At 42.6% G+C, this 47,557-nt stretch carries 40 protein-coding genes, 1 pseudogene and 1 riboswitch; of the genes and pseudogenes, 32 read left to right on the forward strand and 9 right to left on the reverse strand.

All coding sequences use genetic code 11. The annotated features are described in order from the left end of the window. The 8 genes from ACEYKX_RS01380 to ACEYKX_RS01415 all read left to right on the forward strand — a co-directional run. Positions 1-827: NapC/NirT family cytochrome c (locus ACEYKX_RS01380; protein ID WP_373780366.1), on the forward strand; the 827-nt coding region annotated here is incomplete at its 5' end. Between the two features lie 31 nt (positions 828-858). Next, a riboswitch (molybdenum cofactor riboswitch) is annotated at positions 859-999 on the forward strand. A 109-nt stretch (positions 1,000-1,108) separates the two neighbouring features. Then, positions 1,109-3,583, forward strand: a complete 2,475-nt coding sequence (gene torA / locus ACEYKX_RS01385) for a trimethylamine-N-oxide reductase TorA (RefSeq protein ID WP_373768132.1) — start codon at positions 1,109-1,111, stop codon at positions 3,581-3,583. Between the two features lie 114 nt (positions 3,584-3,697). Further along, positions 3,698-3,946, forward strand: a complete 249-nt coding sequence (locus ACEYKX_RS01390) for an antitoxin (protein ID WP_373768133.1) — start codon at positions 3,698-3,700, stop codon at positions 3,944-3,946. Then, on the forward strand, positions 3,943-4,338 hold the full coding sequence (locus tag ACEYKX_RS01395) for a type II toxin-antitoxin system VapC family toxin (protein ID WP_373768134.1): 396 nt from the start codon (positions 3,943-3,945) through the stop codon (positions 4,336-4,338). Before ACEYKX_RS01390 ends, ACEYKX_RS01395 begins: the two co-directional genes overlap by 4 nt. Positions 4,339-4,346: 8 nt before the next feature. Next, the gene (locus tag ACEYKX_RS01400) at positions 4,347-4,745 is read left to right on the forward strand and encodes a DUF423 domain-containing protein (protein WP_373768135.1); all 399 of its coding nucleotides are present in this window, start codon (positions 4,347-4,349) and stop codon (positions 4,743-4,745) included. Beyond that, on the forward strand, positions 4,745-5,821 hold the full coding sequence (gene rlmM / locus ACEYKX_RS01405) for a 23S rRNA (cytidine(2498)-2'-O)-methyltransferase RlmM (RefSeq protein WP_373768136.1): 1,077 nt from the start codon (positions 4,745-4,747) through the stop codon (positions 5,819-5,821). The genes ACEYKX_RS01400 and rlmM overlap by 1 nt, the downstream gene beginning before the upstream one ends. 89 nt (positions 5,822-5,910) lie before the next feature. Further along, positions 5,911-6,723 (forward strand): 4-hydroxy-tetrahydrodipicolinate reductase, encoded by an 813-nt coding sequence (dapB, locus tag ACEYKX_RS01410; RefSeq protein ID WP_373768137.1) that lies wholly within the window; start codon positions 5,911-5,913, stop codon positions 6,721-6,723. Positions 6,724-6,777: 54 nt separating this feature from the next. Then, on the forward strand, positions 6,778-7,884 hold the full coding sequence (locus ACEYKX_RS01415) for a methionine biosynthesis PLP-dependent protein (RefSeq protein ID WP_373768138.1): 1,107 nt from the start codon (positions 6,778-6,780) through the stop codon (positions 7,882-7,884). A gap of 45 nt (positions 7,885-7,929) precedes the next feature. Here the strand turns inward: ACEYKX_RS01415 and can are convergent, their stop codons facing one another. Further along, positions 7,930-8,664 (reverse strand): carbonate dehydratase, encoded by a 735-nt coding sequence (can, locus tag ACEYKX_RS01420; protein ID WP_373768139.1) that lies wholly within the window; start codon positions 8,662-8,664, stop codon positions 7,930-7,932. Between the two features lie 141 nt (positions 8,665-8,805). Then, the gene (gene cspD, locus ACEYKX_RS01425; protein WP_373768140.1) at positions 8,806-9,015 is read right to left on the reverse strand and encodes a cold shock domain-containing protein CspD; all 210 of its coding nucleotides are present in this window, start codon (positions 9,013-9,015) and stop codon (positions 8,806-8,808) included. Between the two features lie 414 nt (positions 9,016-9,429). On the opposite strand from cspD, the gene ACEYKX_RS01430 reads away from it, so the two are divergent. Beyond that, the gene (locus ACEYKX_RS01430) at positions 9,430-9,618 is read left to right on the forward strand and encodes a hypothetical protein (RefSeq protein WP_373768141.1); all 189 of its coding nucleotides are present in this window, start codon (positions 9,430-9,432) and stop codon (positions 9,616-9,618) included. Between the two features lie 93 nt (positions 9,619-9,711). Here ACEYKX_RS01430 and ACEYKX_RS01435 read toward each other — a convergent pair whose 3' ends face one another. Beyond that, positions 9,712-10,281, reverse strand: a complete 570-nt coding sequence (locus ACEYKX_RS01435; protein WP_373768142.1) for a DUF1439 domain-containing protein — start codon at positions 10,279-10,281, stop codon at positions 9,712-9,714. A 95-nt stretch (positions 10,282-10,376) separates the two neighbouring features. Between ACEYKX_RS01435 and ACEYKX_RS01440 the strand changes: the two genes are divergently transcribed. From ACEYKX_RS01440 to ACEYKX_RS01485, 10 genes are all read left to right on the forward strand, one after another. Next, positions 10,377-10,502, forward strand: a complete 126-nt coding sequence (locus ACEYKX_RS01440; protein ID WP_373768143.1) for a hypothetical protein — start codon at positions 10,377-10,379, stop codon at positions 10,500-10,502. Positions 10,503-10,571: 69 nt separating this feature from the next. Continuing rightward, positions 10,572-11,210, forward strand: coding sequence for an outer membrane lipoprotein chaperone LolA (gene lolA / locus ACEYKX_RS01445; RefSeq protein ID WP_373768144.1), 639 nt, complete (start codon positions 10,572-10,574; stop codon positions 11,208-11,210). 76 nt (positions 11,211-11,286) lie between these two features. Beyond that, on the forward strand, positions 11,287-11,595 hold the full coding sequence (gene trpR, locus ACEYKX_RS01450; protein ID WP_373768145.1) for a trp operon repressor: 309 nt from the start codon (positions 11,287-11,289) through the stop codon (positions 11,593-11,595). Further along, on the forward strand, positions 11,582-12,370 hold the full coding sequence (mtgA, locus tag ACEYKX_RS01455) for a monofunctional biosynthetic peptidoglycan transglycosylase (protein WP_373780367.1): 789 nt from the start codon (positions 11,582-11,584) through the stop codon (positions 12,368-12,370). The genes trpR and mtgA overlap by 14 nt, the downstream gene beginning before the upstream one ends. 69 nt (positions 12,371-12,439) lie before the next feature. Further along, positions 12,440-13,159: an oxygen-insensitive NADPH nitroreductase gene (gene nfsA / locus ACEYKX_RS01460; RefSeq protein WP_373768146.1), complete on the forward strand. Its 720-nt coding sequence runs from the start codon at positions 12,440-12,442 to the stop codon at positions 13,157-13,159. Then, positions 13,156-14,061 carry a RimK family alpha-L-glutamate ligase gene (locus tag ACEYKX_RS01465; RefSeq protein ID WP_373768147.1) on the forward strand — a complete coding sequence of 302 codons (906 nt, stop codon included), beginning with the start codon at positions 13,156-13,158 and terminating at the stop codon, positions 14,059-14,061. Before nfsA ends, ACEYKX_RS01465 begins: the two co-directional genes overlap by 4 nt. Before the next feature lie 164 nt (positions 14,062-14,225). Then, positions 14,226-15,557: a chromosome partition protein MukF gene (gene mukF / locus ACEYKX_RS01470; protein WP_373768148.1), complete on the forward strand. Its 1,332-nt coding sequence runs from the start codon at positions 14,226-14,228 to the stop codon at positions 15,555-15,557. Between the two features lie 47 nt (positions 15,558-15,604). After that, entirely contained in the window at positions 15,605-16,336 is a 732-nt protein-coding gene (mukE, locus tag ACEYKX_RS01475; protein ID WP_373768149.1) for a chromosome partition protein MukE, read from the forward strand. Then, positions 16,336-20,799: a chromosome partition protein MukB gene (gene mukB / locus ACEYKX_RS01480; RefSeq protein WP_373768150.1), complete on the forward strand. Its 4,464-nt coding sequence runs from the start codon at positions 16,336-16,338 to the stop codon at positions 20,797-20,799. Before mukE ends, mukB begins: the two co-directional genes overlap by 1 nt. 350 nt (positions 20,800-21,149) lie before the next feature. Continuing rightward, positions 21,150-22,619, forward strand: a complete 1,470-nt coding sequence (locus ACEYKX_RS01485; RefSeq protein ID WP_373768151.1) for a DASS family sodium-coupled anion symporter — start codon at positions 21,150-21,152, stop codon at positions 22,617-22,619. A 140-nt stretch (positions 22,620-22,759) separates the two neighbouring features. Here the strand turns inward: ACEYKX_RS01485 and metF are convergent, their stop codons facing one another. After that, positions 22,760-23,641 (reverse strand): methylenetetrahydrofolate reductase, encoded by an 882-nt coding sequence (gene metF, locus ACEYKX_RS01490; RefSeq protein WP_373768152.1) that lies wholly within the window; start codon positions 23,639-23,641, stop codon positions 22,760-22,762. Between the two features lie 423 nt (positions 23,642-24,064). Between metF and acnB the strand changes: the two genes are divergently transcribed. Together acnB and ACEYKX_RS01500 are read left to right on the forward strand one after the other, a co-directional pair. Further along, positions 24,065-26,668, forward strand: coding sequence for a bifunctional aconitate hydratase 2/2-methylisocitrate dehydratase (gene acnB / locus ACEYKX_RS01495; protein ID WP_373768153.1), 2,604 nt, complete (start codon positions 24,065-24,067; stop codon positions 26,666-26,668). A 96-nt stretch (positions 26,669-26,764) separates the two neighbouring features. After that, on the forward strand, positions 26,765-28,045 hold the full coding sequence (locus ACEYKX_RS01500; RefSeq protein WP_373768154.1) for a citrate synthase: 1,281 nt from the start codon (positions 26,765-26,767) through the stop codon (positions 28,043-28,045). Between the two features lie 87 nt (positions 28,046-28,132). Here the strand turns inward: ACEYKX_RS01500 and ACEYKX_RS01505 are convergent, their stop codons facing one another. The 5 genes and pseudogenes from ACEYKX_RS01505 to mazG all read right to left on the reverse strand — a co-directional run bounded on the left by ACEYKX_RS01505 (position 28,133) and on the right by mazG (position 34,111). Then, positions 28,133-28,900, reverse strand: coding sequence for a Nif3-like dinuclear metal center hexameric protein (locus ACEYKX_RS01505; RefSeq protein ID WP_373768155.1), 768 nt, complete (start codon positions 28,898-28,900; stop codon positions 28,133-28,135). Between the two features lie 84 nt (positions 28,901-28,984). Further along, positions 28,985-30,901 carry a MacB family efflux pump subunit gene (locus ACEYKX_RS01510; RefSeq protein ID WP_373768180.1) on the reverse strand — a complete coding sequence of 639 codons (1,917 nt, stop codon included), beginning with the start codon at positions 30,899-30,901 and terminating at the stop codon, positions 28,985-28,987. Positions 30,902-31,048: 147 nt separating this feature from the next. Beyond that, positions 31,049-32,437 carry an envelope stress sensor histidine kinase CpxA gene (gene cpxA, locus ACEYKX_RS01515; protein ID WP_373768156.1) on the reverse strand — a complete coding sequence of 463 codons (1,389 nt, stop codon included), beginning with the start codon at positions 32,435-32,437 and terminating at the stop codon, positions 31,049-31,051. Between the two features lie 68 nt (positions 32,438-32,505). Beyond that, positions 32,506-33,225: a response regulator gene (locus ACEYKX_RS01520; protein ID WP_373768157.1), complete on the reverse strand. Its 720-nt coding sequence runs from the start codon at positions 33,223-33,225 to the stop codon at positions 32,506-32,508. A 98-nt stretch (positions 33,226-33,323) separates the two neighbouring features. After that, a pseudogene (gene mazG / locus ACEYKX_RS01525) lies at positions 33,324-34,111 on the reverse strand (nucleoside triphosphate pyrophosphohydrolase). A 142-nt stretch (positions 34,112-34,253) separates the two neighbouring features. Between mazG and pepP the strand changes: the two are divergent. The 11 genes from pepP to ACEYKX_RS01580 form a co-directional block, all read left to right on the forward strand. Next, entirely contained in the window at positions 34,254-35,570 is a 1,317-nt protein-coding gene (gene pepP, locus ACEYKX_RS01530; RefSeq protein WP_373768158.1) for a Xaa-Pro aminopeptidase, read from the forward strand. Between the two features lie 251 nt (positions 35,571-35,821). Then, positions 35,822-36,904, forward strand: coding sequence for a 3-phosphoserine/phosphohydroxythreonine transaminase (gene serC / locus ACEYKX_RS01535; RefSeq protein WP_373768159.1), 1,083 nt, complete (start codon positions 35,822-35,824; stop codon positions 36,902-36,904). Continuing rightward, a complete protein-coding gene (locus ACEYKX_RS01540) occupies positions 36,904-38,124 on the forward strand; it encodes a DUF711 family protein (protein WP_373768160.1) in 1,221 nt (406 codons plus the stop codon). The genes serC and ACEYKX_RS01540 overlap by 1 nt, the downstream gene beginning before the upstream one ends. 18 nt (positions 38,125-38,142) lie before the next feature. Then, positions 38,143-39,237, forward strand: coding sequence for a histidinol-phosphate transaminase (hisC, locus tag ACEYKX_RS01545; protein WP_373768161.1), 1,095 nt, complete (start codon positions 38,143-38,145; stop codon positions 39,235-39,237). A 77-nt stretch (positions 39,238-39,314) separates the two neighbouring features. Then, a complete protein-coding gene (gene aroA, locus ACEYKX_RS01550) occupies positions 39,315-40,610 on the forward strand; it encodes a 3-phosphoshikimate 1-carboxyvinyltransferase (RefSeq protein ID WP_373768162.1) in 1,296 nt (431 codons plus the stop codon). 154 nt (positions 40,611-40,764) lie between these two features. After that, on the forward strand, positions 40,765-41,187 hold the full coding sequence (gene uspA, locus ACEYKX_RS01555; RefSeq protein ID WP_373768163.1) for a universal stress protein UspA: 423 nt from the start codon (positions 40,765-40,767) through the stop codon (positions 41,185-41,187). 205 nt (positions 41,188-41,392) lie between these two features. Beyond that, positions 41,393-44,017: an alanine--tRNA ligase gene (gene alaS / locus ACEYKX_RS01560; protein ID WP_373768164.1), complete on the forward strand. Its 2,625-nt coding sequence runs from the start codon at positions 41,393-41,395 to the stop codon at positions 44,015-44,017. A 75-nt stretch (positions 44,018-44,092) separates the two neighbouring features. Continuing rightward, on the forward strand, positions 44,093-44,281 hold the full coding sequence (csrA, locus tag ACEYKX_RS01565; protein WP_373768165.1) for a carbon storage regulator CsrA: 189 nt from the start codon (positions 44,093-44,095) through the stop codon (positions 44,279-44,281). Positions 44,282-44,330: 49 nt separating this feature from the next. Continuing rightward, positions 44,331-45,695, forward strand: a complete 1,365-nt coding sequence (locus ACEYKX_RS01570) for a phosphomannomutase CpsG (RefSeq protein ID WP_373768166.1) — start codon at positions 44,331-44,333, stop codon at positions 45,693-45,695. Positions 45,696-45,779: 84 nt separating this feature from the next. Then, the gene (gene galU / locus ACEYKX_RS01575; RefSeq protein WP_373768167.1) at positions 45,780-46,667 is read left to right on the forward strand and encodes a UTP--glucose-1-phosphate uridylyltransferase GalU; all 888 of its coding nucleotides are present in this window, start codon (positions 45,780-45,782) and stop codon (positions 46,665-46,667) included. An 80-nt stretch (positions 46,668-46,747) separates the two neighbouring features. Beyond that, positions 46,748-47,557, forward strand: an 810-nt coding sequence (locus tag ACEYKX_RS01580) for a trypsin-like peptidase domain-containing protein (RefSeq protein ID WP_373780368.1), incomplete at its 3' end; no start/stop codon positions are given.

Consider the following 47,557-nt stretch of genomic DNA (forward strand, 5'->3'; position numbering starts at 1 on the left):
CTGATCAAGAGGCATACGAGGCTCATCGTTTAGAGATGGCTCAAAAAGTCTGGGCGGATATGAAGGCGACGGATTCTGCAACTTGCCGTAGTTGTCACAGTTTTGAGGCGATGGCGTTGTCCGAGCAGAAAAAAGAGGCTCAGAAAATGCATAAGTTAGCTCAGGAAACAAATCAAACCTGTATTGATTGCCATAAAGGGATTGCTCATTTTATGCCTGAAATTCCGGTTGATAATGCTGCCGCTGCTGGTGAATTAGCAAAATTTGGTGGGGAATTTACCGCTAGCGATAAGATTTTGTATTCATTGGCGATGAGTACCGCTCAATTTGGTGAGGGCGGTGAGGCTCGTTTGATGCCTTATGCGGAATTAACCGAGTGGAAAGCGGTCGGCGATAACATTCAGGCGACGGTGAAAGGCTGGCAACAAGCTGGGGCGGAATCTGTGGTTTATATGGATTTAGGTAAGCGGATTATGGTGGCGTTATTGGGTGATGAGGTGAAAGATAAAGTCACTGTGGCTAAGACCGTTTATGACAATGTGACTGCGTCCGATTGGAAAGAAGTCAGTTTTGCGGTGACGTTGCCGAAAAGTGCGGTGACTTCTAATCTTAATGCGTTAAATCAGTTCGGTAATAACTTAAATCAGACCCATTGTAGTGGTTGCCACGCACCGATTGGTGCAGATCACTATACAGCAAATCAGTGGATTGGTGTGGTCAATTCGATGAAAGACAGAACATCAATGAGTGCTGATGATGTGCGTGCAGTGACGATTTATCTGCAACGTAATGCAAAAGATATTTTGGCGGTTCTCACTAATCGCTGACGCAAAATGCTCGCCTTTGGCATTTCAAAGGCATTTAACCCGACTCCGAGCCTGTCGTCCTAAGTCGTAAGATATGGAACCAGTGCCTGTAATTTGAACTTCGGATTACACAATGGTACGTTTAGAAATGAGCGTGCCACTCCCTTTAGAAAGGTGTCGTTATATTAACTTTCACAAACTGTATTTGCGAAAGTGGTAATCCGTACCAACGGATTACAAGCGGTATCTTTCTTTCTCTTTTTTGCAAATGCCTTTGTGAAATTTCATTAATGAGGTTTCAAATGAAAAAGCAAGACAAATTCAATGCAAGTCGTCGTGATTTTCTGAAAAATTCTTCTTTAGGTTTAGCGGGTGCGTCACTGGCTACGGGCGGTGTGACATCTTTACTCAGTCCAACGGCAACAGCCGCAGAGCAGACTACGGTGATGACCGCTGCACACTGGGGGCCGATTGGGGTTGTGGTTGAAAACGGTAAAGCGGTGAAATCAGGCCCTGCGATTGTGCCTGTGTTGGAGAATGAGCTACAAAGCGTTGTGGCGGATCAGCTTTACAGCGAAGTGCGGGTGAAATATCCGATGGTTCGTAAAGGCTATTTGGAAGGTAATAAAGATACGACATTGCGTGGACGTGATGAATGGGTGCGAGTGTCTTGGGATAAAGCCTTTGAGTTAGTGCATAATGAAGTGAAACGTGTGCGTGATGCTCACGGTGCAAGCGGTATTTTTGCCGGTTCATACGGTTGGTATAGTTCAGGGGCATTGCACGCTGCTCGTACTTTATTACACCGCTACTTAAATTTAACCGGTGGCTTTGTTGGTGTAAAAGGCGACTATTCAACAGGTGCTGCTCAGGTGATTATGCCACACGTTCTTGGCACTATTGAAGTGTATGAACAGCAAACCAGCTGGGAAGTGGTGTTAGACAGTTCAGAGATCGTCGTGTTATGGTCTGCAAACCCGATGGCAACGTTACGCAATGCGTGGACTTCAACTGACCAACAAGGCGTAGAATACTTCAAAAAATTAAAAGAGAGCGGTAAACGTGTTATCTGTATTGACCCTGTGAAAAGCGAAACTTGCGAGTATTTAGGGGCAGAGTGGATCCCGATTAATACGGCAACGGACGTGGCGTTAATGTTGGGTATTGCACATACGTTAGCAACGGAAGGCAAAGTAGATACCGCTTTCATTAAAAAATACACCACAGGCTACGATAAATTTGAAACCTATTTGTTAGGCAAAGAAGATAATCAGCCGAAAGATGCCGCTTGGGCAAGCCAAATTACCGGCGTACCGGCTGATACCATCAAAAAATTAGCCACAGATTTCTCTGCAAAACGCACAATGTTAATGGCTGGTTGGGGTATGCAACGCCAACGCCACGGCGAACAAACTCACTGGATGATCGTGACATTAGCGTCAATGTTAGGTCAAATCGGCTTACCGGGTGGAGGTTTCGGTTTAAGTTATCATTATGCAAACGGCGGTGCACCAACGGCAACGGGCGGTATTTTAGGTTCGATCACCGCAAGTCTATCTACCGAAGCAGGCGAAAAAACGTGGCTTGATGATACCTCTAAATTCTCGTTCCCATTAGCACGAATTTCCGATGCCTTATTAAACCCAGGGAAAACCATTCAATATAACGGCACGGAAGTGACCTACCCGGATATTAAATTGATCTACTGGGCTGGCGGTAACCCGTTCACTCACCACCAAGATACGAACACCTTAGTGAAAGCGTGGCAAAAACCGGATACGGTGATTGTCAATGAAGTAAACTGGACACCAACGGCTCGAATGGCGGACATTGTTCTTCCTGCAACCACCAGCTATGAACGTAACGACTTAACGATGTCGGGCGACTATTCAATGATGAATATCTTCCCGATGAAACAAGTGGTTGAGCCACAATTTGAAGCGAAAAGCGACTACGATATTTTTGCAGAACTTGCCAAACGTGCAGGTGTGGAACAGCAATTCACTGAAGGCAAAACGGAAATGGATTGGTTAAAAGGGTTCTATAACACTGCCTTTGAAGCCGCTCGCAAAAACCGTGTGATTATGCCGAAGTTTGAAAAATTCTGGGAAGACAACAAGCCGATTACGTTTAAAGCAAGTGAAAAAGCGAAAAAATGGGTGCGTTACGAAGAGTTCCGCAATGATCCGTTGCTTAATCCGCTAGGTACGCCATCAGGTAAAATCGAGATCTTCTCCGACACTGTGGCGAAAATGAATTACGACGACTGTAAAGGTCACCCGACTTGGTTTGTTCCTGCAGAATATGCAGGCAATGTGACCGCTGAAGAGCCGTTAGCGTTAGTGACACCACACCCATACTACCGCTTACACAGCCAGCTTTGCCACACATCATTACGTCAAAAATATGCAGTGGCAGATCGTGAACCTGTGTTAATTCACACTGAAGATGCCAAAGTTCGTGGCATTGCAAGCGGTGATATTGTGCGTATTTTTAACAAACGTGGTCAAGTGCTTGCAGGTGCAGTTGTCACAGATGGCATTATCAAAGGCACCGTCGCCCTACACGAAGGGGCGTGGTACGATCCGCAAGATTTAGGCGTTAGCGAAAAACCGCTCTGTAAATACGGCAACCCGAACGTACTAACCCGTGATGAAGGCACATCAAAACTAGCACAGGGTAACTCACCAAACACCGCAATCGTCCAAGTTGAGAAATTTGTCGGCGAAGCACCTGCAGTAACGGTGTTTACTGAACCGAAATATCAGCAGGGTTAATTAAAGGTTGTATGATAAAGGCTAAGTGCGAAAGTGCTTAGCCTTTTTGATATATACCTTGATCTATATTTTTTGAGTTGCTATATTAATCCTATGCAAGATAAGGGGGGATATATGCAAACAGCAAAACTTTTTAATAATGGACGTAGTCAAGCGGTACGATTACCTGCGGCTTTTCGTTTTGATACTGATGAAGTTTATATTTATCGAGATGAAAATACGGGTAATGTCATCTTATCTAAGCGTCCGAATGATTGGCAAGGCTTTCTTGATGCCGTGAAAGATTTGCAAGGTGAACAATTAGAATTTGATCGAGATACTCGTATGCAACATCGAGATCCGTTTGAGGATTGGTCAGAATGAGATATATGCTAGATACCAATATGATCAGTCATATTTTAAAACAGCAACCGAATGTAATGGCGAAATTGTTGAGTGTACCGATGCAATCCCTTTGTATTTCAGCGATTACGTATTCTGAAATCAGTTATGGGCTGGCGAAAAAACCTGAGGCATATAAACTTCATCGTGCAGTTAAAGAGTTGTTATTATGTGTGGAAGTCCTAGATTTTGATAAGCAAGTGGCAAAAATCTACGGTGAATTTAAGGCAAAAGTGGAGCAACAAGGCAAAATGCTCACGCCTTTAGATATGCAGATTGCAGCCCATTCTTATGCTGTGGGGGCGGTTCTTGTGAGTAATGATCAGGCTTTTGCTCAGATTAAAGAATTAACCGTTCAAGATTGGACGAAATAAAGGTGACTATGAAAAACAAATTTCTTCTTTTTTCAGCCCTAAGCGGTTTTTTCTGTATCGCTTTCGGGGCTTTTGCGGCTCACGGTTTGGAGAAGGTCTTAGATCAGAAAGCGTTGGCGTGGATTGAAACAGGCTTGCAATATCAGATGTTTCATACGCTAGCATTGATGGCGTTGGGGCTGTTTCAAATTGCAAATTTTTCGCAAAATCCGCCCGCTTGTAGAGCCAAAGCTTTTAACATTATTGGCGGTAGTTGGGTGTTAGGGATTTTGCTGTTTAGTGGCAGTTTATATGCGTTAGCCTTAGGAGCAAGCCGAATTTTTGTTTGGACAACGCCTATTGGCGGTACGCTATTTTTAGTGGGCTGGGCGGCGTTGGTTTATATTTGTGTGAGAAGTCAGAAGTAATGAATAAATTAGCTTTATACTGCCGTGCAGGTTTTGAAAAGGAAGTGGCAGGTGAAATCAATGATAAAGCGGCTCAGTTAGGGATTTATGGGTTTGCCAATCTCAAAGAGCACAGTGGTTATGTGATTTTTGAGTGCTATCAGGCAGGAGAAGCGGATAGATTAGCCAGAGAATTAGCTTTTAATCAGTTGATTTTTGTTCGTCAAATGATTGTGGTCGGCGAGTTGTTGCAGGACTTACCCGAAGGGGATCGAATCTCGCCGATTGTGGCACAATATCAAGCCTTAAATCCGAAAAACAGTAGTGAGATTTTTGTTGAAACGCCTGATACGAATGAAGCCAAAGAACTTTTGACTTTTTGTCGCAAGTTTACTGTGCCGTTGCGTAGTGCCTTGAAAAAACAGGGCTGGTTAGGGGCAAAAGAAACGGCGAAGCAGAGTATCAGCTTGCATATTCTGTTTGTGGGATCGGGCAAGTGTTATGTGGGGTATGCCTATAACCATAACCGATCACCATTTTTTATGGGGATACCCCGTTTGAAATTCCCTGCGGATGCACCAAGCCGTTCGACATTGAAATTGGAGGAAGCGATTTTGACCTTTGTTCCACAGGCAGAGGAGAAAAAACGTTTTACCGAACAGATGTACGGTGTCGATTTAGGCGCTTGCCCGGGGGGCTGGACCTATCAGTTAGTCAAGCGTGGTCTGTTTGTCTATGCGGTCGATCACGGCAAAATGGCGGCAAGTTTACATGACACGGGGCGTATTGAGCATTGTGCGGAAGATGGTTTTAAATTCCAACCGCCAAAACGTAAGCAGATCGATTGGTTGGTGTGCGATATGGTTGAACAGCCGTTGCGAATTAGTAAGTTAATTGCAAAATGGTTGATTAACGGTTGGTGTCGGGAAACGATTTTTAACCTGAAATTGCCGATGAAAAAACGTTATCAAGAAGTGCAACTGTGTTTAGATACGATTTCTTTGTTATTAGAGAAACAAGGGCTGAAATTTTCAATTCAGGCAAAACATTTGTATCACGATCGGGAAGAGATCACGGTGCATATTCAATTAACGTAGCAAAAAACAAGCGGTAAGTTTTTCACAAAATTTTGCAAATTTACGGTAGAATCCGACCGCTTGTATTTTAACGAATTTAAGGACACAACATGACATTAAAAATCGGCATTGTCGGCGCCGGCGGACGTATGGGGCGTCAGCTTATTCAGGCAGTCAAGCAAGCACAGGGCGTGGTATTGGGCGCCGCCTTTGAATGCCAAGGTTCATCATTAATCGGCGCAGATGCCGGTGAATTAGCGGGCATTGGGCATTTAGGGATTACCGTAACGGATGATCTATCATCACAAGTCAATCAGTTTGATCTGTTAATTGATTTTACTCGTCCTGAGGGAACGTTAGAACATATCGCTTTTTGTGTCGCACATAATAAAAAAATGGTGATCGGTACAACAGGTTTTGATGATGCCGGCAAACAAGTAATTAAATCAGCGGCAGAGAAAATCGGTATCGTTTTTGCTTCTAACTACAGCGTTGGGGTGAACTTAGTATTTAAGCTGTTAGAGAAAGCGGCAAAAGTCATGGGCGATTATTGCGATATTGAAGTAATTGAAGCTCACCACCGCCATAAAGTGGATGCCCCTTCCGGTACGGCGCTTTCAATGGGTGAACATATTGCCAAGACTTTAGGTCGTGATTTAAAAACACACGGTGTATTTGCGCGTGAAGGGATTACAGGGGAACGTAAGCGTGATGAAATCGGCTTTGCCACGATCCGTGCAGGTGATGTGGTCGGTGAACACAGCGTTTGGTTTGCCGATGAGGGTGAACGTGTTGAAATTGCACATAAAGCCTCGAGCCGAATGACCTTTGCTAACGGTGCCGTGCGTGCGGCGAAATGGCTTCAAACCAAAGAAAACGGTTTATTTGATATGACCGATGTATTGGATTTAAACAATTTATAGTGATAGACAGCAACAAGCGGTCAGATTTAATCAAAATTTTGCAAAAGGATAGATATGAAATATAACAACATTGAAAGTACCTTAGTCCAACTGGGAAATCGTACTGATGAGCGTACTGGGGCGGTGGCAACACCGATTTTCCTTTCAACTGCTTATGGACATATGGGGATCGGCGAGTCCACCGGCTTTGACTATACTCGTACCAAAAACCCAACCCGTAGCGTACTTGAGCAAGGCATTGCGGACTTAGAGGATGGCGATGCAGGTTTTGCATTAGCGTCAGGTATGGCGGCAATTCAACTGATTATGTCGCTCTTTACCGCCCCTGACGAGTGGATTATCTCTAGCGATGTTTATGGCGGAACTTACCGCTTGTTAGATTTTAGCTACAAAAATAACAACACCGTGAAACCGGTTTATGTGAATACGGCGGATCTGGACGCGATTGAGAAAGCGATTAATCCAAATACGAAAGCGATTTTTGTTGAAACACCGTCTAATCCGTTGATGGAAGAGTGTGATGTTGAAGCGATTGCGAAAATTGCTAAAAAGCATAATTTGCTGTTAATTGTTGATAATACTTTCTTAACGCCAGTATTGTTCCGCCCGATTGAACTTGGGGCTGATATTGTTATTCATAGTGCAACCAAATATTTGGCAGGACATAATGATGTGTTAGCCGGTTTGGTGGTAGCAAAAGGGCAAGCATTATGTGACCGCTTGTTCTATTTGCAAAATGGTGCTGGGGCAGTGCTTTCGCCGTTTGACGCTTATATGATTATTCGTGGCTTAAAAACCCTTGCGTTGCGTGTAGAACGTCACCAACAAAATGCGACGGAACTCGCTAAATTCCTGGCGGAACAACCGCAAGTCCAAGATGTGCTTTATTCGGGTAAAGGCGGAATGCTGTCGTTCCGCTTGAAAGATGAAAACTGGGTCAATCCGTTCTTAAAAGCGATGAAGATGATTACCTTTGCGGAAAGCTTGGGCGGTACGGAAAGTTTCATTACTTACCCTGCAACCCAAACCCATATGGATATTCCTGAAGCGGAGCGTATCGCACGCGGTGTATGCAATAAGCTCTTGCGTTTTTCCGTCGGTCTTGAACATGTGGACGATATTAAGGCGGACTTATTGCAAGCCTTCGCACAGTTTAAATAAAACGATAAAAAACGACACAATTGAAATATGTTGTGTCGTTTTTCTTTATAATCCTTTCAGCGAGGAAAGCCCGAGTTCGTCAGATTCTTCACGGCTTTCAATATCACCTTGATTATTAGCGGAAATCTCGTCGGCATCGGTTAATAACTTGGCAATCGCATTGCGATAGGTAATTTCCAAGGTTTCACGACTGGTCGCAATCACGCCTTGATCATTTAAAAAACCGTCGTTTACGTCATAAACCCAACCATGTAACGAAAGCTTTTTGCCCCTTGCCCAAGCTGCCGTGACAATTGTCGAACGACCTAAATTATAGACCTGTTCCGCCACATTCAAACGAACGAGCATATCGGCACGCTGGTCCGGCGTCAACTTACCCAGCAGATGACTGTGCTTAAACCATAAGTCGCGAATGTGTAATAACCAGTTATTGATTAATCCGTTATCTTCCATACCGATAGCTGCTTTGATACCGCCGCAATTGGTATGACCGCAAATAATAATGTGCTCGATATCTAAAACATCCACGGCATACTGTACGACGGATAAACAGTTTAAATCGGTATGAATTACCAAATTGGCGACATTTCGATGAACGAAGAGTTCTCCGGGTTCTAAACCGGTCAGTTTTTCGGCCGGAACACGGCTATCCGAACAACCTATCCATAGGTAACTTGGTTTTTGATGTTCTGCAAGCTGTTTGAAATAATCGGATTGTTCATCCTTCATTTGAGTTGCCCAAGCGTGATTGTTAGCAAATAGCCGTTCAATTTTCTTCATAATGATGTGTTCTCGTTTTATCAAAGGAGGGGATTCTAACACAGAATCAGATATGACAAACGAGCAGATAAATAAAACGGCAGGATTTGTAAAATTTTTTACGAATCCTACCGCTTGTATGGGAAATGTTAAATGGTAAGGTTAGTCAACGATTGGGACTATGCGGGAAGCTGAAGCACCTTTATCTCCGCTTGTGAGCTCAAATTGTACTTTTTGCCCCATTTTCAGGGAACGGTAGCCTTCACCTTCAATCACAGAGAAATGTGCAAAAATATCACCGTCAAAGCTTTCTGAGGTAATAAACCCAAACCCTTTGGCATTATTAAACCATTTAACGACACCGGTTTCCATAAGTCATCTCCTTTTGTTAAATATTTGACGTAAATGTTAGTCAAAAGTGTAAAATTCACAATAGTCAAAATTCAAAATTTCGACATAGATCACAAAATTTTTAAGTTTTACTCCAAGAAATTGTACTTATCGCTATTTTTTTGAAGTAATACGGCTTAATTTTCTTCCGGTGACACTCATTCAAAATGAAAAAACTGAGTTAATTTCAGTGAGAAAATGTAACGGATTATATTGTTCAAAGAGAATGAGGAATTTTGAATAAATACAGGTTTTGTTTAGAAAAAGACAATTGTCATCAAATCCAGCCGTGTTAAGTGATTTAATTTTGTAAAATTTACAAAAAACCCTTAAAAAAAGATTGAAATCTAAAAATAATTACGTTATTTTACAAACATGTTTTTAAAGGAGACAAATATGGACATGTTATTTAAAGTATTAAAATTTCTAGGACTACTTTCTCTCGGTGTTTTTGCTTTCAGCATTCTTAAAGTCATTATTGAAAACGAATCGTTATGGGCACTTATTATCATTGCGTTGACGATTCCGGTTTTTTGGTGGTTTGAAGATAAGTGGAAAGAGAATCACCTTGAGAAAACACACTGAAAATAAAAAAATTATAAAAATAACAGCCTATATTATGGAAAAACCCACATTTGTGGGTTTTTCCATTTGTATTGATATGTAAATTTTTTGAAATCAGAACACAGAGGTTTCTAACCGCAGTATACCTTTATCCACAATAATAGCCTTGCCGAATTTTTTCATCAGCGCTTCTTGAGCGTTATTTTCATTAAGAGTGTAAACGGGCGTATTGTTCAAAAAATTTGTCAATCCGTCGGCTAATATCGGCATAAACATCTGCAAATCCCGTTGATATTTTTCGGGGGTGACGATCCAATCGATTACACGCGCGTCTTTTAAAAATAATTTACCGTTTTGCGGATCATAATAAGGCACCGTATCCATGTTCAGACGGATATTGGCCTGATATTGCTTTCCGTTGGCTTTCAAAAGTCCGTCAACGTTTCCGATGATTTCAACCCGCTTTTCTTCCGTTTGGCCGATTCGGGTAGTTAAGTTGTGCAGGCGATAATCCAATTCAAACAAACCGGGAACACCGACGCGATCATTTAGCGGAATTTTTTCTGCCAAACGGGTTTCAAGATATTGGTTGATTTGATCTTCAGTAATGTCTAACAACGCCGCATGACTGACAAGCGGCATGGCAGCCAATACACATAAGGAAAACTGACGAAAAATCTTCATAAAAGCCTCTTTAAAAATTGGTTTGAGCCGAAAATATCAGTAAAATATTCCGTTAGAGTGATACATACTATAATCGTTTTTAAAGGAAATCATAAATGAAAAAAATCTTTCTGATGTTATCTCTGCTTTTGGTTGTCGGCTGTAGTGCGGGCGTGAGTGCCAGCGGTGGCTCAAACGGTGTTGGTTTTGGGCTGGGAATCGGAACGGGCATCCGTTTTTAACCGCATAAATCGGAACTTTTAATCGGTAAATTGTCAAACAGGCACATGATAAAAACTTAAGGATAACTCATGAAACATTTATTCGTAAAATCATTAATCGGCACCTTATTATTTTCTGCCGTAACCTTTTCAATAGCGGACGAAGCATCGGTCAAAGAATTGCAAAGCCGCTTAGAAAAAGTCAACCAATACAGCGCAGATTTTGAGCAAACCGTTCGTTCAAGCAAGGGAAAAGAGATTCAAAAGGGTAGCGGTAAATTTCAAGTCAAACGCCCGAATTTATTTCGAATGGATACCAAAAGCCCACAGGAAAATTTGATTGTTTCCGACGGAGAAACCCTGTGGTTTTACGATCCGTTCGTTTCCCAAGTCACGGCAAACTGGGTGAAAGACGCGGTCAATAACACGCCTTTCGTTTTATTGACCAGTAATGATAAAAATCACTGGGAACAGTATGAGGTGAAACAAAATGCCGATACTTTCGTGTTAAAGCCAAAATCGAAGAAAAGCGGCATTAAACAATTTGATGTCCGTATCGATACAAACGGTTTGCTGAAGGGATTTAGTACTATCGAACGTGACGGGCAAAGCAATTTATATGTTTTGCGTAATATTACCACTCAAGGTATTTCCGATAATTTATTTAAGTTTTCAGTGCCGAAAAACGTCGAATTGGATGATCAACGTAATAAAGCCGGAAAAAAATAAGTTGCAAGCGGTGAGTTTCGCAAAAAATTTTGCTAATCTCACCGCTTGTTTATATCCATCATTCTTTTTTACACCTATGAAATCACTTTATAATCAACGTAATCCACAGGAATGGCAACAGTTTTTGTCATTATTAAAAGACGCTGTCGCAGAAGATAAAGCCGAAGCGCTGTTTTCGATGTTTCTAACGGCGGATGAACGAAGTGCTTTAGGATTAAGGGTTCAGATCACCCAAGCATTATTGGATAATCGGTTGTCACAACGGGAAATTCAACAACAATTGAATACCAGTGCGGCTACCATTACACGAGGTTCGAACATGCTTAAAACGGTTGAACCGGAAATTCTGCAATGGGTAAGCGAAAAGTTAAATGGTCATCAATAAGTTAGTTTCAACACTGTTTTCTTGCCTCAATCAATTTATTCGATATTTTTTTATACCGTCTAAGCGGATTCGCTCGATAAGAGGTCGACTTTGCTTTGTCGCTTCCCGTATTTGCCTTGCGTTTTTTTCTTTTTATTTGATATTAACCTTATTGTTCAGCGTAGTACCGGTTCCGTTTTCCTCCTATATGGTGCAACAAAAAGTTTCGCATTTGGCGGCGTGGGAAAAATACGACATCCGGTATGATTGGGTGAATATGGATAAAATTGCTTGGCAAATGCAAATGGCGGTCATTGCCGGGGAAGATCAAAAATTCGATTCCCATTTCGGGATTGACTTTAATGCTATAGAAAAAGCGTTAGCGCGTAACGCCAAAACCAATAAAAAACCGCGCGGAGCGTCAACGATTTCACAACAAACCGTCAAAAATTTGTATTTATGGCATGGCACCAGTTGGATACGTAAAGGGATTGAATTACCTCTGACCGTATTGGTGGAAAGTGTATGGAGTAAGCGCCGAGTGCTGGAAGTTTATTTAAATATCGCCGAATTCGGCGACGGTATTTTTGGCGTAGAGGCGGCGGCGCGTCATTATTTCAATAAACCGGCGGCTAAACTGACGTTACAAGAATCCGCCCTGTTGGCTGCGTCACTGCCGAATCCGCTGATTTACAAAGTGGACAGACCGAATTCGACGATGCGTAAAAGGCAACAATGGATCATGCGGCAAGTGCAAAATTTAGGCGGGCAAAAATATCTGGAAAAATTGGAGTAGCCGTCTTGAGTGAAGCGCTCTCGAAGAGTAAGATTCGAGGGCGTTTTCTTTTTTGTTACAGGTGAAAAAATGCAAAGCAAACCGACTCTAGAGACAATTTTGTCACACCGTTCCATTCGAAAATTTACCGATCAGCCTATTTCGGCGGAGATTTTTTCCGCTTTAATCGACGCAGGCAGACGTGCCTCCACCTCCAACAATTTGCAATGCGTTTCGATTATTCGGGTAACCGATCCGAATAAACGTGAACGTTTACGTGAAGCATCAGGTATGAATTATATTACCGAATGTGCCGAATTTTTACTGTTTTGCATTGATTTCCATAAACATAAACAGCTGGATCCGCAAGCGCAACTGGATTGGACGGAAGTCAGTCTGATTGGTGCGGTCGACACGGGCATTTTGGCGCAAAACGTGTTACTCGCGGCAGAATCGTTAGGATTGGGCGGCGTATATATCGGTGCGTTGCGTAACAATATTCAGGCGGTTTCGGACGTTTTAAATATTCCGCCTTATTGTATTCCGCTGGTCGGGCTCTGCTTAGGCTATCCGAATCAAGATCCGCAGCTCAAGCCTCGTTTGCCGCAAGCACTGATGTGTTATGAAAACGGTTATCCGCCGTTGGATACGAATGCGTTGGTAAAATACAATCAAGAACTGACCGCTTACTATCAACAGAGATCAGGGCAGTCGTTGACATGGGAAGATAACATTCGAAAAGCGCTTGATACACCGCTCCGTCCGCATATTTTGCCGTATTTTCAGCAACAAGGTTTCTTGAAAAAATGACCGTGTTAATGCTTTGCCGTGAACCTCGGCTATATAGTTGTCAGCGCTTAAAGCAAGCTGCCGAAGCAAAAGGTTTTCAGGTAGATATTTTGGATCCGCAACGTTTTTTATTGCGGACGGAACAAGGTAAATTCAGCTTATTCTATCAACAAGGCGAAGTATATGATAAACCGAGATGCTCACCTAAATCATTGGGGGATTATGTCGGTGTGTTGCCGCGTTTCGGTGTATCCGGTACGGAAATCGGTTGTCATATTTTGCGTCATTTCGAATATCGGCAAATACCGGTTTTAAATACGGCGCAGGCGTTTTCACTGGCACGCCATAAATGGCAAAGCCTGCAAGTATTGAATGCACATGGTATTCCGACGCCTTCAACCGTGTTGGCGGGCGAGTTGTACGGCACGATGGAAACGCTACAACAATTTCCGTTACCGTCCGTTATTAAAACGCTTTCCGGTTCACAAGGTTGCGGCGTCATGTTAGCTGACAACCAAAGCAATGCTGTCAGTCTGCTCAATACATTACATACGGCAAAGGTTCCCACCTTATTACAAGCGTTTATTTCGGAGTCCCAAGGGCAAGATATTCGGGTTTTTGTTGTCGGGGATGAAGTCGTAGCCGCCATGCAACGCCGAAGTGCGAAAGGGGAATTCAGAGCCAATATTCATCAAGGCGGCAGTGCGTCTCCCGTTGAGTTAACGGTGGAAGAACGGCTGCTGGCGATAAAGGCAACTCAAGTGATCGGATTAGACGTAGCGGGTGTTGATCTGATTCGAACGCAGCAAGGCACAATGGTATTGGAAGTCAATGCCGCACCGGGATTGGAAATGATCGAACGTATCAGCCAAGTGGATATCGCTTCCCGCATGGTTGAACGCCTTCTTGCCAAAATCAGCTGACACATAAATGACAAGCGGTGAGATCGTGACAATATTTTGCAAAATCCAACCGTTTTATGCAGAAATTAATATAAAACCGACCACTTGTCTTTCCCATTTCTCTCTTCATAGGTTACAATATTCACTATTTTTTCAACATTCTAGATAATCACTGAAAGCCACCTATGTATAACGAATTGGCACAAACCTTGCCGGAACTTATTTCATGGACGAGAGATCGTGAATTTTCACTGTCTCTCTCAACCGATCGCCTTGCTTTTTTATTAGCTATTTCGTTGTATAACAATGAACGAATGGACGGTGAGTTGCTTGAAAGCGATTTGCACGATCTTTTCCGCCATGTCTCCAATGTGTTTGAACAATCGGACGCCACCTTGGCGCAACGTGCAAACAACGCGATTAACGATTTGGTCAAGCAGCGTTTTTTAAACCGATTCAGCAGTGAATTTACCGAAGGGTTGGCGATTTACCGTTTAACGCCGCTCGGGGTCGGGGTATCGGATTATTATGTTCGCCAACGCGAATTTTCCACGTTACGCCTTTCCATTCAGTTGTCGATTGTTGCCGAAGAAATACAACGGGCGTCAGCCTCGGCGGAAGAAGGCGGTGATGAACGGTTTTGGCGTACACAGGTCTTTGCGCCATTAAAATATTCGGTTGCCGAGATTTTCGATAGCATCGATCTTTCCCAACGCATGATGGATGAAAATCAGCAACAAATTCGCGAGCGAATCGCCTCCTTGCTCAGTCAAAATTGGCATGACGCTATTGCTACCTGCCAACAGTTATTGGATGAAACCTCCGGTAATCTGCGTGAATTGCAAGATACGCTCAATGCCGCCGGGGATAAACTTCAAGCGCAATTATTACGCATTCAGGCTTGTTTGATCGGGCGTGCGGAATTGGATTTCGTCGATCAATTAGTCGTTAATCTGCAAAACAAACTCGACCGAATTATCAGTTGGGGACAGCAGGCGATTGACTTGTGGATCGGCTACGACCGCCATGTACATAAATTTATTCGTACTGCGATTGATATGGATAAAAACCGCGTCTTCGGTCAACGGTTACGCCAATCGATTCAATCTTATTTTGAGAACCCGTGGCAACTTTATATCACTAAAGCCGATGCCTTGTTGGATTTACGCGATGACGAAACCGAATTCAATGAAGCCGATGCTGTCGGCGAATTACCGACCGAACTTGAATACGAATCCATGTCGCAAGTACAGGAACAAATTGTCGCCATTATGCAAGCGCATTTGGCACCGTTCCGCGATCAAAACAAACCGATCGATTTAGGGGCAATCTTGCGTGAGCAACTAGAAAAATACCCGCTCAGTCGTCATTTTGATGTTGCGCGTATCGTTGTGGACCAAGCCGTCAAACTCGGTATGGCAAGCCAAGACAATCAAGCCGTTTATCCGCAATGGCAAGCCATTAATGATAACGGCGCCGAGGTACAGGCGAATGTGATTGATCAATATAATAAATAACAAGCGGTCGGTTTTAATCAAAATTTTACAAATATAGAGAACGAACAATGACAGATACTCAAGAGCTTATCTCGACAAAATTAGCACAGGCAATCGCTAATCCGATTTTTCCGCAGCTTGACAGCGCACTGCGCGCAGGGAGACACGTCAGCCTCGAATCACTGGACGAGCATGCATTTTTAATGGATTTCCAAACGGAATTGGAACAGTTTTATCGCCGTTATCATGTGGAATTGATTCGCGCGCCGGAAGGGTTTTTCTATTTACGTCCGAAAGCCACAACATTGATTGCCCGCAGTGCGATGAGCGAAATGGAAATGTTGGTCGGTAAAGTGCTTTGTTATCTCTATTTAAGTCCGGAACGCCTTGCGCAACAAGGTATCTTCAGCTACGACGAAGTGTATGACGAACTGCTTAATTTGGCGGATGAAGGAAAATTATTAAAAGCGGTGAATCCGCGTTCGACCGGTTCGGATTTGGACAAAGCCAAACTTGCCGAAAAAGTCGGCGGGGCGTTGCGTCGCTTACAACGTATCGGCATTATCACCCGCGTCGGCGATCAAAACAGCAAAAAATTCGTGATTTCGGAATCCGTCTTCCGCTTCGGTGCCGATGTCCGTACCGGCGATGACCCGCGTGAAGCGCAGCTTCGCTTAATTCGCGACGGTGAGGCGACCACACCGGCGTTGCTCAACAAACAACCGGAAGATGATGCGGTGAATAACGATACGGAAAATGACGACATTGACGAAATTGAACAACAGGGTGAGGAAGAATAATGGAACATATCGAATTGCAAAATAATGAGCTGATCGCACCGCTTGTTCGTCCTGAAGGTGTCGTTCGCGGTAAATTCCGTTCTCTAACCTTGATTAACTGGAACGGTTTCTTTGCCAGAACCTTTGATTTGGACGAACTGGTTACGACCTTGTCAGGCGGTAACGGGGCGGGGAAATCCACCACTATGGCCGGTTTTGTTACGGCGTTAATTCCGGATTTAAGTCTTATTAACTTCCGTAACACGACGGAAGCCGGTTCGACCTCAAGTTCACGCGATAAAGGGTTGTACGGAAAATTGAAAGCAGGTGTCTGTTATGCGGTACTTGAAAGTGAAAACTCGCGCGGGCAGCGCGTGATCAGTGGCGTACGCTTACAACAAATTGCCGGACGTGACAAAAAAGTCGATATTCGTTCATTTTCCATTCAAAATATCCCGTTTGAACAATCAATCATCAGTGTATTTACGGTACAAGTCGGTGATAAAAACGCCCGTGTACTGGCATTAAACGATTTGAAAGAACAGTTTGACGGCAGTGACGTACTCTTCAAACAATATCATTCGATTACGGATTATCACGGCTTTTTGTTTGATCTCGGCATTATCCCGAAACGTTTGCGTACGTCATCGGATCGCAGCAAATTCTACAAGTTGATTGAAGCATCGCTCTACGGCGGTATTTCCAGCGTCATTACCAAATCATTGCGCGATTATTTATTACCTGAAAATCTGGGTGTTCGTCAGGCGTTCCAAGATATGGAATCGGCGTTACGTGAAAACCGTATGACATTGGAAGCGATCAGATTGACGCAATCGGATCGGGATATGTTCAAAAAACTGATCACCGAATCGACCAATTACGTGTCCGCCGATTATATGCGCCATGCCAACGAACGTCGCGGTAACGTTCAATCCGCCTTGGAGAAACGCCAAGAGTGGTATCAATCCAAATCTAAAATCGAATTGGAACAGCAGCGCATCGTAGAATTCAGCCGAGAAGTGAAAGATTTGAGCGATGCCGAGAGCGGATTAGAAAAAGAATATAATAGTGCGTCCGATCACCTAAATCTTGTGCTCAATGCCTCCCGCCATCAAGAAAAGATGGAACGCTATCAAGATGAGGTCGCCGAATTAAGCGATAAATTGGAAGAGCAAACCATGGCGGTTGAGGAAGTAGTCGAACGGGTAGAGCAAGTACAAGCGATTGCGGATGAAGCCGAAGACGTGGTGGAGTCATTACGCTCGGAAATGGCGGATTACCAACACGCATTGGATGCACAGCAAACCCGCGCATTGCAATACCAACAAGCGGTCAATGCACTGGAAAAAGCCAGACAGCTGTGCGGTTTACCGCATTTGGATTTACACAATGTGGAAGATTATCATGCGGAATTTGCCGCACAAGCCGATGATATGACCGATCGCGTGTTTGATTTGGAACAGCGCCTGTCTGTGTCGGACATGGCGAAAACCCAGTTCGATAAAGCCTTCGAATTAGTTTGTAAAATTGCGGGAGAAACAGACCGCTTGCAAGCCGATAGCGTAGCGAAATCGTTACTTTCCGCTTATCCGGCACAGAAGTCCCACGCACAACAAGCGGTGGCTTTACGCCAAAAACTAGCCGATCTTGAACAACGTCTGCATCAACAACAAAATGCACAACGCTTGTTAAGCGAATTTAACCAAAAAGCACAAACCAACCTTGAAACGGCAGAAGATTTAGAGGCTTATTACGAAGAGCAGCAAGCCCGTTTGGACGATCTGGAAGCAGAACTCGCCGAATTCGTCGAAGTTCGTTCCGCGCAGCGTCAGCAACGCGAACAGTTAAATCAGCAATACCAACAGCTTGCTCAAACCGCACCGGCGTGGCATACGGCACAATCCGCACTGGCACGTTTACAGGAGCAATGCGGCGAGACCTTTGAAACAAGCCAATCTGTCATGCAATTTATGCAAAATACCTTAAGCCGCGAACGGGAAGCAACCCTTGAACGCGATGAACTGGCTCGCCGTGAACAGTTGTTGGACGAACAAATTTCCCGTCTCAGCCAACCGGACGGTGCCGAAGATATTCGGTTAAATCATTTGGCGGAAAAATTCGGCGGTGTATTATTGTCCGAATTGTATGACGATGTATCGTTGGAAGACGCACCGTATTTCTCCGCCCTTTACGGCGAAGCGCGTCATGCTATCGTCGTCCGTGATTTGGAGGCCGTCAAAGCGCAGCTCGGTCAATTGGACGATTGTCCGGACAATCTCTATTTAATCGAAGGGGATCCGAACGCGTTTGATGACAACGTATTCCAAACAGAAGAATTGGCTGACGGTGTGGTCGTTCAACTGTCCAATCGTCAGTGGCGTTATTCGAAATTCTCCGAATTTGCGGTGTTCGGTCGCGCCTCTCGTGAAAAACAGCTTGAGCAGTTAAAAATAACACGTGATGAAACGGCGGAAAAACATGCGGAGCGTGCGTTTGACGTACAAAAATGCCAACGTCTGCATCAACATTTAAGCCAATTTGTCGGTACCCATTTGGCATTAGCCTTCCAGCCGGATCCGGAAGCGATCATGCAAGACATTGCGCAAAAACGGGTTGAAATCGATCGTGAATTGAATCAAGCGGGCGGACAAGAACAACAACTGCGTCATCAGTCGGACAACAGTAAAATGCAATTACAGCTATTGAATAAAGTATTGCCGCAATTGACCGTGTTATCCGATGAAACGCTTCAAGATCGTGTGGAAGAATGTCGTGAGCAGTTGCTGGAAGCGCAAGAAGACGAACAATTTATTCGTCAATACGGCAACTATTTAGCCCAGCTCGAACCGATTGCCGTGGCATTAAAAAGCGACCCGACACAGTTTGAACAACTTCAGGAGAATTACAAGCGGTCGGTTGAGCAACAAAAATTACTCAAACAGAAAGTCTTTAGTTTAGCCGATGTTATGAACCGCCGTTTGCATTTCAGCTATCAAGAAACCGTCGGTACGGAAGGTTCTGCATTGAATGAACAGCTCCGTCAGCGTTTGGACAGCGCACAGCGTGAACGTGAACTTGCCCGCGAACAGCTTCGACAGGCGCAAACCCAACTGACGCAATACAATCAAGTATTAACGTCATTGCGCAGCTCTTACGAGGCGAAAAACCAAATGTTGCAAGAATTGATCCGGGAAATGGACGAATACGGTATCCGTAACGATGACGGCGCCGTCGAACGTGCGACCGCCCGTCGTGACGAACTGTATCAACGGTTAAGTCAACAACGTTCGCGCCGGACGTATTTGGATAAACAGCTCGCCGTGATCGAAGCGGAAATGGATAATCTGAACAAAGCGGTGCGCAAGGCGGAGCGGGATTACCACAGCCAACGCGAAATCGTGGTACAGGCGAAAGTCAGTTGGTGTTTGGTACTGAAAATGTCGCGTAACAGCGACGTGGAAAAACGTCTCAACCGTCGCGAGCTGGCATACCAATCTGCAGAAGAACTGCGTTCGATTTCGGATAAAGCACTCGGCGCGTTGCGTCAAGCGGTTGCGGATAACGAATATTTACGCGACAGTCTACGTGCGTCGGAAGACAGCCGTAAGCCTGAAAACAAAGTGGCGTTCTTTATTTCGGTGTATCAACATTTACGTGAGCGAATTCGTCAAGACATTATCAAAACCGACGATCCGATCGACGCGATTGAGCAGATGGAAATCGAGCTTTCCCGTTTAACCAATGAGCTGACCAGCCGTGAGAAAAAATTGGCAATCAGCGCGGAAAGTGTGGCAAATATTCTGCGCAAAACCATCCAACGTGAACAAAACCGCATTTTGCAACTTAACCAAGGCTTACAGAATATTGCCTTCGGACAGGTCAAAGGCGTGCGTTTGGTGGTAAATATTCGTGATACTCACGCCATTTTGCTCAATGCATTATCCAGCGAAAGGGAACAGCACAGCGATCTGTTTGAGAATCAAAAACTCAGTTTCTCGGAAGCATTGGCGATGTTATATAAACGCGTGAATCCGCATATTGAAATGGGACAACGTACTCCGCAAACTATCGGGGAAGAGTTGTTGGATTACCGTAATTATCTCGATCTTGAAGTGGAAACCTTCCGTGGCGCGGACGGCTGGATGCGCGCCGAGAGTAGTGCGTTATCCACCGGTGAAGCGATCGGAACGGGGATGTCAATCCTGTTGATGGTGGTACAAAGCTGGGAAGAGGAGTCACGCCGTTTACGCGCCAAAGACATTCTGCCTGCCCGTTTGCTCTTTTTGGATGAAGCCGCTCGTTTGGATGCGACTTCTATCAATACCTTATTTGAACTGTGCGAACGCTTGGATATGCAATTGCTGATTGCCGCACCGGAAAATATCAGCCCGGAACGCGGTACGACGTACAAATTGGTTCGTAAAATTGCCAATAACCAAGAATACGTACATGTGGTCGGATTGAAAGGGTTCGGACAAAAATAAACGGTAACGGGACAAGCGGTGGTTTTCAGTGCGTTTTTTGCAAAAAATCGAACGGAAATTACCGCTTGTTGTATACAGACCTGCGCATGTTCAAAGGCGAAATAATCCGCCTCCGAAATATCGGTTGAATCTCTTACCGATTCGGGGCGGATTTTTTATGGGAATAGGTTTATCAAACTATCAAGTATCCATTGTCACATCAATGCTAAAAATGCTAAATAAATTAGCAAATACACTGGCATCATATTGCTCCTTTATTTAATATGGTAAATACGTTGGATAATCCGACGGTTTCCCCCCCATCTGAAGTTATTCGTTGCATATTCATTTTTTGATGCCAAGGAGCAAATATGAATAGAAAACTCGGTTTTAAACCTCTTCCTACCTTCATTGCCATTGCCATTACTGCGGTCATTTGGATGATTCCTCCTTCAGAGGGATTATCTGCGCAAGGCTGGCATTTACTGGCAATATTTGTCGGGATCATTGCCGCCATCATCGGAAAAGCCATGCCGATAGGGGCATTATCGGTGATTGCCGTCATGATTGTCGCCGTATCGGGGATCACCTCGGAAAAACCCGGTGAAGCCATGAATCATGCGTTGTCGTCTTATTCCAATCCATTGATTTGGTTGATTGGGGTGGCGATCATGATTTCACGAGGTTTATTGAAAACCGGATTAGGCGCCCGTATTGGTTATTGGTTTATTGCCTTATTCGGCAAAAAAACGATTGGGATCGCTTATAGCTTAAGTCTGTCCGAACTGCTACTTGCTCCGGTGACACCGAGCAATACGGCAAGAGGAGGCGGTATTATTCATCCGATTATGAAAGCGATTGCAGGCAGTTACCATTCCACGCCCGAACAAAATACCCAACATCGGATCGGCAAATATTTGGCGTTAGTGAATTATCATGCTAACCCGATCAGCTCGGCAATGTTCATTACCGCAACGGCACCGAATCCGATGGTCGTCAATCTGATTGCGGAAACGGTAGGAAGTGATTTTCGCTTAACTTGGGGTGCATGGGCAATTGCAATGTTGTTACCCGGCTTGGTAGCCTTTGCCGTTATGCCGTTAGTGCTGTATTGGCTTTACCCGCCGAAAATTAAAGAAACGCCGAATGCCGTGCAATTTGCCAATGACCGTTTGCAGGAATTGGGTAAAATGTCGTTCGATGAAAAAATCATGTTGGTTATTTTTGCCATTCTGCTGATTTTATGGGCGGATTTACCGGCGTTATTGTTGCAGGATAAAGCGCTATCCGTAAATGCGACGGCAACGGCATTTATCGGTTTGAGCTTGCTGTTGTTAAGCGGTGTACTGACATGGGACGACGTGTTAAAAGAAAAAAATGCATGGGATACAATCATTTGGTTTGGTGCCTTGATTATGATGGCAACGTATTTGAATAAGCTCGGTGTAATCAAATGGTTTTCGCTCACATTGGAAAGCGGAATCAGTGATCTTGGACTCAGCGGAATGGTGGCTGGGGCGCTATTGGTATTGGCATATCTATATGCGCATTACATGTTCGCCAGTACAACGGCACATATTACGGCTATGTTCGGCGCCTTTTTAGCCGCCGCCATTTCATTAGGAGCACCGCCGATGTTGGCTGCACTGATGATGGCTGCCGCCTCGAACATTATGATGACCTTAACCCATTATGCGACAGGAACATCACCGGTTATTTTCGGTTCGGGCTATACGACGTTAAGAGAGTGGTGGCAAGCCGGATTTGTGATGAGCGTCGTGAATGTTGTTATATTTGCCTTGGTCGGCGGTCTTTGGTGGAAAGTACTGGGCTACTGGTAAAAGGAATAACAAGCGGTCGGTTTCCTTGAAATTTTTGCAAAAAAAGCAACGAATCGAGCCGCTTGTAAAACCACAACATAAACAAAAGACACGCCGAAGCGTGTCTTTCTTTTTGATATTTGGTCGAAGTGAAGTGGCTTTTATTCCGGACGAATACCGAGCGTATGGCAAATCGCATAGCTGAGTTCCGAACGGTTCAAAGTATAAAGATGGAAATCTTTTACGCCTTCCTTCGATAAAATTTTCACCATATCCATCGCAATACTGGCGCCGACTAAATTGCGAGTGGTTTGATCATCTTCTAATCCTTGATACATTTTGGTCATCCAACTCGGGATTTTTACGTTAGTAATTTTGGCCATTTTTTCCAGTTGTTTGAAATTGGAAACCGGTAAAATACCCGGTACGATTTCAACATCGATACCGATCGCAGCACAACGATCACGGAAACGTAAATAGCTGTCAATGTCAAAGAAAAATTGCGTGATGGCTCGGTTTGCTCCCGCATCGATTTTTTGTTTGAGGTAGAGTAGATCGGACTGTGCCGATTTCGCTTCCGGATGGACTTCCGGGTAAGCGGCGACGGAAATATCGAAATCCGCCACTTCCTTTAACAATTTTACTAAATCTGAAGCGTAAAACGGTTTTTTGGTATATCCCGCCGGTTCGTCACCGCGTAACGCAACAATGTGACGAATACCGTTGTCCCAATAGTCCTTAGCAATTTGTCGTAACTCGTCCGACGTGGCATCAATGCCGGTTAAATGCGGTGCGGCAATCAGCCCGGTTTCTTGTTGAATACTTTTGACAATAGAATGAGTTCGGTCGCGCTCACCGGAATTGGCGCCGTAAGTCACCGACACAAATTTCGGTTTGAGGACTTTGAGGCGGTGGATTGAATCCCACAACAAGGTTTCCATTTTTTCATTTTTCGGCGGAAAAAATTCAAAAGAGACGTTAATTTTGCCGTTTAAGTCGGCAACACTTTGATTTAAAAGGTCTATTTCTTTTGCGTAACTCATTGAGAACCTCGATTGCGCATCATCTTAATGGTGGTTATATCCTTTCTAAGGAAAATTGTACGTCATTCTAGACGTTTAGACGGCTAAACTTTAAAGAAAGATATATATGATGTCAATTTTAATATTTTCATTTTTTATATGAATTAAATTAATACCATTCAATAAAATGTGAGTGTAAATGACACGTGATGCGGTTTGTCCTTTATGTATCCTTTTTACTTATTTGATAAAAATAATTCAGTTGCACAATAATCTGTCTAACGATATGTTGAATGTATTGTACGGTGCCATAAAAAAATGTGTGACATTGTTAACAAATTGTAAAAAATCATAACATTTTGACTTGTTGTTTTTGTTTCCTTTGTTATGATGATTTTGTTCTTATTTTTTATCTATTTTATTTTGAAGCGGAGATTCCTTATTATGTCTTTTCTAGCAGAATACCGTGCACTGGTTGAAGAACGTGCAAAACAAGGTATCGTTCCATTACCACTTAATGCAGAACAAACGGCACAACTTGTCGAACTGTTAAAATCCCCGGCAACGGATGATGCGGTCTTTTTACTTGAGTTATTTGAAAATCGAATTCCGGCCGGTGTAGATGAGGCGGCGTATGTAAAAGCGTCTTTCTTATCCGCATTGGTGAAAGGTGATGCCACATCCCCGCTAATTTCTGCACAACATGCCGTTAAATTATTGGGAACGATGCAAGGCGGTTATAATATTGATCCTCTTTTGAATGCATTAGATAACCCTGAATTAGCCCCTCTCGCTGTTGAAGCACTCTCTTATACCTTACTAATGTTTGATAATTTCCACGATGTTACCGAAAAAGCGAAAAGCGGAAATCCGTTTGCAAAACAGATTTTGCAATCTTGGGCTAATGCAGATTGGTTCTTATCACGTCCTAAACTGGCTGAAAAAATTACTTTGACCGTATTTAAAGTGACCGGTGAAACCAATACCGATGATTTATCGCCTGCGCAAGATGCGTGGTCTCGACCGGACATCCCTTTACACGCACTGGCCATGTTAAAAAATGAGCGTGATGGAATTGTACCGGATCAACCCGGCGTCATTGGACCGATGAAACAAATTGAAACATTGAAAGAAAAAGGCTTCCCGCTAGTTTATGTCGGTGATGTTGTAGGAACCGGTTCTTCACGTAAATCCGCAACGAACTCTGTGCTTTGGCTGATGGGTGAAGATATTCCATATATTCCGAATAAGCGTGCAGGCGGTGTAGTTCTAGGCGGTAAAATTGCTCCGATTTTTTTTAATACTATGGAAGATGCCGGTTCATTACCGATTGAAGTGGATGTCAGTAAGCTGAATATGGGAGATGTGATTGATTTATACCCGTATGCCGGAAAAATCTGTAAGCATGACAGTGATGAAATATTAGCTGAATTTAGTTTAAAAACCGACGTTTTACTTGATGAAGTCCGTGCGGGCGGTCGAATTCCGCTAATTATCGGTCGTGGTCTGACCCACAAAGCACGTGTCGAATTAGGCTTACCTGAAAGTGAGGTATTTGTTAAACCACAAAGTACGGTATCGGATACGAAAGGTTATACATTGGCGCAGAAAATGGTGGGTAGAGCGTGCGGAGTTGAGGGAATCCGTGCGGGCCAATATTGTGAACCTCGAATGACCAGCGTTGGTTCTCAAGATACAACCGGTCCAATGACGCGCGATGAATTGAAAGATTTAGCCTGTTTGGGTTTTTCGGCAGATCTTGTGATGCAATCATTCTGCCACACGGCAGCATATCCGAAACCGGTTGATGTGATAACACACCATACGTTACCTGATTTTATTATGAATCGTGGCGGTGTTTCGCTTCGTCCGGGGGATGGCGTTATTCACTCATGGTTAAACCGTATGCTGTTACCGGACACGGTAGGTACCGGCGGTGATTCCCACACACGCTTCCCGATTGGTATTTCTTTCCCTGCCGGCTCTGGTTTGGTGGCGTTTGCCGCCGCAACGGGTGTTATGCCGTTGGATATGCCGGAATCCGTATTGGTTCGCTTTAAAGGTGAATTACAACCGGGTATTACGTTACGTGATCTTGTTCACGCCATTCCTTATTATGCGATTCAACAAGGGCTGTTAACCGTGGAAAAGGCTGGTAAGAAAAATATTTTTTCCGGTAAGATTTTAGAAATTGAAGGGTTAGAGCACCTTAAAGTCGAGCAAGCGTTTGAACTTTCCGATGCCTCTGCTGAGCGTTCTGCTGCGGCATGTACTATCAAATTGGATAAAGAACCTATTATTGAGTACTTAAAGTCTAATATCGTTTTGCTGAAATGGATGATTACGGAAGGTTACGGTGATGTACGAACTTTAGAACGCCGTATCAAAGGAATGGAAGCTTGGCTTGAAAATCCGCAGTTATTAGAAGCAGATCCGGATGCGGAATATGCAGCAGTTATCGATATTGATCTAAATGAAATTAAAGAACCGATTGTATGCGCACCAAATGATCCGGATGATGCGAGAAAACTATCGGAGGTTCAAGGAGCCAAAGTGGATGAGGTGTTCATTGGATCCTGTATGACCAATATCGGTCACTTCCGTGCTGCCGGTAAATTGCTCAATCAAAGTCAAGGTATGATACCAACCCGCTTATGGGTTGTACCACCGACCAGAATGGATGCTGCATTATTGACGGAAGAAGGATATTACAGTATTTATGGTAAAAGCGGTGCTCGGGTTGAAATTCCGGGCTGTTCACTCTGTATGGGTAACCAAGCCCGCGTAGCTGACGGCGCTACCGTCATTTCAACTTCAACACGTAATTTCCCTAACCGTATGGGTAAAGATGCGTTTGTATATTTGGCTTCTGCGGAACTTTCGGCTGTTTGTGCTCTATTAGGTCGAATTCCGAGCCCGGAAGAATATCAGACTTATGTACAAAGTTTGGAAAACGACAAGGATGATACCTACCGCTATATGAACTTTAATGAAATTAACAGCTATATGGAGAAAGCCGACAATTTGATATTTAAAACTATGGTTTAATCATACCGACATACCTAAATCGCCCCGATAGGGATACATAAAAATTGCCTTAGGTTGTTTGAACTACCTAGGGAAAATACAGAAGGAAAAATTTATATGCCAAAACTACATCCAACATTAACAGCAGAACTACATTTAAGCGATGGTCGTAAGCTTCCATTACCGGTATACCAAAGTAACTTAGGTTATGATGCAATCGGTGTGGAAGCATTGCAAAAAGAAAAATTATTTACTTACGATCAAGGCTTAACTTCGACGGCGTTATGTGAATCAAGTATTACGTATATTGATGGCGATAAAGGTATTTTACTACATAGAGGCTATCCGATTGATGAATTAGCCTTGAAAAAAACGTACTTAGATACAGCATATTTACTTCTTGAAGGGGAGCTACCGACGCCGGAGCAACGTGCCGAATTTAAAAAAGAAATTACTGCGCACTATATGGTAAACGAGCAATTTACTCGTTTATTTCAAGGCTTCCGTCGGGATTCTCATCCAATGGCAATCATGGCGGCGGCAAGTAGTGCATTAGCGGCATTCTACAATGATTTGGACAGTGATGATAAAGCACATCGCGATAAAACGGCAATCCGTTTATTGGCTAAAATGCCGACACTGGCAGCAATGTGTTATAAATACAATGTCGGTCGCCCGTTTATGTATCCGCAAAATAATCTTACTTATGCGGGTAATTTCTTATATATGATGTTTGCAACTCCTTGTGAGCCTTATGTGGTTAATCCGGTATTTGAACGGGCGATGGATAGAATTTTCACGCTCCATGCGGATCATGAACAAAATGCCTCCACCTCTGCGGTACGTGGTGTAGCATCTTCCGGTCCGAATCCATTTGCTTGCATTGCTGCTGGAATTGCATCCCTGTGGGGACCGGCACACGGTGGTGCAAATGAAGCTTGCATTAAAATGTTACAGGAAATCGGTACGGTTGAACGTATTCCCGAATTTATTGCACGAGCGAAAGATAAAAATGACCCATTCCGTTTGATGGGCTTTGGGCACCGCGTTTATAAAAACTACGATCCGCGAGCAAAAGTCATGCGCGAAACTTGCCACGAAGTGCTAAAAGAATTAGGAGTAAATACGCCGTTATTGGAAGTGGCTATGGAGTTAGAACGCATTGCATTAAATGACTCGTATTTTGTTGAACGTAAGCTTTATCCGAATGTCGATTTTTATTCTGGTATTATTTTACAGGCAATCGGTATCCCGACTTCCATGTTTACGGTTATTTTTGCATTGGCTCGTACGGTAGGTTGGATAGCAAACTGGAAAGAAATGTACGAAGAAAGTTTGAAAATCGTTCGACCAAGACAAATTTATACCGGTCAAACATTGAGACATATTGAAGACTAACTGTCTTAATACAGTAAATGAACACGCCGTTATGGTGATTAAGAAGGAATAGTATTCGCTATTCCTTTTTTTGCTCTGTGAATCAGCCTAAGCCGGATTATCAATATCAATAAATTCAACGTCTAACCCATATTCTGCCGCAAGCCATTCACCTAATGCTTTAATGCCGTCCCGCTCGCTAGCGTGATGTCCGCAAGCAAAATAATAGATCCCTTGTTCACGAGCCGAATGGGTGGTTTGTTCCGAGATTTCACCGCTGATAAAAGCATCGCATCCCCGTTCAAATGCCATATCGATAAAACCTTGCCCACCGCCGGAACAGATACCTACCTTTTTGATGTCTTTTTGAGGGAAATCACCAACAAACTCATCACATAAAATAACGTGGCGTTGTAACGATTTTTCAAGGCGTTGCTTCAGTTCATCTGCCGAAATAGGTTGGTCGAATTCTGCGACGGCAGGGACGGAATTCGGCTTATCTTCTAATCCTTGGAAACGGACGGCGCCAATATGTTTGGCGAGTTGTGCGTTATTGCCTAATTCAGGGTGAATATCAAGCGGCAAATGATAGGCGTATAAATTAATGTCATTAGTCAGTAATTGCTTGATACGCTTGCCTTTCATACCACGAATACAAGGGTCTTCACTTTTCCAAAAGTAACCGTGGTGTACTAAAACGGCATCGGCATTTTTCGCAATCGCTTGTTCAATCAACGGTAATGTGGCCGTGACACCGGTGATAATTTTACGGATTGTTCGACATCCTTCCACCTGTAAGCCGTTAGGGGCATAATCGGTAATGGCATCGGCATTTAATTTTTCATTTAAAATACGTTCGAGCGCTAAGTTGTTCATACATTTTCCTTTCGATACAAGCGGTCGGTTAAGCAATGAAATTTGCAAATTTTAGGGTTGATCGAACCGCTTGTGAATGATTTCTTATTCCTGAGCCAGGGCGGTAATCGGATTTAAGCGTGAGGCGTTTCGGGCCGGGATAAAACCGAATACTACACCAATCAGGGTAGAGCATAATACCGCAATCACGACCGATAAAGTAGAAAATACCATTTTAAAATCCGTTCCCCAATAATTAAAACTTAAAATAATCGCTGTAGCAAACAGGATGCCGATAATGCCGCCAAGTAAGCAAATTAACACGGCTTCAATTAAAAACTGTTGCAAAATATTATATTGTTTTGCGCCGATAGCCATTCGAACACCGATTTCTTTGGTACGTTCCGTGACTGAAACCAGCATAATATTCATCACACCGATACCGCCGACAATCAATGAAATTAACGCGATAGACGAGATGAGTAGCGTCATCGTGTTTGTGGTACTTTCAATGGTTTGTTTAATCGTATCGGTATTCATGACAAAAAAATCTTTTTTACCATGGCGCGCCGTGAGCAGTTCCGTTAAGCTTTTTTCGGCTGTTTGGCTTTCTATGTCATTTTTTATTTTCACGGTAATCGAATCGATTTTTTTCTCTCCGGAAATCCGCTGCATAAGGGTAGTATAGGGTGTCCATAAATTCAGATTTGATTGCATGGTGTTTTGTTGTTCGGCAATACCGATAATTTCTAACGGCTTTTTATCCACCAAAATAACTTCACCGATCGGGTTATCCGACCCCAATTCTTGTTTTGTTTTCGGATCAATCACCACGACTTGGGCGGCATGTTGTACTTCTTTTGCGGTAAATAAGCGTCCGGAAAGCAATTTAACGCCTCGTACGTCAAAGTACTGTTCACCGACACCGCTAATCTGCCCGGTGACGGCAGTATTGCCGAAAATAATCGTCCCGCTGTGAGAGCTGTTAGGCGTTGCACTTTCGACATAATTTTGTTGGGAAAGCGTGTTAACATCGGCAATGGTCAAATTCTTCGTTAAATTGGCTCGGCGGTCTCCAAAACCGGTACCGTTATAAATACTCATGGTATTTGTGCCTAAATTATTGATTCTGGAAAGAATTTGTTCCTGAGAACCTTTTCCTAACGCCACAACGGAAATAACGGAGGCAATGCCGATGATAATCCCCAGCATAGTTAACAACGCACGTAGCTTATGCGCCATGATGGCGCTGGTTGCCATTTTAAAAGACTCATAAAGTTGATCCCAAAGCCGTGGCTTTTTGCTTTCCTGTTGTGGCGCTCCCTTTTTTTCCGGCAATGGTTGCTGCCGTTCATCACGAATAATCGCCCCGTCTTTGATTTCAATAATACGCTGTGCATGGGCAGCAATTTTTGGATCATGCGTAACCAAAATCAGTGTATGACCTTCCCGGTGCAACGCTTGTAAAATCGATAATACCGTTTCACCACTGTGAGAATCCAAGGCGCCGGTCGGCTCATCCGCTAAAATAATTTCCCCGCCGTTCATCAATGCCCGTGCAATACTGACGCGTTGCTGTTGTCCGCCGGACAGTTGATTCGGTTTATGCTGCGTTTTATCTCCCAAGCCTAATTTTTCAAGTAATGTTTGGGCTCTTGCCAAGCGGCTGGTACTTTCGATACCCGCATAAATAGCCGGTAAAGCCACATTTTCAACGGCGGTGAGAGTCGGAAGCAGGTTATAGCGCTGGAAAATAAAGCCGAATTTACGTTGACGAAGATCCGAGAGTTGATCGGCTGACAAGCTTTGTGTTTCTTTCCCATCAATTTTATACGAGCCTGAGCTGGCGGTATCCAAGCAACCGAGAATGTTCATTAATGTCGATTTCCCCGAACCGGAGGCTCCCATAATGGCAACGAAATCACCTTGTTCAATCGTCAAATTGATTTGTTTTAGGATGTGTGCGGGAGAGTCGGGATTTCCGACATATTTATTCAGATTTGAAATTTCAATCAAGTTCATCATATTTCGACAAGCAGTAAGAGGTACCATAAATGACTTATGGCGGAATTTATCGGAATAGACAGCAAATAATGCAAAAAGGTGCCTAAAATTTAAAAACGGTCACTTGCAAAACAATGACACAAAATGACCGCTTGTATTAACCGTTTATTCAAGCCATAACGGTAATTGTATTTTTATACGTAATCCGCCGATAGGACTTTTTTCAGCGGCAACGGTGCCTTGGTGCTGCTGAATGGCATTTGCTACAATCGCCAGTCCCAGACCGGTTCCTCCCGTTTGACGGGCTCTGTCTTCTCCGACACGATAGAACGGTTTAAAAATTTCATCATATTGATTTGACGGAATTCCTTCGCCGTCATCATCAATCAAAATAAATAATGTTGATTTTTCAATATAAATCATGATTCTAACGTTTTGTTTTGCGTATTTCTTCGCATTACGTAATACGTTTTCAACCGCACTGGATAGCAACGTAACATTACCGTTAATAAAGTATCCTTCCGGCGGCGTAACCTTTTGACTGATAAACAATTTTATCCCGCTTTCCTCAAACTCGAATTTCGCATCGCTAAGGACTTCTTCCCAAATACGGTTAATGGAAAAGACTTCGCGTTTTAAATGGTGATTCGCTTGTTTGCGGGAGAGTGCCAATAAATCGTGAATCATGGTATCCAGTTTCTCAATTTCACCTTCGATACGCGTTACTTCGGCGGATTCACCATAACGTCGTCTTAGAAGAGATAAAGCAAGTTGCATACGCGTTAGCGGCGTTTTAAGCTCATGAGACACATCGGATAATAAACGTTGTTGATAACTGGTTAAGCGCTGTAATGCCGTAATCATTTGATTGAAGCTTTTTCCTACTTGACGTAATTCATTGATTCCTTCGGTTTCCAGTTTAGGGTTTACCGTCAAGTTTCCTGTCGCCACGGAATTTGCGGTTAAGCGCAATGCTTTTACCGGTTTGGCAATACGATAAGACAACCAAAGTAATAGCGGTGTACTGACTATCAGTAGAATAAACAGCATAATGCCGGGAGAATCAAACAAATAGTTAATGAACTCTTTTTGCGGGTTTACTTGTTTGATGAAATATTGATAGTAACTACGGGTATTAGATTTCACCAAAAACGGGCCGTAAACTTCAATTGTTCCAAAGCGACGTTGTAACGGAGCGTAATGGTTACTCGCCCTAAAGGTAAAGGCTTGTAGCACGCTGCGCTTACTGTCGTCAATACCGACTAACCGATTAGTTGTCTTTTCCAACAATACCACGTCAAACCCGTTTGCCGTTGAAACCGTTAAATTTCGCCCGAACACTTCATCTAAATTATATTCTTGCTGGGTATAAAGGCTTTCATTTTGAAAAAAAGTACGATCAGAATCTTCAATCGGATTAAATGCACGCGCATCAAAGTTAGGTAGTGTAAGAGCAACGGCCAAAATAATGGCAATCGTGGTAATAAATGACGCAAAGATTTGATACGCCAAATAGTTGTGCAGATTTTTTATTTTATCAAATAGAGCAAACATAGACTTCGGAAGACAAACGAAAAAAGTCCCTCATCATATACTCATGAGGGACTTCTAAATTAAGCTGATTATTTTTCCGTAACGAGTAAATATCCGCGACCGCGTAACGTTTTAAACCATGGTAAATCGTCATTACGTTCCGGTAATTTTTTACGTAAATTGGAAATATGCATATCTATTGCACGATCATACGGTGTTAACCGTTTACCTAAAATTTCAAGGCTTAGCAATTCACGTGACAGAATTTGTCCCGGATTACGCATTAAAATTTGCAATAAAGCAAATTCCGTTCCGGTTAAATCTAAATCCTTGCCTTCAAAAATTGCTTGTTGACGACCCGGGTGGAGTTCAACACCGCCGAACTGTAACAGTTTTCTGTCATCATCATAGTGTTCCGACATACCGTCAACACCGGTCACTTTCGTGACTGTCGTACGGCGTAAAATAGCTTTAATACGTGCAACGAGCTCGCGATCATTGAACGGTTTCGGCAAATAGTCATCCGCACCAAGCTCCAGACCCAGTACGCGATCGATCTCGTCATCCCTTGCACTCAACATTAATACAGGAGTCGTGTATTTCTGGCGAACTTGTTTAAGGGTTTCGATACCATTTAAAACGGGCATCATGACATCTAATAAAATTAATTCGTAGCTTTGTAACTCAAGTTCATCCAATGCTTCTTGACCGTTATGCACAGTATGAACATCAAAACCTTCAAGAGAAAGCAATTCTGCAAGAAGTTCCGTTAAATCTACATCATCATCAACAAGTAAGATTTTTGGCATAGCACAATTCCTGTTTCATTATGTCTGTTTATGATTATTACTTATCGTGTTTCTTTACACAAAGAGTAAATGTCGTCACTTTACCTAATTTTGTCAATTTATTCCATAGTTTTTATTTCATTCCAAAGAAAATCTAATTCACCGAGAGAACAATCACTCAGAGATTTCCCTTGCGCTTTCAATAATTTTTCAATTCCCTTGAAACGGTTTTCAAATTTTACATTGGCGTTGCGTAAAGCAGTTTCCGCATCTACGTGGTGATGGCGGCACAAGTTCACTGTGGCAAACAGGAGATCACCCAATTCTTCCGCCAATTTTTCCGGTTGATGAGGGGTGCGTTTGATCTCTTCGTGTACCTCTTGCAGTTCTTCTTCTACCTTCAAATAAACATGGTCGGGATTTTGCCAATCAAAGCCGACTTTCGCACAGCGCTTTTGTAATTTATTCGCCCGAGTGAGAGCGGGTAGTGCGAAAGGAATATCATCCAAAATAGAATCTTGCGATTTTCTTTTCGTTTCGTTTCGTTTGCTTTTTGTGCTTCCCAATTTTGTAACGCCTCCTCGCTGTTTTGTGCGGTTTTATCACCGAAAACATGCGGATGACGATAAATCAATTTATCATGAATATCCGTTAACACATCTTGAAAGGTAAACGATCCTTCCTCTTTTGCCAATTGGCTGAGAAATATCACTTGCAGCAATAAATCACCTAATTCTTCTCGTAACGCTCGTTTATCTTTAGTGTGAATGGCTTCGGCCACTTCATAAGTTTCTTCCAATAAGCACGGAACCATTGAATCAAATGTTTGTTTAATATCCCACGGACACCCTTTTTCCGGATTCCGCAATGCCGATACAACATTCAAAAACTGTTCGATAGTTATCATTCAACCACTCCTAAAGATGCTTATTGCAATATTGTTGCTCTCTCTACATAAATTGTCTATTCATTTTGTAAATTTATTTGAAATTCCTCACATTAATTCGTGTTAAAATGGTGAAAATTTTCTTTTTATAAAGGAGTTTTCCGTGGATTTAACTTACCTTCACACCTTACCGTCATCCGAATTTGTCCACCGACGGGAAGCTGTTTTCCGGCAAATGCAAGACAATTCATCTCTTATTGTTTTTACCGAATCGGAAAAACGTCGAAATCATGACAATACCTATCTGTTTCGTCCGGACAGCTATTTTTGGTATCTGACCGGCTTTGCCGAACCTCAATCCGTCCTATTACTCATTAAAAAAGCGCAACAGTGTGAAAGCGTTCTCTTTTTACGCAAACGGGATCCTCTGGCAGAAACGTGGAACGGTCGCCGTTTAGGCACCGAAAATGCACCAAAAGTTCTCAATATTGATGAAGCCTACGATATCGATGACATTCAATCCGTTTTTGCAAAAAAAACGGCGGATCTGACCGCTTGTTATTACGCGAAAGGTTTGCAGTCATGGGGAGACAAAATCGTGTTTGATACCTTTGACAGTATGACGATAAATCGTCAAAAAGTACCGACAACATTACTGGATTGGCAGCCTATGCTGTCCGAAATGCGCCTGTTTAAATCCGAACATGAAGTCGCATTGATTCAGCAAGCCTGTCATATTTCTGCGTTAGCGCATATCAGAGCGATGAAACAGACCCGACCAAACCGCTATGAAATGGAAATTGAAGGTGAAATTCAGCATGAGTTTTCCCGTTTCGGTTCACGTTTTGCCGCGTATAACCAAATTATTGCGAGCGGAGAGAATGCCTGTATTTTACATTACAACGAGAATGATCAAGTATTAAAAGACGGCGATTTACTGTTAATTGATGCTGGGGCAGAGTTTGCGATGTATGCGGGCGACATTACACGTACGATTCCGATTAACGGTAAATTCTCAATCGCACAGCGTGAAGTTTATGAAATCGTACTTGAAGCCTTAAAAGAAGCGACGAAACTGCTTGTACCGCAAAGCTCGATCAAACTGGCTAACGACAAAGCGGTGCGTATTATGACTGAAGGAATGGTGCGTTTAGGTATATTAAAAGGCAATGTGGATGAGTTAATTGAGAATAAAGCCTATCGACAATTTTATATGCACGGCTTAGGGCATTGGCTAGGCTTAGATGTCCACGATGTTGGCGACTATGGTAATGAACGAGATAGACCGCTCGAAATCGGTATGGTGCTTACCGTTGAACCGGGATTATATATCCCGAAAGATGCGGATGTGCCAGAGCAATATAAAGGCATTGGTATCCGAATTGAAGATAATCTCTTGATCACCGAATATGGTAATAAAAATCTCACGTCAGGTGTGCCGAAAGAGATTGGGGAGATTGAGGCGGTAATGGCAGGGTAATTTCACGCTCTCATTTAATGATGCTCAGCCAAATCTCCCCTAACCCCTCTTTGCTAAAGAGGGGAACTAACTCAAACGTAAATACGAGATCGAAGCTCTTTCAAAATCATATCTAAACTTTAGATGTTCTAATAATAAACCTCGATCTGCTCCCCTCTTTAGCAAAGAGGGGTTAGGGGAGATTTGACTGAGCTAATTATGAAGAAAATATGCTAGAATATTTCAAATTTTTAAAACAAGAGGCAAACACAATGACACAAGTTTATAATTTCAGTGCCGGTCCGGCGATGATGCCGACTGCCGTATTAGAAAAAGCACAAGCAGAATTGTTGAATTGGCAAAATCAACAGACTTCAGTAATGGAAGTCAGCCATCGTGGTAAATTGTTTATGGAAATGATCGCAGAATGTGAACAAGATTTCCGTAAGCTCTATAACATTCCTGAAAACTACAAAATTTTATTCCTACAAGGCGGTGCGAGAGGGCAGTTTGCGGCAATTCCGATGAACTTAATCGGCGAAAAAGGCAAAGCACTTTATTTAACCAGCGGACACTGGTCGGCGACTGCAGCAAAAGAAGCGTACAATTTCTGTGAAATTGATGAAATCAATATTTTAGAGCAGGGTGATGAACTCAAAGTGGGCAACCTTGATTTCAGCGAGATTGCAGAGCAGTACGACTATGTTCATTACTGCCCGAACGAAACCATCAGCGGTGTGGAAATTTTTGAGGAGCCGAAAGTAGGCAATGCGGTGTTAGTGGCGGATATGTCGTCTAACATTCTGGCTCGCCGTATTGACATCAGCAAATACGGTATCATTTATGCAGGCGCACAAAAGAACTTAGGACCTGCGGGGATCACTCTTGTGATTGTGCGTGAAGATTTGATTGGCAAGGCTCGTAAAGCAACGCCATCTATTTGGAATTACGAAACCCAAGCTAACAACGACTCCATGATCAACACCCCACCAACATTTGCTTGGTATCTCTGTTCATTGGTGTTTAAACATCTGCTTGAACTAGGCGGTTTAGCTGAAATTGAAAAACGCAATCAAGCCAAAGCGGAACTGCTTTATCGCTATCTTGATAACAGTAATTTCTATCGCAATACGGTCGCTAAAGCGAACCGCTCTTTAATGAATGTCACCTTTACCACTGGTAACGATGAACTCAATGCAAAATTTGTGGCGGAAGCGACCGCTTGCGGTTTACAAGCCTTAAAAGGTCACAAAGTGTTAGGCGGTATGCGTGCCTCCATCTATAACGCCATGCCGATTGAAGGCGTACAAGCGTTGATAGCGTTTATGCAGAAGTTTGAAGCGGAAAATAGTTAATGAATTATCAAGATAAATCATTATGTAGACTCCGTACTGTCACACTGTTTTTATCTTTAAAGAAAGATAAAAATACATGGGAAGCCACGCTACAAACGGCAAAACAGGAATTTGATTTACTTGTGCCTGCGCTTCAACAAAAAGGCTATACGGTTCAATCCATCAGAATTGTCTCCAACCCTTTTGGTGAGTATTTAGATCTCACTGATATGGAGACGGCAAAAGCTGATTTAGCTTATTTAAAACAGCTTTTATTGCAGTTAAATGATAGCGGATTACGTATTCGTTTTGCTATTGGTGAGGCCAAAACAGCTCGAGAAATTGAGATGTTACCGGAATTGATTGCAGACTATGGGGATTTATGTAACGCTTGTATCAATGTTGAGCCGGATCAAAATGGGTTTTTAGATAATAATTTGTTGATAGAAGCGGCTCAAACGGTGAAAAAAATTGCAAAAGTGACTGCTCGTGGGGAAGGCAATTTTAATTTTACGGTCAATTTCAACTGTAAACCTTTTATTCCTTATTTTCCTGCCGGCTATCATCGTAGCGAATTACCAAATAGTTTTGTGATTGGTTTTGAAACGCCGGATTTATTAGTTTCTGTGTTAAAAAATATTCCAAAAGCAGAGCATAATGTTTTCTTTGAGCAATGTTATCAAGCGATGTCTCAAGCATTGCAATATCATGTGGATCAGGTTTTAGAGGCAATTCAAAGCGTACAGAATAGTGTTCATTTCCAGTTTGCAGGTATTGATAGTTCTGCGGCACCCTCTAAAAATTGTGCCTCTATGACGGAAGTCTATGAATTACTTGGCGTACCTTTCTTTGGCGCTTCAGGAACGATAGAAGCCTCATCTCTACTCACGAAAGTATTTAAATCTGTCAAAAATGTACCGCTTGTCGGCTTTTCAGGTTTAATGCTAGCCGTTGTCGAAGATACAGGTCTGGCTCAAGGTACCGAGAAATCTCAATATGATATTCGTGCGTTACTGACATACAGTGCAGTTTGTGGTATCGGCTTAGATACAGTGCCTATTCCGGATAATACAACGGTTGAACAAATCGCTGCATTAATGCGTGATACGGGAACGATGGCATTTCGCTTAAATAAACCGTTGACTGTACGACTATTCCCTATTCCGCAACGCCAAGCAGGTGAAATGACCTATTTTGAAAGTGATGATTTATGTAATAGCCGTATTTTAGCGGTACTATAATCAAAAAAGGAAAGAATTATGCAATTTATCCATCTCGCCAATGAGGGCGTGAAAACCCTTGCCCCTTATCAAGCAGGTAAGCCGATTGAAGAACTTGAGCGTGAGCTTGGGATTTCAAATATTGTGAAACTGGCTTCTAATGAAAACCCGTTTGGTTTTCCCGAAAGTGCGAAACAAGCGATTTTAAGGCAGTTAAATGATTTAACTCGCTATCCTGATGCGAATGGTTTTGAGCTGAAAGCGACCATTGCGAAAAAGTTTGGGGTTCAGCCTGATCAAATTACGTTAGGAAATGGCTCAAATGATTTGCTTGAGCTGTTTGCCCATACGTTTGCCAGTGAAAAAGATGAAATTATCTATTCGCAATATGCCTTTATTGTCTATCCGCTTGTCACTAAAGCAATTAATGCGGTGGCGCGTGAAATTCCCGCAAAAAATTGGGGACATGATCTAGATGGCTTTTTAAGCGCCATTAATGACAAAACCAAGCTGATTTATATTGCCAATCCGAACAATCCGACCGGTAATTTTTTAACTGAAGCGGAAATAGCAGCATTTTTAGCGAAAGTACCGCAACATGTTTTGGTAGTGTTGGATGAAGCCTATACCGAATTTACCGATTCTGCAGAGCGGTTAGATTCTTTCGATTTAGTACAAAAACACCCGAATCTGATTGTTTCCCGTTCTTTATCAAAAGCTTACGGATTAGCCGGTTTGCGTATCGGTTATGCGGTTTCGCACCCTGAAATTGCGGATTTATTAAACCGCGTTCGTCAACCGTTCAACTGTAATGTTTTGGCATTAGCATCGGCAATTGCCGTCATGCAAGACGATGACTTTGTCGAAAAAGTCGCACAAAATAACCGCACGGAAATGAAACGCTATGAGACGTTTTGCCAACGGCACGGCTTTGAATATATTCCGTCAAAAGGTAATTTTATTACAATTGATTTCAAACGCCCGGCACAGCCGATTTATGAAGCATTATTGCGTGAAGGTGTGATTGTTCGACCGATTGCCGGTTACGGTATGCCGAATCATCTGCGCATCAGTATCGGTTTACCGGAAGAAAATGATCGTTTCTTTACCGCATTATTGAAAGTGTATCAATAAAACTCGTTTATCCGGCTATCGATCGCTGTTACAAGCGGTCGGTTACGCTTAAAAATTTGCAATTTTCGGAAAATACCATGGAAAAACTCATTCTACAGCCTATTGCCGCCGTCAGTGGCGAAATTAATGTTCCCGGTTCAAAAAGCTTGTCAAATCGTGCGTTATTGTTAGCGGCACTGGCTAAAGGTACTACCAAGCTCACCAATCTGTTGGATAGTGACGATATTCGTCATATGCTCAATGCATTAAAAGCATTAGGGGTTAAATATCAATTGTCCGATGATAAAACCGTCTGTGAGATTGAAGGGATTGGCGGTGCATTTCAGTGGCAAAACGGCTTGTCACTCTTTTTAGGCAATGCCGGCACGGCAATGCGTCCGTTAACCGCAGCATTATGTTTGAAAGGGCAGAGTGAAGCCGAAGTGATTTTGACGGGCGAACCGCGTATGAAAGAGCGCCCGATTAAACATTTGGTCGATGCATTACGCCAAGCGGGAGCCCATGTGCAATATCTCGAAAATGACGGTTATCCGCCGATTGCTATCCGTAATAGCGGTATTCACGGAGGAAAAATTCAAGTTGACGGATCCATTTCATCACAGTTTCTTACCGCATTGTTAATGGCGGCACCGCTTGCCGAAGGGGATATGGAAATTGACATTATCGGTGAATTGGTGTCAAAACCTTATATTGATATTACCTTGGCAATGATGAAAGATTTTGGCGTGACAGTGTCGCATCAAAATTATCAAACCTTCTTTGTTAAAGGTAATCAACAATATCTCTCTCCGAAAAAATATTTGGTGGAAGGTGATGCGTCATCTGCCTCTTATTTTCTTGCTGCCGGCGCAATTAAAGGGTGTGTGAAAGTGACCGGAATCGGTAAAAATTCGATTCAAGGAGACCGCTTGTTTGCCGATGTGTTAGACAAAATGGGTGCAAAAATTACTTGGGGCGATGATTTCATTCAAGCCGAAAAAGGGGAACTTCGCGGAATTGATATGGATATGAACCACATTCCCGATGCGGCGATGACGATTGCCACCACTGCATTATTTGCCGAAGGAGAAACGGTGATTCGCAATATTTATAACTGGCGGGTCAAAGAGACTGATAGATTAACGGCAATGGCAACGGAATTGCGTAAAGTCGGCGCAACCGTTGAAGAAGGTGAAGATTTTATCCGTATTCAACCGCTTCCGTTAGATCAATTTCAACATGCGGAAATTGAAACCTATAATGATCATCGTATGGCAATGTGTTTTGCCTTAATCGCGTTATCGAATACTCCGATTACGATCTTAGATCCGAAGTGTACCGCCAAAACGTTCCCAACCTTTTTTACTGCGTTTGAGCAAATAACTATCAGATAAATATAAAAAAACCTTTATGAGTTAAGCTGATAAAGGTTTTTTTATTTTTTAGGAAAATATTTTCAAATTTGAGAACTACATCAAATTTTCCGTGAATGGAGTGTGATAGTATTCTCGTTAGAAAATTTAAACACAACACAACAAGGAGTTTATTATGTACAAACACATTCTAGTTGCAGTTGATCTCTCGGAAGAAAGCTTGGTATTACTCCGTAAAGGAGCAAGTCTTGCAGAAAAATGTAATGCAAAACTTTCCGTTATTCATGTCGATGTGAATTTTTCCGACCTATATACCGGCTTGATTGATATCAATATGTCTTCAGTACAAGACTCTGTATCGGAAGAAACGGTAAAAGCCCTCGATGAATTAGCCGGAAAAGTACAATATCCTGTGACGGAACGTTTAAACGGTAGCGGTGATTTTAGCCAAGTTCTTGAAGAAGCCGTTGAAAAATATCAAGTTGACTTACTGGTAACCGGCCATCACCAAGATTTTTGGAGTAAGTTTATGTCGTCTACTCGTCAAGTCATGAATAATGTTTCTGTTGATATGTTGGTTGTCCCGCTTAACGAATAATAAATATCTATGATAGAAATAGGGAAATTTCACTCGTTTAAAACCGCCTGCACAACTTATTATTTGTGCAAGCGGTTTGTTTTTGGAATAAATTTGCCTATTTCTTATTTGATAACATAGCAATAAACGATAAAAAATGTGTAAAATAGGAAGGTTAAACATTTAACAATATTTTAACTCATTTTTCGTTTATAGAGTCATATTCATGAAAACAACTTCAGAAATCAGACAAGCCTTTTTGGAATTTTTCCAAAGTAAAGGGCACACGATTGTGCCGAGTAGCTCGCTTGTACCTGAAAATGATCCGACTCTGCTTTTTACCAATGCAGGGATGAACCAATTTAAAGATGTGTTCTTAGGATTAGATAAGCGTAGCTACAACAGAGCAACCAGCTCTCAACGCTGTGTACGAGCCGGCGGTAAACATAACGACCTTGAAAATGTCGGTTATACAGCGCGTCACCATACATTTTTTGAAATGTTGGGAAATTTTAGTTTTGGTGATTACTTTAAACCCGATGCGATTGCATTTGCGTGGGAATTTTTAACATCACCGCGGTGGTTAGCGCTACCAAAAGAGAAATTGTGGGTCACCGTCTATGAAACGGACGATGAAGCCTATGAGATTTGGAATAAAGAGATTGGTGTGCCTGCTGAGCGTATTGTGCGTATCGGTGATAATAAAGGCGCACCTTATGCGTCAGATAACTTTTGGCAAATGGGCGATACCGGTCCTTGCGGTCCTTGTACCGAGATTTTCTACGATCATGGTGATCATCTTTGGGGAGGACCTCCCGGCTCGCCGGAAGAAGACGGGGACCGTTTCATCGAAGTGTGGAACGTGGTCTTTATGCAGTTTAACCGTCAAGCAGATGGTACTTTAGAGAAATTACCTAAGCCGTCAGTAGATACGGGTATGGGTTTAGAGCGTATCAGTGCGGTGTTGCAACACGTTAATTCAAACTATGAAATTGATATTTTCCAAGCGTTAATTAAAGAAATTGCCTCTTTGTTAAATGTGGCGGATTTGAACAATAAATCGTTACGCGTAATTGCAGACCATATTCGTTCTTGTGCGTATTTGATTGCGGATGGTGTGATGCCGTCAAATGAAGGTCGTGGTTATGTGTTACGTCGTATTATTCGTCGTGCGGTACGTCACGGAAATATTCTCGGGGCGAAATCGGCATTCTTCTATCAATTAGTGCCAACGCTTGCGAAAGCAATGGGGCAGGCCGGTGAGATTTTGACGCAGAAACAAGCGCATATTCAAAAAGCGTTAAAAGCAGAAGAAGAGCAGTTCGCGCGTACCCTTGAGCGTGGTTTGGCGTTATTAGAAGATGCGTTAGCCAAAGTGGAGAATAAGGTTTTATCAGGTGAAGTGGCATTTAAACTTTACGATACTTACGGTTTCCCACTGGATTTAACGGCAGATGTTTGCCGTGAACGTGACATTACCATTGATGAAGCCGGCTTTGAGCGTGAAATGCAGGCTCAACGTGCAAGAGCGCAAGCAAGCAGTAATTTTGGTACAGATTACAATAATGTGATTAAAGTTGATGGCTCAACGGAGTTCAAAGGCTATGAAGTCACAGAATGTGAAGCGACTGTCGTTGCATTATTTAGCAATGGTAAAGCGGTTGAAGCTATTCAATCGGGTGAAAATGCAGTCGTTGTGTTAGATCGTACCGCTTTCTATGGAGAGTCGGGCGGTCAGGTTGGTGATAGCGGTGTGATTGCTTCAGATATTTGCAACTTTGAAGTCAATGATACGCAAAAATATGGTCAAGTCTTTGGGCATATTGGTCAATTAGCTTCAGGCACTTTATCAGTTGGTGATAAGGTGAAAGCGGAAGTGAATACGACACGTCGTCACGCTATTACGTTAAACCATAGTGCAACTCACTTATTACATTCGGCACTTCGTCAAGTGTTAGGTGATCACGTTGCACAAAAAGGTTCTCTTGTATCAGAAACTTCACTTCGTTTTGACTTTTCTCAAGGTGAAGCGATTTCAAAAGCTGACTTAGAAGAAATTGAGCGTATCATTAACCGTAAAATTCGTGACAATATCGTTGTGACGACAGACGTTATGGATTTAGATTCCGCCAAACAAAAAGGTGCAATGGCATTATTTGGTGAGAAATACGGCGATCAAGTGCGAGTTGTCGGAATGACAGCTTTTTCCATTGAACTTTGTGGCGGAACACATGTTAAACAGACAGGTGAAATCGGTTTGTTTAAATTTGTGTCTGAAGGTGCTGTTGCAGCAGGTATTCGCCGAGTTGAAGCCGTTACGGGAGAAAAAGCAATTGCGCTTTTACATCATCAACAGCATATTCTCAATCAAAGCGCGGAAGTATTGAAGTCAGATTCGGCATCTTTGGTTGAGAAAATTCAACTGTTACAAGAAAAACATAAAAAAGTAGAAAAAGAGCTTGAACAACTAAAAGCAAGACTTGCCTCTCAAACCGGCGGAGAATTAGCTAAACAAGCCCTGCAAATAAAAGGAACCAATATCATTATTCAACGTTTAGACGGCGTAGACGTCAAAGCATTGAGAACAATGGTTGATGATTTAAAAAATCAATTGGGTTCGGCTGTTATTGCATTCGCAGTTCAGTCTGAAGACAAAGTCAATTTAATTGTTGGTATTACAAAAGATTTAACTGATAATCTAAATGCGGGAGAACTTGTCGGACTAATGGCTCAAGCAGTCGGCGGTAAAGGTGGTGGGAGAGCGGATATGGCAATGGCTGGAGGAAGTCAACCACAACATATTCAACAAGCTCTTGATGTTGCAATGAATTGGATTCAAGCAAAACTCTAATAATAAAAAAACAAGTCGGCTGAAATGATTTCAGCTGACTATATATAAGAAAATCATAAATAAAAGGAGATGGTAATGCTTATTCTAACTCGAAAAATCGGGGAAAGTTTATTAATTGGTGATGATGTCGAAATTACGGTTCTCAGTATCAGAGGGAGCCAAGTAAAATTAGGTGTAAAAGCACCTAAGGAAATTTCCGTTCATCGTGAAGAAATATACCAACGTATTAAAGCTTTAGCAGAGGATGCAGAACAACAAAAATAAATAATTCGGAAGCTGTGAATTTCAAACTCAACAACATAAGGAAACTACTATGAGCAAACTAACTTGTTTTAAAGCTTACGATATTCGTGGTCAATTAGGTACGGAACTTAATGTCGATATTGCTTATCGCATCGGTCGTGCATTCGGACAATTCCTAAAACCGAAAAATATCGTAGTGGGTGGTGATGTTCGTTTAACCAGTAACGAACTGAAGAGTGCCGTCACAAACGGCTTATTGGATTCAGGGGTAGACGTCATCGACCTTGGTCAAACAGGTACTGAAGAAGTTTACTTCGCCACTTCTTTCCTAAAAGCTGATGGGGGTATTGAAGTCACAGCAAGCCATAACCCGATGGATTACAATGGGATGAAATTGGTTCGAGCGGGTTCTCGTCCGATCAGTGCGGATACCGGTTTAGCCGATATTCAACGTTTAGCGGAAGAAAATAATTTCCCACCGGTGGCAAAACGCGGAACTTATACGCAAAAAAGTGTCTTAGGTGATTATGTTGAGCATCTTTTATCTTATATCGATCTGAATAAGTTAACACCAAAAACATTGGTGATTAACTCAGGTAATGGTGCGGCAGGTAAAGTCATTGATGCCATTGAAGCTCAATTTAAAGCTCATAATGTGCCGGTTAAATTTGTCAAAGTGCATAATAATCCGGACGGTAATTTCCCTAACGGTATCCCTAATCCGATTCTTCATGAGAACCGTCAAGATTCGATTAATGCCGTACTTGCCAATAAAGCGGATATGGGAATAGCGTTTGACGGCGACTTTGACCGTTGCTTCTTATTTGATGAGAAGGGTGGCTTTATTGAAGGATACTATGTTGTCGGTTTGCTTTCTCAAGCGTTCTTAGAGAAAAACCCGGGAGCCAAAATTATTTACGATCCGCGTTTAATTTGGAATACAGAAGAGCTTGTTAAACAAGCCGGCGGTGAAGCCGTAATGTCTAAATCAGGTCACTCGTTTATTAAAGAAAAAATGCGTGAAGTGGACGGCATCTACGGTGGCGAAATGAGTGCGCATCACTATTTCCGTGACTTCTTCTATTGCGACAGCGGTATGATTCCTTGGTTGTTAACCTTAGAATTACTTTGTACGACAGGCAAAACATTAGGTGAGTTGGTTGGTTCCCGTTTAGACAAATTCCCGTCACCGGGTGAAATCAATAGTAAATTAACTGATGCAAAAGCGTCTATCGAACGTGTATTAAATGCCTATAAAGACAGTGCAAGATCAGTTGAAACACTGGATGGTATCAGTATTGAATTTGAAAATTGGCGTTTCAATTTAAGAAGTTCAAATACTGAACCGGTTGTTCGCTTAAACCTTGAGACGAAAGGCGATAAGCAATTAATGCAAGAAAAAACTGACGAAGTATTAGCCTTACTTCGCCAATAATTGCAAAACTTTTATAAAATCAGACCGCTTGCTGACTACAAAGTAGGCGGTTTCCTTTTATTCTTTTAATGTAAGGACTTCAAAATGAAAGTAATTATTCCTGTTGCCGGTCTTGGTACTCGTATGCTTCCTGCGACGAAAGCTATTCCGAAAGAGATGTTAACCATCGCAGATAAGCCATTGATTCAATATATCGTAAATGAATGTGTCGCAGCGGGGGTAAAAGAAATTGTGTTAGTCACACATTCATCAAAAAATGCTATCGAAAACCATTTTGATACTTCTTTTGAATTGGAAACCATGCTTGAAAAACGTGTTAAACGTCAGCTTTTGGATGAAGTACGTTCGATTGTACCAAAAGATGTGACTATTATGCATGTTCGCCAAGGGCAAGCAAAAGGGCTGGGACATGCGGTGTTATGCGGTAGAGCGTTAGTAGGAAACGAACCTTTTGCCGTGGTATTACCGGATGTATTGTTAGCGGATTTTACCGCCAACCAAAGGAAAGAAAATCTTTCCGCGATGATTAAACGTTTTAAAGAAACGGGTAACAGCCAAATCATGGTTGCACCAGTGGATAAATCTGAAGTGAGTAATTACGGTATTGTTGACTGCCAAGGCGTAGATCTTCAACCGGCAGGTACGGCAACTATTCAAAATATTGTTGAAAAACCAAAAGTTGAAGATGCACCATCTAACTTTGCCGTTGTCGGGCGTTATGTATTCTCCGCGGCGATTTGGGATTTACTGGAAAAAACACCGGTAGGTGTCGGTGATGAAATTCAGTTAACCGATGCTATCGATATGTTGATTGAAAAAGAAAATGTGGAAGCATTTCATATGACGGGAAAATCTTTCGATTGCGGAGATAAATTGGGTTATATGGAAGCGTTTGTAGAATATAGCCTGAACCATAATAAATGCGGGAATAAATTCAAAGATTATTTAAAAAATCTTGCAAAATCTCTATAATTACACCAATCAAAAATAGTAAAAAGACGCATATGCGTCTTTTTACTATCTTACCGGCTTACACATTAACATTTTAAAATATGATAAAGAAAATAGCACAAGCGGTTGGATTCGGGCTTTTTTGTGCCGGTCTAATCCTTTATGTTGCACCTAAGGTAAATCAAACACAAGGTAATATCCCTATCTTATCCAACGATATTATCAGTTATCATTCTGCGGTGAAAATCGCTTCCCCGGCAGTAGTCAATGTCTATAATCAGGCATTTGATGCAACCGCCTCTCAAACAAACAGTGAATTGCAGGTTAATAATTTAGGTTCGGGGGTTATTATGACCTCTACAGGATATATTTTAACCAACAAACATGTAATTCAAAATGCGGATCAAATTATTGTCGCATTGCAATCCGGTTCCATTTACAGTGCCGTATTAATCGGTTCCGATACATTAACCGATCTTGCCGTTCTTAAAATTCAAGCGGATAACTTACCGACTATTCCCCAAAATGAAAAACGAATCTCTCAAATCGGTGATGTCGTATTAGCAATCGGTAATCCGCTCAATTTAGGACAAAGTATTACGCAAGGCATTATCAGTGCTACCGGTCGAAATGCATTGTCTGAAATGGGACGACAAAATTTTATTCAAACCGATGCATCCATTAATAAAGGAAATTCGGGTGGCGCATTAGTGAATTCTGCCGGTGAGTTGATCGGTATTAATACGCTGAGCTTAGGAAAAAACAGCGATGAATTTGCCGAAGGGCTTAATTTTGCTATCCCAATCAGTTTGGCAAATAAAGTGATGAATAAAATTATTCAAGACGGTCGCGTAATCCGTGGTTATTTTGGGGTAAACAGCTCTTTGTTTTATTCCGCCAAACAACTCGGC

Origin of the sequence: Glaesserella sp., from assembly GCF_041817755.1 — a bacterium.
Taxonomy (GTDB): domain Bacteria; phylum Pseudomonadota; class Gammaproteobacteria; order Enterobacterales; family Pasteurellaceae; genus Glaesserella.

Excerpts from the sequence above, each read along its gene's own strand:
- torA (WP_373768132.1), top strand. The coding sequence starts at position 1,109 with ATGAAAAAGCAAGACAAATTCAATGCAAGTCGTCGTGATTTTCTGAAA.
- ACEYKX_RS01390 (WP_373768133.1), top strand. The coding sequence starts at position 3,698 with ATGCAAACAGCAAAACTTTTTAATAATGGACGTAGTCAAGCGGTACGA.
- ACEYKX_RS01395 (WP_373768134.1), top strand. The coding sequence starts at position 3,943 with ATGAGATATATGCTAGATACCAATATGATCAGTCATATTTTAAAACAG.
- ACEYKX_RS01400 (WP_373768135.1), top strand. The coding sequence starts at position 4,347 with ATGAAAAACAAATTTCTTCTTTTTTCAGCCCTAAGCGGTTTTTTCTGT.
- rlmM (WP_373768136.1), top strand. The coding sequence starts at position 4,745 with ATGAATAAATTAGCTTTATACTGCCGTGCAGGTTTTGAAAAGGAAGTG.
- dapB (WP_373768137.1), top strand. The coding sequence starts at position 5,911 with ATGACATTAAAAATCGGCATTGTCGGCGCCGGCGGACGTATGGGGCGT.
- ACEYKX_RS01415 (WP_373768138.1), top strand. The coding sequence starts at position 6,778 with ATGAAATATAACAACATTGAAAGTACCTTAGTCCAACTGGGAAATCGT.
- can (WP_373768139.1), bottom strand. The coding sequence starts at position 8,664 with ATGAAGAAAATTGAACGGCTATTTGCTAACAATCACGCTTGGGCAACT.
- cspD (WP_373768140.1), bottom strand. The coding sequence starts at position 9,015 with ATGGAAACCGGTGTCGTTAAATGGTTTAATAATGCCAAAGGGTTTGGG.
- ACEYKX_RS01430 (WP_373768141.1), top strand. The coding sequence starts at position 9,430 with ATGGACATGTTATTTAAAGTATTAAAATTTCTAGGACTACTTTCTCTC.
- ACEYKX_RS01435 (WP_373768142.1), bottom strand. The coding sequence starts at position 10,281 with ATGAAGATTTTTCGTCAGTTTTCCTTATGTGTATTGGCTGCCATGCCG.
- ACEYKX_RS01440 (WP_373768143.1), top strand. The coding sequence starts at position 10,377 with ATGAAAAAAATCTTTCTGATGTTATCTCTGCTTTTGGTTGTCGGCTGT.
- lolA (WP_373768144.1), top strand. The coding sequence starts at position 10,572 with ATGAAACATTTATTCGTAAAATCATTAATCGGCACCTTATTATTTTCT.
- trpR (WP_373768145.1), top strand. The coding sequence starts at position 11,287 with ATGAAATCACTTTATAATCAACGTAATCCACAGGAATGGCAACAGTTT.
- mtgA (WP_373780367.1), top strand. The coding sequence starts at position 11,582 with ATGGTCATCAATAAGTTAGTTTCAACACTGTTTTCTTGCCTCAATCAA.
- nfsA (WP_373768146.1), top strand. The coding sequence starts at position 12,440 with ATGCAAAGCAAACCGACTCTAGAGACAATTTTGTCACACCGTTCCATT.
- ACEYKX_RS01465 (WP_373768147.1), top strand. The coding sequence starts at position 13,156 with ATGACCGTGTTAATGCTTTGCCGTGAACCTCGGCTATATAGTTGTCAG.
- mukF (WP_373768148.1), top strand. The coding sequence starts at position 14,226 with ATGTATAACGAATTGGCACAAACCTTGCCGGAACTTATTTCATGGACG.
- mukE (WP_373768149.1), top strand. The coding sequence starts at position 15,605 with ATGACAGATACTCAAGAGCTTATCTCGACAAAATTAGCACAGGCAATC.
- mukB (WP_373768150.1), top strand. The coding sequence starts at position 16,336 with ATGGAACATATCGAATTGCAAAATAATGAGCTGATCGCACCGCTTGTT.
- ACEYKX_RS01485 (WP_373768151.1), top strand. The coding sequence starts at position 21,150 with ATGAATAGAAAACTCGGTTTTAAACCTCTTCCTACCTTCATTGCCATT.
- metF (WP_373768152.1), bottom strand. The coding sequence starts at position 23,641 with ATGAGTTACGCAAAAGAAATAGACCTTTTAAATCAAAGTGTTGCCGAC.
- acnB (WP_373768153.1), top strand. The coding sequence starts at position 24,065 with ATGTCTTTTCTAGCAGAATACCGTGCACTGGTTGAAGAACGTGCAAAA.
- ACEYKX_RS01500 (WP_373768154.1), top strand. The coding sequence starts at position 26,765 with ATGCCAAAACTACATCCAACATTAACAGCAGAACTACATTTAAGCGAT.
- ACEYKX_RS01505 (WP_373768155.1), bottom strand. The coding sequence starts at position 28,900 with ATGAACAACTTAGCGCTCGAACGTATTTTAAATGAAAAATTAAATGCC.
- ACEYKX_RS01510 (WP_373768180.1), bottom strand. The coding sequence starts at position 30,901 with ATGAACTTGATTGAAATTTCAAATCTGAATAAATATGTCGGAAATCCC.
- cpxA (WP_373768156.1), bottom strand. The coding sequence starts at position 32,437 with ATGTTTGCTCTATTTGATAAAATAAAAAATCTGCACAACTATTTGGCG.
- ACEYKX_RS01520 (WP_373768157.1), bottom strand. The coding sequence starts at position 33,225 with ATGCCAAAAATCTTACTTGTTGATGATGATGTAGATTTAACGGAACTT.
- serC (WP_373768159.1), top strand. The coding sequence starts at position 35,822 with ATGACACAAGTTTATAATTTCAGTGCCGGTCCGGCGATGATGCCGACT.
- ACEYKX_RS01540 (WP_373768160.1), top strand. The coding sequence starts at position 36,904 with ATGAATTATCAAGATAAATCATTATGTAGACTCCGTACTGTCACACTG.
- hisC (WP_373768161.1), top strand. The coding sequence starts at position 38,143 with ATGCAATTTATCCATCTCGCCAATGAGGGCGTGAAAACCCTTGCCCCT.
- aroA (WP_373768162.1), top strand. The coding sequence starts at position 39,315 with ATGGAAAAACTCATTCTACAGCCTATTGCCGCCGTCAGTGGCGAAATT.
- uspA (WP_373768163.1), top strand. The coding sequence starts at position 40,765 with ATGTACAAACACATTCTAGTTGCAGTTGATCTCTCGGAAGAAAGCTTG.
- alaS (WP_373768164.1), top strand. The coding sequence starts at position 41,393 with ATGAAAACAACTTCAGAAATCAGACAAGCCTTTTTGGAATTTTTCCAA.
- csrA (WP_373768165.1), top strand. The coding sequence starts at position 44,093 with ATGCTTATTCTAACTCGAAAAATCGGGGAAAGTTTATTAATTGGTGAT.
- ACEYKX_RS01570 (WP_373768166.1), top strand. The coding sequence starts at position 44,331 with ATGAGCAAACTAACTTGTTTTAAAGCTTACGATATTCGTGGTCAATTA.
- galU (WP_373768167.1), top strand. The coding sequence starts at position 45,780 with ATGAAAGTAATTATTCCTGTTGCCGGTCTTGGTACTCGTATGCTTCCT.